General features: G+C 70.1%; 46 protein-coding genes and 4 pseudogenes (1 of these 50 running past the window's edge). 35 read left to right on the top strand and 15 right to left on the bottom strand.

Features of this window, described 5'->3' with window-relative positions; genetic code table 11:
- From wecB to LGN10_RS25550, 4 genes and pseudogenes are all read left to right on the top strand, one after another.
- Window positions 1-1192 (top strand): annotated as a pseudogene (gene wecB, locus LGN10_RS25565) (non-hydrolyzing UDP-N-acetylglucosamine 2-epimerase) (it extends 24 nt beyond the left edge of the window).
- A 453-nt stretch (window positions 1193-1645) separates the two neighbouring features.
- Complete coding sequence (locus tag LGN10_RS25560; RefSeq protein ID WP_059573824.1) at window positions 1646-2107, top strand: (2Fe-2S)-binding protein; 462 nt, start codon at window positions 1646-1648, stop codon at window positions 2105-2107.
- Window positions 2104-4428: a xanthine dehydrogenase family protein molybdopterin-binding subunit gene (locus LGN10_RS25555; RefSeq protein WP_226225413.1), complete on the top strand. Its 2325-nt coding sequence runs from the start codon at window positions 2104-2106 to the stop codon at window positions 4426-4428. Before LGN10_RS25560 ends, LGN10_RS25555 begins: the two co-directional genes overlap by 4 nt.
- A gap of 244 nt (window positions 4429-4672) precedes the next feature.
- Window positions 4673-5653 carry an NADPH:quinone oxidoreductase family protein gene (locus tag LGN10_RS25550; protein WP_059640933.1) on the top strand — a complete coding sequence of 327 codons (981 nt, stop codon included), beginning with the start codon at window positions 4673-4675 and terminating at the stop codon, window positions 5651-5653.
- A gap of 149 nt (window positions 5654-5802) precedes the next feature.
- On the opposite strand, the gene LGN10_RS25545 is transcribed toward LGN10_RS25550, so the two are convergent.
- Window positions 5803-6384 carry a PadR family transcriptional regulator gene (locus LGN10_RS25545; RefSeq protein WP_226225411.1) on the bottom strand — a complete coding sequence of 194 codons (582 nt, stop codon included), beginning with the start codon at window positions 6382-6384 and terminating at the stop codon, window positions 5803-5805.
- A 154-nt stretch (window positions 6385-6538) separates the two neighbouring features.
- Here LGN10_RS25545 and LGN10_RS25540 point away from each other — a divergent pair, with 154 nt between their 5' ends.
- From LGN10_RS25540 to LGN10_RS25515, 6 genes and pseudogenes are all read left to right on the top strand, one after another.
- Window positions 6539-8563 carry an NADPH-dependent 2,4-dienoyl-CoA reductase gene (locus tag LGN10_RS25540; RefSeq protein WP_226225409.1) on the top strand — a complete coding sequence of 675 codons (2025 nt, stop codon included), beginning with the start codon at window positions 6539-6541 and terminating at the stop codon, window positions 8561-8563.
- A 46-nt stretch (window positions 8564-8609) separates the two neighbouring features.
- Window positions 8610-9050, top strand: coding sequence for a nuclear transport factor 2 family protein (locus LGN10_RS25535; RefSeq protein ID WP_226225408.1), 441 nt, complete (start codon window positions 8610-8612; stop codon window positions 9048-9050).
- 438 nt (window positions 9051-9488) lie between these two features.
- Complete coding sequence (locus tag LGN10_RS25530; protein ID WP_226225462.1) at window positions 9489-11579, top strand: TonB-dependent receptor; 2091 nt, start codon at window positions 9489-9491, stop codon at window positions 11577-11579.
- Window positions 11580-11590: 11 nt separating this feature from the next.
- Complete coding sequence (locus tag LGN10_RS25525) at window positions 11591-12376, top strand: ABC transporter ATP-binding protein (protein ID WP_226225406.1); 786 nt, start codon at window positions 11591-11593, stop codon at window positions 12374-12376.
- Window positions 12373-13363, top strand: a pseudogene (locus LGN10_RS25520) (ABC transporter substrate-binding protein). The gene LGN10_RS25525 and the pseudogene LGN10_RS25520 overlap by 4 nt, the downstream one beginning before the upstream one ends.
- Window positions 13360-14402: pseudogene (locus tag LGN10_RS25515) on the top strand (FecCD family ABC transporter permease). The pseudogenes LGN10_RS25520 and LGN10_RS25515 overlap by 4 nt, the downstream one beginning before the upstream one ends.
- A gap of 45 nt (window positions 14403-14447) precedes the next feature.
- On the opposite strand, the gene LGN10_RS25510 reads toward LGN10_RS25515, so the two are convergent.
- Window positions 14448-15833 (bottom strand): ATP-binding protein, encoded by a 1386-nt coding sequence (locus LGN10_RS25510; RefSeq protein WP_226225405.1) that lies wholly within the window; start codon window positions 15831-15833, stop codon window positions 14448-14450.
- A complete protein-coding gene (locus LGN10_RS25505) occupies window positions 15834-16559 on the bottom strand; it encodes a response regulator (RefSeq protein WP_059573813.1) in 726 nt (241 codons plus the stop codon).
- Between the two features lie 245 nt (window positions 16560-16804).
- On the opposite strand from LGN10_RS25505, the gene LGN10_RS25500 reads away from it, so the two are divergent.
- On the top strand, window positions 16805-17551 hold the full coding sequence (locus LGN10_RS25500) for a MipA/OmpV family protein (protein ID WP_124861064.1): 747 nt from the start codon (window positions 16805-16807) through the stop codon (window positions 17549-17551).
- A gap of 280 nt (window positions 17552-17831) precedes the next feature.
- A complete protein-coding gene (locus LGN10_RS25495; RefSeq protein ID WP_059640920.1) occupies window positions 17832-18167 on the top strand; it encodes a hypothetical protein in 336 nt (111 codons plus the stop codon).
- Window positions 18168-18336: 169 nt separating this feature from the next.
- On the opposite strand, the gene LGN10_RS25490 is transcribed toward LGN10_RS25495, so the two are convergent.
- The 3 genes from LGN10_RS25490 to LGN10_RS25480 form a co-directional block, all read right to left on the bottom strand.
- The gene (locus tag LGN10_RS25490; protein ID WP_226225404.1) at window positions 18337-19560 is read right to left on the bottom strand and encodes a transglycosylase SLT domain-containing protein; all 1224 of its coding nucleotides are present in this window, start codon (window positions 19558-19560) and stop codon (window positions 18337-18339) included.
- A gap of 416 nt (window positions 19561-19976) precedes the next feature.
- Window positions 19977-21137: a porin gene (locus tag LGN10_RS25485; protein ID WP_060011690.1), complete on the bottom strand. Its 1161-nt coding sequence runs from the start codon at window positions 21135-21137 to the stop codon at window positions 19977-19979.
- Between the two features lie 360 nt (window positions 21138-21497).
- Window positions 21498-22388 carry a LysR family transcriptional regulator gene (locus LGN10_RS25480; protein WP_060318160.1) on the bottom strand — a complete coding sequence of 297 codons (891 nt, stop codon included), beginning with the start codon at window positions 22386-22388 and terminating at the stop codon, window positions 21498-21500.
- Window positions 22389-22500: 112 nt separating this feature from the next.
- Between LGN10_RS25480 and LGN10_RS25475 the strand changes: the two genes are divergently transcribed.
- Together LGN10_RS25475 and LGN10_RS25470 are read left to right on the top strand one after the other, a co-directional pair.
- Complete coding sequence (locus LGN10_RS25475; RefSeq protein WP_059573807.1) at window positions 22501-22926, top strand: VOC family protein; 426 nt, start codon at window positions 22501-22503, stop codon at window positions 22924-22926.
- A gap of 132 nt (window positions 22927-23058) precedes the next feature.
- Window positions 23059-23643 carry a flavin reductase family protein gene (locus tag LGN10_RS25470; protein WP_124861056.1) on the top strand — a complete coding sequence of 195 codons (585 nt, stop codon included), beginning with the start codon at window positions 23059-23061 and terminating at the stop codon, window positions 23641-23643.
- Window positions 23644-23683: 40 nt separating this feature from the next.
- Here LGN10_RS25470 and LGN10_RS25465 read toward each other — a convergent pair whose 3' ends face one another.
- A complete protein-coding gene (locus tag LGN10_RS25465) occupies window positions 23684-24580 on the bottom strand; it encodes a LysR family transcriptional regulator (protein ID WP_226225403.1) in 897 nt (298 codons plus the stop codon).
- 97 nt (window positions 24581-24677) lie between these two features.
- On the opposite strand from LGN10_RS25465, the gene LGN10_RS25460 reads away from it, so the two are divergent.
- The 4 genes from LGN10_RS25460 to LGN10_RS25445 all read left to right on the top strand — a co-directional run bounded on the left by LGN10_RS25460 (window position 24678) and on the right by LGN10_RS25445 (window position 28781).
- Window positions 24678-25976 carry a CitMHS family transporter gene (locus tag LGN10_RS25460; RefSeq protein WP_060011700.1) on the top strand — a complete coding sequence of 433 codons (1299 nt, stop codon included), beginning with the start codon at window positions 24678-24680 and terminating at the stop codon, window positions 25974-25976.
- Between the two features lie 39 nt (window positions 25977-26015).
- Window positions 26016-27377, top strand: coding sequence for an acyclic terpene utilization AtuA family protein (locus LGN10_RS25455; protein ID WP_226225402.1), 1362 nt, complete (start codon window positions 26016-26018; stop codon window positions 27375-27377).
- The gene (locus LGN10_RS25450) at window positions 27377-27688 is read left to right on the top strand and encodes a hypothetical protein (RefSeq protein ID WP_059573802.1); all 312 of its coding nucleotides are present in this window, start codon (window positions 27377-27379) and stop codon (window positions 27686-27688) included. Before LGN10_RS25455 ends, LGN10_RS25450 begins: the two co-directional genes overlap by 1 nt.
- 268 nt (window positions 27689-27956) lie before the next feature.
- Window positions 27957-28781: a topoisomerase IV gene (locus LGN10_RS25445; RefSeq protein WP_226225401.1), complete on the top strand. Its 825-nt coding sequence runs from the start codon at window positions 27957-27959 to the stop codon at window positions 28779-28781.
- A gap of 41 nt (window positions 28782-28822) precedes the next feature.
- Here LGN10_RS25445 and LGN10_RS25440 read toward each other — a convergent pair whose 3' ends face one another.
- Complete coding sequence (locus LGN10_RS25440) at window positions 28823-29752, bottom strand: phosphatidate cytidylyltransferase (RefSeq protein ID WP_059573800.1); 930 nt, start codon at window positions 29750-29752, stop codon at window positions 28823-28825.
- A gap of 34 nt (window positions 29753-29786) precedes the next feature.
- Window positions 29787-30419 carry a lysophospholipid acyltransferase family protein gene (locus LGN10_RS25435; protein WP_059574309.1) on the bottom strand — a complete coding sequence of 211 codons (633 nt, stop codon included), beginning with the start codon at window positions 30417-30419 and terminating at the stop codon, window positions 29787-29789.
- Window positions 30420-30437: 18 nt separating this feature from the next.
- On the opposite strand from LGN10_RS25435, the gene LGN10_RS25430 reads away from it, so the two are divergent.
- From LGN10_RS25430 to LGN10_RS25410, 5 genes are all read left to right on the top strand, one after another.
- The gene (locus LGN10_RS25430) at window positions 30438-30872 is read left to right on the top strand and encodes a hypothetical protein (protein ID WP_155634599.1); all 435 of its coding nucleotides are present in this window, start codon (window positions 30438-30440) and stop codon (window positions 30870-30872) included.
- 15 nt (window positions 30873-30887) lie between these two features.
- A complete protein-coding gene (locus LGN10_RS25425) occupies window positions 30888-31493 on the top strand; it encodes a CDP-alcohol phosphatidyltransferase family protein (protein ID WP_226225400.1) in 606 nt (201 codons plus the stop codon).
- Window positions 31494-31570: 77 nt separating this feature from the next.
- Entirely contained in the window at window positions 31571-33340 is a 1770-nt protein-coding gene (locus LGN10_RS25420; protein ID WP_226225399.1) for a bifunctional alpha/beta hydrolase/class I SAM-dependent methyltransferase, read from the top strand.
- Window positions 33337-34752 carry a phosphatase PAP2/dual specificity phosphatase family protein gene (locus LGN10_RS25415; RefSeq protein WP_226225397.1) on the top strand — a complete coding sequence of 472 codons (1416 nt, stop codon included), beginning with the start codon at window positions 33337-33339 and terminating at the stop codon, window positions 34750-34752. Before LGN10_RS25420 ends, LGN10_RS25415 begins: the two co-directional genes overlap by 4 nt.
- Window positions 34752-35204, top strand: a complete 453-nt coding sequence (locus LGN10_RS25410; RefSeq protein ID WP_060965902.1) for a hypothetical protein — start codon at window positions 34752-34754, stop codon at window positions 35202-35204. Before LGN10_RS25415 ends, LGN10_RS25410 begins: the two co-directional genes overlap by 1 nt.
- Window positions 35205-35258: 54 nt before the next feature.
- Here LGN10_RS25410 and LGN10_RS25405 read toward each other — a convergent pair whose 3' ends face one another.
- Window positions 35259-36281, bottom strand: a complete 1023-nt coding sequence (locus LGN10_RS25405) for a sensor domain-containing diguanylate cyclase (RefSeq protein ID WP_226225395.1) — start codon at window positions 36279-36281, stop codon at window positions 35259-35261.
- 491 nt (window positions 36282-36772) lie between these two features.
- Here LGN10_RS25405 and bcsB point away from each other — a divergent pair, with 491 nt between their 5' ends.
- From bcsB to LGN10_RS25360, 9 genes and pseudogenes are all read left to right on the top strand, one after another.
- Window positions 36773-39112, top strand: a complete 2340-nt coding sequence (bcsB, locus tag LGN10_RS25400; protein WP_226225393.1) for a cellulose biosynthesis cyclic di-GMP-binding regulatory protein BcsB — start codon at window positions 36773-36775, stop codon at window positions 39110-39112.
- A gap of 3 nt (window positions 39113-39115) precedes the next feature.
- Window positions 39116-40345: a cellulose synthase complex periplasmic endoglucanase BcsZ gene (gene bcsZ, locus LGN10_RS25395; protein ID WP_226225391.1), complete on the top strand. Its 1230-nt coding sequence runs from the start codon at window positions 39116-39118 to the stop codon at window positions 40343-40345.
- A pseudogene (locus LGN10_RS25390) lies at window positions 40330-44236 on the top strand (cellulose synthase subunit BcsC-related outer membrane protein). The gene bcsZ and the pseudogene LGN10_RS25390 overlap by 16 nt, the downstream one beginning before the upstream one ends.
- An 8-nt stretch (window positions 44237-44244) precedes the next feature.
- Window positions 44245-46215 carry a cellulose biosynthesis protein BcsE gene (gene bcsE / locus LGN10_RS25385; RefSeq protein ID WP_226225389.1) on the top strand — a complete coding sequence of 657 codons (1971 nt, stop codon included), beginning with the start codon at window positions 44245-44247 and terminating at the stop codon, window positions 46213-46215.
- Window positions 46212-46457, top strand: coding sequence for a hypothetical protein (locus tag LGN10_RS25380; RefSeq protein ID WP_059640897.1), 246 nt, complete (start codon window positions 46212-46214; stop codon window positions 46455-46457). Before bcsE ends, LGN10_RS25380 begins: the two co-directional genes overlap by 4 nt.
- Window positions 46454-47233: a cellulose biosynthesis protein BcsQ gene (bcsQ, locus tag LGN10_RS25375; protein WP_226225387.1), complete on the top strand. Its 780-nt coding sequence runs from the start codon at window positions 46454-46456 to the stop codon at window positions 47231-47233. The genes LGN10_RS25380 and bcsQ overlap by 4 nt, the downstream gene beginning before the upstream one ends.
- Window positions 47230-49767 (top strand): UDP-forming cellulose synthase catalytic subunit, encoded by a 2538-nt coding sequence (gene bcsA, locus LGN10_RS25370; RefSeq protein ID WP_226225386.1) that lies wholly within the window; start codon window positions 47230-47232, stop codon window positions 49765-49767. Before bcsQ ends, bcsA begins: the two co-directional genes overlap by 4 nt.
- 27 nt (window positions 49768-49794) lie before the next feature.
- Window positions 49795-51351 carry a cellulose biosynthesis protein BcsG gene (gene bcsG / locus LGN10_RS25365; RefSeq protein WP_226225385.1) on the top strand — a complete coding sequence of 519 codons (1557 nt, stop codon included), beginning with the start codon at window positions 49795-49797 and terminating at the stop codon, window positions 51349-51351.
- The gene (locus LGN10_RS25360; protein ID WP_059573787.1) at window positions 51333-51530 is read left to right on the top strand and encodes a hypothetical protein; all 198 of its coding nucleotides are present in this window, start codon (window positions 51333-51335) and stop codon (window positions 51528-51530) included. Before bcsG ends, LGN10_RS25360 begins: the two co-directional genes overlap by 19 nt.
- A 55-nt stretch (window positions 51531-51585) precedes the next feature.
- On the opposite strand, the gene LGN10_RS25355 is transcribed toward LGN10_RS25360, so the two are convergent.
- The 4 genes from LGN10_RS25355 to LGN10_RS25340 are packed head-to-tail and all read right to left on the bottom strand — an operon-like array spanning window position 51586 to window position 54816.
- Complete coding sequence (locus LGN10_RS25355) at window positions 51586-52470, bottom strand: pirin family protein (RefSeq protein ID WP_226225384.1); 885 nt, start codon at window positions 52468-52470, stop codon at window positions 51586-51588.
- Between the two features lie 30 nt (window positions 52471-52500).
- Window positions 52501-52893, bottom strand: coding sequence for an OsmC family protein (locus LGN10_RS25350; RefSeq protein WP_059573785.1), 393 nt, complete (start codon window positions 52891-52893; stop codon window positions 52501-52503).
- Window positions 52894-52949: 56 nt separating this feature from the next.
- Window positions 52950-54530: a cation:proton antiporter gene (locus tag LGN10_RS25345; protein WP_059573784.1), complete on the bottom strand. Its 1581-nt coding sequence runs from the start codon at window positions 54528-54530 to the stop codon at window positions 52950-52952.
- Between the two features lie 25 nt (window positions 54531-54555).
- Window positions 54556-54816, bottom strand: coding sequence for a DUF1427 family protein (locus LGN10_RS25340; protein ID WP_059573783.1), 261 nt, complete (start codon window positions 54814-54816; stop codon window positions 54556-54558).
- Between the two features lie 278 nt (window positions 54817-55094).
- Between LGN10_RS25340 and LGN10_RS25335 the strand changes: the two genes are divergently transcribed.
- Entirely contained in the window at window positions 55095-55781 is a 687-nt protein-coding gene (locus LGN10_RS25335) for a hydrolase (RefSeq protein ID WP_124658917.1), read from the top strand.
- 63 nt (window positions 55782-55844) lie between these two features.
- On the opposite strand, the gene LGN10_RS25330 is transcribed toward LGN10_RS25335, so the two are convergent.
- Entirely contained in the window at window positions 55845-56768 is a 924-nt protein-coding gene (locus LGN10_RS25330; protein WP_059573781.1) for a LysR family transcriptional regulator, read from the bottom strand.
- Window positions 56769-56868: 100 nt separating this feature from the next.
- Between LGN10_RS25330 and LGN10_RS25325 the strand changes: the two genes are divergently transcribed.
- The gene (locus LGN10_RS25325; RefSeq protein ID WP_059573780.1) at window positions 56869-57036 is read left to right on the top strand and encodes a DUF1427 family protein; all 168 of its coding nucleotides are present in this window, start codon (window positions 56869-56871) and stop codon (window positions 57034-57036) included.
- A 19-nt stretch (window positions 57037-57055) separates the two neighbouring features.
- The coding region (locus LGN10_RS25320; RefSeq protein WP_226225383.1) for an amidohydrolase family protein at window positions 57056-57671 on the top strand (616 nt) is incomplete at its 3' end.

Below are 57671 nucleotides of genomic sequence, written 5' to 3'. Positions count from 1 at the left end.
GGGACTCGGCCGGAGGCCATCAAGATGGCGCCGCTGGTGCGCGCGCTGAAGGCGCAGGCGGGTGTCGACGCCCGGGTATGCGTGACCGCGCAGCATCGGCAAATGCTCGACCAGGTGCTGACGCTGTTCGACATCAAGCCCGACTACGATCTCAACCTGATGCGGCAGGGCCAGACGCTGACCGACGTGACGACCGGCATTCTTCAGGCGATCGGCATGGTCTTCGACGAATTGCGTCCGGACGTCGTGCTGGTGCACGGCGATACGACGACCACGCTCGCGGTGAGCCTCGCGGCGTTCTATCGCTATCTGCCGGTCGGGCACGTGGAGGCCGGGCTGCGCAGCGGCGACATCTGGTCGCCGTGGCCGGAGGAACTGAATCGCCGCGTGACCGATGCGGTGTCGTCATGGCATTTCGCGCCGACCGGGCAGGCACGCGACAATCTGCTGAGCGAGGGCGTGCCGGGCGGGGCGGTCTCGCTGACCGGCAATACCGTGATCGACGCGTTGCACGAGGTCAAGCGCATGCTCGATCGCACCGCCGCGCTAACGGACCGGATCGCCGCGTACTTCCCGTTTCTCGAACCGTCGCGGCGCGTCGTGCTGATCACCGGCCATCGCCGCGAAAGTTTCGGCGAACCGTTCCGGAATTTCTGCGACGCGCTCTGCACGCTGGCGAAACGCTATCCGGATGCGCAGTTCGTCTATCCGCTGCACCTGAATCCGAACGTGCGGGAACCGGCGCGCGCGGCTCGGCGGCGTGCCCAACATCTACCTGATCGAGCCGCAGGAATATCTTTCGTTCGTATTCCTGATGTCGCGCGCGTATTTCATCATCACGGATTCGGGCGGCATTCAGGAAGAGGGGCCGGCGCTCGGCAAGCCGGTGCTCGTCACGCGCGAGACGACCGAACGGCCCGAGGCGATTCAGGCCGGCACCGCGCGGCTCGTCGGGACCGACCAGGACAGGATCGTGTGGGAGGCGTCGCGGCTGTTCGACAGCGAAAGCGCTTACGAGGAAATGTCGCGCGCGAGCAATCCGTATGGCGACGGCCATGCGAGCGAGCGGATCGTGCACGCGTTGATGCGTACGCCCGGCGTGCCCACGAAGACGACGAGTTTCGCGATGGGCGCCGCCGAAATGCCGTTCAACGCGCTCACGCTCGGGTTGCAGGCGTTGCGCTCGCCGTGAGGAAAACCATGCGGTAGCGCGTTTCGACGCGTTCGCGCGCATCCATCGAGCATCCGGTCCGGCCGCGAGGTCGGCCGGATGTTTGCACGTGTGCGCCCCGGCACGAATCGTCCCGTTGCATTCGCCAGTCGCGTCACCGACACGCCCCGTTCCCGGCCGTGTTTTCTTCCCGCTTGCCTAAAACTCCGAATCGCCCCGATCCGACGTCAAATCCGAAATGGTTCGATAATGCCGACGGCGATCCATGCGGACGAGCGGCCGGCCGGCGTTCGGTTGAAAGGTTGCACGGGCAACGGCCGACAGCATCGTTCGCGGCATCCGCCCGGCCGTGCCTGCACGGGCAACGGCCGACGAAACGGCGCCACGCCTGCCTGATCGTTCGGAATGTGCGCCGCGCCGTTCGAATCCCCACCCGATGCCTGCCCGGCCGGCATCGCAACCAGGAGGTGAACGATGATCACGCTGACCGTCAACGGTAGCGAGCAGCACTTCGACGGCAATCCCGACATGCCGTTGCTCTGGTATCTGCGCGATGTCCTCGGCCACACCGGCACCAAGTTCGGCTGCGGCATGGCGCTGTGCGGTGCGTGCACCGTCCATCTCGACGGCGTGGCGATCCGGTCTTGCATCACGCCGGTCGCGGCGGCTTCCGGCAAGCGCGTGACGACGATCGAGGGGCTGTCGACGGACCTCACGCACCCGCTGCAGCAGGCGTGGCAGGAGTTGAACGTCGCACAGTGCGGCTACTGTCAGTCCGGGCAGATCATGCAGGCCGCGTCGCTGCTGAAGACGAATCCGCATCCGAGCGACGCCGACATCGACGATGCGATGTCCGGCAACATCTGCCGCTGCGGCACCTATACGCGCATTCGCGCGGCGATCCGGCTGGCCGTGCGCCGCGGAGGTGCCGCATGAGCGCATCCGAATTCTCCGTCCACAACGAAAGCCGCCGCGCGCTGCTGCTCGGCTTCGCGTCAGGCGGGCTGCTGCTCGCGTTCGGCGTGCCGTCGCTCGCGCTGGCGGCCGCGCCCGTGCAGCCGCCCGTCAGCGCGAATCCGCGATACGGCGGCGCGGGCATGCCGCACGGCTTGCGCGACGATCCGAACCTGTTCGTTGCGATCGCAACGGACGGCACCGTCACGGTGACCTGCATCCGCTCCGAGATGGGGCAGGGCGTGCGCACGAGCGTCGCGCTCGTGGTGGCCGACGAGCTGGGCGCGGACTGGGCGCGCGTGAAGGTCGCGCAAGCGGTCGGCGACGAGGCGCGTTACGGCAACCAGAACACCGATGGGTCGCGCAGCTTGCGCCAGAGCTTCGCCGCGCTGCGCCGCGCGGGCGCGGCCGCGCGCACGATGCTCGCGCAGGCGGCCGCTGCGGAGTGGGGCGTCGACGTGCGCCAGGTCAAGGTGACGGTGCACGAGGTCGTCGACCCGAAGACCGGACGCACGCTCGGCTTCGGCGAGTTGGCGGCGAAGGCGGCCGCGCTGCCGGTGCCGGATACGACGACGCTCGCGTTGAAGGCGCCGGCCGAATTCCGCTATATCGGCAAGGGCAGGACGGCGCTGATCGACGGACGCGACATCGTCGGCGGCCGGGCACAGTACGGGATCGATACGCGGCTCGACGGCATGCTGTATGCGGTCGTCGCGCGACCGCCGGCCTACGGCGACACGGTCGCGTCGTTCGATGCGTCGGCCGCCGAGAAGCTGCCGGGCGTCGTCAAGGTCGTGCAACTGGCGTCGACGCCGCTGCCGTCCGGCTTCCAGCCGCTCGGCGGCGTGGCCGTCGTCGCGCGCGATACGTGGACGGCCATCCAGGCACGCGCGCAGTTGAAGATCGACTGGAAGCGCGGGCCGCATGCGGGCTACGACTCGGCCGCCTATCGCAAGACGCTCGAAGCGGCCGCCGCGCAGCCGGGCGACGCGATCCGCAACGACGGCGACGCGGCGGCCGCGCTCGCCGGCGCCGCGAAACGCGTGCGTGCGACGTACTACGTCCCGCATCTCGCGCACGCGACGATGGAGCCGCCCGCGGCCGTCGCGCGCGTGGCCGACGGCCGTTGCGAAGTGTGGACCTGCACGCAGGCGCCGCAGACCACGCGCGACGAGATCGCGAAGGCGCTCGGCTTGCCGACCGAGCGCGTGACGGTCAACGTGACGCTGCTCGGCGGCGGCTTCGGGCGCAAGTCGAAGCCCGATTACGTGGTGGAAGCCGCGCTGCTGTCGAAGTCGGTCGGCGCGCCCGTGAAGCTGACCTTCACGCGCGAGGACGACATCGCGCACGACTACTTCCACGCGGTGTCGCTCGAGGCGTTCGACGGCGGGATCGATGCGTCGGGGAAGGTCGTCGCGTGGCAGCATCGCACGGTCGCGCCGTCGATCCAGTCGACGTTCCGGGCCGGCGTCGTGCACGAGCAGCCGGGCGAACTCGCGCAGGGCATCGCGGATCTGCCGTTCGCGATTCCGAACGTGCGGATCGAGAATCCGGCCGCCGAAGCGCACACGCGGATCGGCTGGTTCCGTTCGGTGTACAACATCCCGCATGCGTTCGGCATCCAGAGTTTCGTGTCGGAGCTCGCGCATGCGGCCGGCCGCGATCCGAAGGATTTCCTGCTCGAACTGATCGGGCCCGCGCGGCGTTTCGAACCGCACATCACGGTGAAGAACGTGAACTACGGCGAGGATCCCGCGCTGTATCCGGTCGATACGGGGCGGCTGCGGCGCGTGGTCGAGACGGTCGCGCGCGAAGCCGGCTGGGGCCGCAAGCTGCCGAAGGGGCACGGGCTCGGGATCGCCGCGCATCGCAGCTTCGTGTCGTACACGGCCGCCGTGTGCGAGGTTCAGGTCGGCGCGGACGGCGGGATCTCGGTGCCGCGCGTCGACATCGCGATCGACTGCGGGCCGCAGGTCAATCCGGAGCGCGTGCGCTCGCAGCTCGAGGGCGCGGTGGTGATGGGGCTCGGCATCGCGCTGCACGGGGAGATCACGTTCAAGGACGGCCATCCGGAGCAGAGCAACTTCAACGGCTTCCAGGTGCTGAGGATGAACGAGGCGCCGCGCGAGATCCGCGTGCATCTCGTCGCGCCGGACGACTACTCGACGCCGCTCGGCGGCGTCGGCGAACCGGGCCTGCCGCCCGTCGCGCCGGCGCTGACCAACGCGATCTTCGCGGCGACCGGCACGCGTATCCGCAGCCTGCCGGTTGCCGATCAGCTCGCGAAACCGCGGGCGGGTTGACGCAACGACCGTTCGTGGCGGCGCCGCCGGGCCGCATCGCGCGGCCCGGCCCACCTCCCGGTGCGCGGACTCGCATGTGCGTCGTTGTCGGTTGCGAACGACCGTGCTAAATTTCCGCCAGCCGGAATGCTGACGATCGTGCCGATGCCGAAGGCCATCGTGCGTTCGTCGCGAACCGGCCGAGCGGGCGGATCCCGCGGACCATACCGATGCCCGGCCACGCCGCGCAAGGAGAGAGAAGCGCATGAAAGCCCTGTTGTGTACCGCATTCGGCCCGATCGACCGCTTGCGCATCGAGGACGTCGCGATTCCCGAACCGGCTGCCGGGCAGGTCCGGATCCAGGTGAAGGCGGCGTCGCTCAATTTTCCCGACGCGCTGATCGTCCAGGGGCTCTATCAGGTGAAACCGGCGTTGCCGTTTTCGCCGGGCGCCGAGTTTGCCGGCGTGATCGACGCGGTCGGCGAGGGCGTCACCGCATGGCGGCCCGGCGATTCCGTGATGGCGTTTACCGGGCACGGCGGGTTCGCGCAGCAGTGCGTGGCCGATGCGCACCAGCTCGCCGCGTTGCCGCCGGGCATGACGTTCGAGCAGGGCGCGGCGCTCGTGCTCGCGTACGGTACGTCGCTGCACGCGTTGCAGCAGCGTGCGCGGTTGCAGGCGGGCGAGACGCTGCTCGTGCTGGGTGCGGCCGGCGGCGTCGGGCTCGCCGCGATCGAGATCGCGAAAGCGCTCGGTGCGCGCGTGATCGCGGCGGCGTCGAGCGCGGACAAGCTCGCGCTGTGCCGCGAAGCGGGCGCCGACGAAACGATCGACTATGCGACCGAGGATCTGCGCCGCCGCGTGGACGAACTGACCGGCGGGCGCGGGGCCGACGTCGTCTACGATCCGGTGGGCGGCGCATGCAGCGAAGCGGCGCTGCGTGCGACCGCGTGGCGCGGCCGGTTTCTCGTGGTCGGCTTCGCGGCCGGCGAGATTCCGAAGATCGCGCTGAACCTCGCGCTGCTGAAGGAGCGCGACATTCTCGGCGTGTTCTGGGGCGATGCGGTGCGGCGCGATCCGGCGCAGCATGCCGCGAACATGCGGCTGCTCGCCGAATGGTTCGCGGCCGGCAAGGTGCGGCCCGCGATCACCGAGCGCGTGTCGCTGGACGGTGCGGCCGACGCGATCGCGCGGATGGCGAACCGGCAGGTGAAGGGCAAGGTGGTGATTTTCCCGGACGCGTGATCCGGTTTCGCCGCGCGGCGATTCAACGCGGGCCGCGCGGCGGGTTCTTCATGACGACGGGCGCGGGGCGAGCGTTGTAAAGGCATCCTCGCCATGTAGTCAGACGCACGATGTCGAGCGGCGGTGAAGCGAACCGCCGCGCCGCGGCGTCAATCCTTCGGCAGACGCAGCGTATCGAGCGCGTGCTGCGAAAACTCGACCCAGAACCGCTCGTTCGCGATGCCGGCCTGCAGCACCAGATGCTGCAGGCGCTTCGTGCGTGACTCGCCGGCCGCCGGGGCGCCGGCCGCCGGATCGCCGGCCGCCGGATCGCCGGCCGCCAAAAAATCACGCGCCTCGATTTGCAGATACAGGTCGAGCTTTTCCTGATGCAGCGCGATGCGCCGCCGGATCTCGTCCTCGAGGCCGGCCGGCCCGAGCACGGCTTCCGCGCGCAGGCGCACCATCAACGCTTCGCGCAACGGCGTCGGATCTTCCGGTTCGGCGATCCAGCGGCGCAATTCCTTCTTGCCGGCCGGCAGGATCTGGTACGCGCGCTTGCGGCCGCGACCGGATTCGGCCGGCAGCGATTCGATCCAGCCCGCTTCCTCGAGACGCCCGAGTTCGCGATAGATCTGCTGATGCGTCGCCTGCCAGAAGTAGCCGATCGAGCGATCGAAACGATCGGCGAGCTCGGACCCCGAACCGGGACGTTCGGCGAGGGCGGTGAGAAGCGCGTGAGGCAGGGACATGTCGGATCGAAGGAGGCTGCGCAATGGCCTGCATCTTGCCATATCGGGGCCACGGCACAAACGACGGGATCCTGTTTATGCAACATGTTGCATAAACGAGGGCGGCGAGCTACCATCCGTGCAACTTGTTGCATAAAAATTGGAGACGCTCCCGATGACCTCCCGTTATCCGCATTTGACGACCCCGCTCGAACTCGGCTTCACGTCGCTCAGGAACCGCGTGCTGATGGGGTCGATGCACGTCGGCCTCGAGGAGGCGCCGAACGGCTTCGAGCGGATGGCGGCGTTCTATGCGGAGCGCGCACGGGGCGAGGCCGGGCTGATCGTCACGGGCGGCTTCGCGCCGAACGAGCGTGGCCGCCCGGCGCCCGGCGGCGCGATGCTGACGACCGAAGCGGACGCCGAACGCCATCGTGTCGTGACGCGCGCGGTGCACGCGGAAGGCGGCAGGATCGCGTTGCAGATCCTGCATTTCGGGCGCTATGCGTATCACCCGGCGCTCGCGGCGCCCAGCGCGCTGAAGGCGCCGATCAACCGGTTCACGCCGCATGCGCTGACGAGCGACGAGGTCGACGAGACGATCGCCGATTTCGTGCGATGCGCGGCGCTCGCGCAGCATGCGGGCTACGACGGCGTCGAGATCATGGGCTCCGAGGGCTACCTGATCAACGAATTCATCGCCGCGCGCACGAACCATCGCGACGATGCGTGGGGCGGTGCGTACGACAACCGCATCCGCTTCGCGGTCGAGATCGTGCGGCGCGTGCGCGAGCGCGTCGGCGCGAACTTCATCGTCATCTACCGGCTGTCGATGCTCGATCTCGTCGAAGGCGGCTCGACGCTCGACGAGGTGATCCGGCTCGCGCGGGCGATCGAGGCGGCCGGCGCGACGATCCTCAACACCGGTATCGGCTGGCACGAGGCGCGCATTCCGACCATCGCGACCAAGGTGCCGCGCGCCGCGTATGCGTGGGTGACGCGGCAACTGATGGGCAAGGTCGGCATTCCGCTCGTCGCGACCAACCGGATCAACACGCCGGAAGTCGCCGAGCAACTGCTCGCCGACGGCTATTGCGACATGGTGTCGATGGCGCGGCCGTTCCTCGCCGATGCCGAATTCGTCCGCAAGGCGCGGGAAGGGCGCGCGGACGAAATCAACACGTGCATCGGCTGCAACCAGGCGTGTCTCGACCATACGTTCAGCGGCAGGATCACGTCGTGCCTCGTGAACCCGCGTGCGTGCCATGAAACCGAGCTCGTGATTCGTCCCGCGCCGCGGCGCAAGCGGATCGCGGTGGTCGGCGCGGGGCCGGCGGGCCTCGGCTTCGCGGTCACGGCGGCCGAGCGCGGTCACGCGGTCACGCTGTACGAGGCCGGCGCCGAGATCGGCGGCCAGTTCAACCTCGCGAAGAAGGTGCCCGGCAAGGAAGAGTTCAACGAGACGCTGCGCTACTTCCGCCGGCAGATCGAGCTGCGCGGCATCACGCTGCACGTCAATACGCGTGCGAGCGCCGAGATGCTGTTGCAACGCGAATTCGACGAAGTGGTGATCGCGACGGGCATCGTGCCGCGTACACCGCCGATCGAAGGCATCGACCATCCGAAGGCGCTCGGCTATCTCGACGTGCTGCGCGACGGCAACGCCGTCGGCCGCAGCGTCGCGATCGTCGGCGCGGGCGGCATCGGCTTCGACGTCGCCGAATATCTCGTTCATCGCGACGGCGGCGAGCGCGTCGATGCCGACCGTTTCTTCAGCGAATGGGGTGTCGACAGTACGTATGCGACAGCGGGCGGGCTCGGCGCCGCGCGGCCCGAACCGGCGGCGCGGCACGTGCATCTGCTGCAGCGCAAGGCGTCGAAAGTCGGCGACGGGCTCGGCAAGACCACCGGATGGATTCACCGCGCGGCGCTGAAGGCGCGCGGCGTCGGGATGTCGTCGGCGGTCACGTACCGGCGCATCGACGACGACGGTTTCCACGTGACGATCGACGGCGTCGAGCAGACGCTGCCGGTGGACAACGTCGTGATCTGCGCGGGGCAGGAGTCGTCGCGCGAGCTGGCGGAGCAACTGCAAGCCGCCGGATGCCGCGTGCATCTGATCGGCGGCGCATACGAGGCCGCCGAACTCGATGCGAAGCGCGCGATTCACCAGGGCACGACGCTGGCCGCGACGCTTTGATACCGACTCGTTTCCATTCGATCCAACAACGTTACTGGAGACCGCGATGACGCACTCACTGCTGAATGTTCATCCCGCCGTCGCGAAATCGCTCGACGCGTGGCACGCGATGGTCGAGCGCAGGGATTTCGGCGCGCTGGAATCGATCGTCCATCCGGACGCCGTGTTCCGTTCGCCGATGGCGTTCAAGCCGTACGGGCCGGCGCCCGCGCTGCTGATGGCGCTGCGCACGGTGATCACGATCCTCGAGAATTTCACGTATCACCGCCAGTTCGCGACCGACGACGGCAAGAGCGTCGTGCTGGAGTTCGACGCGACCGTCGGCGACAAGGCGCTGAAGGGGATCGACATGATCCGCTTCGACGACGAAGGGCGAATCGTCGAATTCGAGGTGATGATCCGGCCGTTCAATGCGCTGCAGGCGCTCGGCGCGGAAATGGGTGCACGGCTCGGGCAGCTGTTGCCGGCGTTCAAGACCGGCGGGTGAGCGGGAACACGCGCTAGCGTGCAACCGGCTTGCGGCCGCGTTGCCGGCCCCGCGCGAGGTCGGGCGCAGCCTCGACGACGCGCACGGCAAGCGCGTACGTGTGCGGGTGCACGCGTTCACGGCACGCAACCGGCCGCAGGCCGACAAGCCGCGGATGCAGTTCGGTTTCCCGCCGCAGACGCGCGGAGCGGCAACCCAAGCTGTCAAAATCCTGACGAATCAAGTTGATATATTGTATCATCCGAGGTTTTCGTCGCCGGCCGGGCGGGCTGCCCGGGCCGCTCGCGTGCGACGACATCCTGCGAAGATCGATACGACGTGACGAGAATCGGACACACCCCGGCGCGCGGGGCGCGGCGCCACGCCGCGCCGCGCCGGAACGCGAGCGCCTGGCGCACGCGCGCGGCACGCGGTTGCACGACCTTGGTCGGCTGCGCGATCGCGACCACCGGCGCGCTGGCCGCCGAAGCCGCCGCATCGGCGCCGGACGACCGGCACGCGCTGCCGGCGATCCGCGTCACGGCTTCGTCCGCACCGGCCGACCCGCTGACGCAACCGCTCGAAACGGGCTCGCGGCTCGGGCTCGCGAGCCTCGACACGCCCGCGAGCGTCGAAACCGTCACGGCCGATACGATCGAAGCACGCGGCGACCGCACCGTGCTCGACGCGGTCACGCGCACGGCCGGCTTTGCGAGCGCGATTGCACCGGGCACCGGTGGCACCGCATCGAGCGTGCGCGGCTTCAGCGGGCAGGAGTCGGTGATGATGTTGCTCGACGGCGTGCGGCTGATGCCGGCGGCCGGCACGATCACGTTTCCGTTCGACACGTGGTCGGTCGCGCGCATCGAGGTGCTGCGCGGGCCGGCATCGGTGCTGTACGGCGAAGGGGCGATCGGCGGGGTCGTGAACGTGGTGCCGAAGCGGCCTCGGCGCACGCGCGAGACGACGCTGCAGGCCGGCGTCGGCCCCGACGGCGCGAAGCGCTTCGCGTTCGATACGACGGGCGCGCTCGGCCCGCGGCTGTCGTACCGCTTCTACGCGAGCGATGCGCGCGCGAACGGTCTCGCCGAGCGGGCCGATACGCATACGACGGCCATCGGCGGCGCGCTGACAGTCGACGTGAGCCCCCGGCTCACGCTGACGCTCGACTACGACTACGGGCGCCAGATGCCCGCGACGTACTATGGCGTGCCCGCGCCGAACGGCGTGCTCGATCCGTCGCTGCGCAAGCTGAACTACACGGTCGGTGACGCGACGATTTCGTACTACGACCAGTGGACGCGCCTGTCGGCCAGCTACCGGCCCGCGGCCGGCGTGACGATCGACAACCAGCTCTACTACCTGACCTCGAACCGCCACTGGCGCAATGCCGAATCGTATGTGCTGGATCGCGCGACGGGACGTGTCACGCGCGGCGACTATCTCGACATCGGCCACCATCAGCGACAGATCGGCGACCGGCTGAGCGCGCGCTTCGACGGCATGCTGTTCGGTCGCGCGAACCGTTTCGTCGTCGGCACGGAATTCAGCCAGACCACGTTCAGCGGCATCAACAATTCGCCGTACGGCGGCGAAACGACGGTACCGGCGCACGGCTTCGATCCCGGCGTATTCACGAGCCCGGACCCGACTGTGCCGCAGTTCAGCACGCGCGCGCGGCAGGCGGCGGTATTCGCGGAGAACCGGCTCGAGGTGCTGCCGCGGCTCGCGTGGGTGAGCGGCCTGCGCTACGACCACATCGCGTTCAGCCGCGAGCAGGCGGCGACCGGCGCGGGCTTCGACAAGCGATTCGCGAACGTCGGCTGGCGCACCGGTTTCGTGTTCGACATCGCACCGACGTTCAGCGCGTATGCGCAGTACACGACGGGCGCGGAGGGCGTCGGCTCGCTGTTGACGCTGTCGGCGTCGCAGGCGGGCTACCGGCTCGCGACCGGCGAACAGTGGGAAGCCGGCCTCAAGCAGACGCTGCTCGACGGTCGCGCGTACTGGACGTTCGCCGTGTACGACATCGCGAAGCGCAACCTGCTCAGCACCGATCCGTTCAATCCGGCGCTGCGCCAGCAGGTTGGCCGGCAATCGTCGCGCGGCGTCGAGCTGACGGGCGGCGCGCGGCTGCCGCACGGCTGGACGGTCGATGCGAACGTCGCGCTGCTGCGTGCGCGCTACGACGCATTCAACCAGACGGCCGGCGGCGCGACGGTGTCGCGGGCCGGCAACGTGCCGTCCGGCGTGCCGCAGCGGACCGCGAACCTGTGGCTCGGCTGGGCGTTCGCCGAGCGCTGGCAGGCGAATGCGGGCGTGCGCTACGTCGGGCCGACCTACGGCGACGACGCCAATCGCATACAGGTGCCGTCGTATACGGTGTTCGATGCGTCGCTGCGCTGGCAGCCGACGTCGCGCACCGAACTCGCGCTGACGCTGCGCAATCTCGCGAACCGCACGTACGCGGTGACGACGTCGAACGGCGGCGAGCAATGGCTGCTCGGCCCGTCGCGCTCGGCGGAGCTCCTCGCGACGATGCGCTTCTAGGCCGGCACGACATGTGTGCCGTCACCCACATGCTCGACATCGAACGCGTGCGCTGGTCTCCCGGCGGCACGGTCGACGTGCTCGATTCGGTGACGCTGACGGTGGCCGAAGGCGAATTCGTCGGGCTGGTCGGCCCGAACGGCAGCGGCAAGACGAGCCTGCTGCGCTGCGTGTTCCGCTACGCGCGGCCCCACGCGGGTCGCGTCGCGCTCGACGCCGAGGACGTGTGGCGCATGCGGCCGCGCGCGGTCGCGCGGCGCATCGCGGTGCTGCAGCAGGAAACGCCGGACGATTTCGGGCTGACGGTCGACGAACTGGTCGGCATGGGCCGCACGCCGCACAAGCGGGCGTTCGATGCGGAATCGGCCGACGATCGCCGGATCGTCGACTCCGCGCTGCACGACGTCGGCCTCGTCGAGCGCCGCGCCCAGCGCTTCGCGTCGCTGTCGGGCGGCGAGAAGCAGCGCGCGCTGCTGGCTCGCGCGCTCGCGCAGCAGCCCGAGCTGCTGTTGCTCGACGAACCGACCAACCATCTCGACCTGCGTCACCAGCTCGAACTGCTCGCGCGCGTGCGCCGCCTCGGCATCGCGACGCTCGCGACGATTCATGACCTCAATCTCGCGGCCGCGTATTGCGACCGGCTCCATGTGCTCGCGCACGGCCGCGTCGTCGCGTCCGGCGCGCCGGACGACGTGCTCACCGAAGCGCTGCTGCGCGACGTGTTCGGCGTCGCCGCGCTCGTCGATCGCCATCCCGTCACGGGCCGCCCGCGCATCACGCTGCTTCATCCGGAATGACCGCCATGCCGTTTCCCGTCCTGTCCTTCGTGTCCCGCCGGCTGCTTGCCGCCGCCGTGCTCGGCTGCGCGGCCGTTCACGCGCTCGCCTATCCGGTCACCGTGCGCAGTTGCGACCGCGACGTGACGTTCGAGCGCGCGCCACGGCGTGCGGTGAGCAACGACGTGAACCTCACCGAGATGATGCTCGTGCTTGGCCTGAAGGACCGGCTCGTCGGCTATACGGGCATCGGCGGCTGGAAGACGGGCACCGCGCGTGCGCGACGCATTGCGCGGCGTGCCCGAACTGGCGAGCCAGTATCCGTCGCTGGAAGTGCTGGCCGCCGCGCGCGCAGACTTCTATCTCGCCGGCTGGAACTACGGGATGCATGTCGGCGGGCCGGTGACGCCGGCGACGCTCGCGCCGTTCGGCATCCGCACGTACGAACTGACCGAATCGTGTTCGCACGTGATGAAGCAGTCGGCCGCATCGTTCGACGACGTGTTCCGCGACCTGACCAATCTCGGCCGGATCTTCGGCGTCGATGCGCGCGCCGCGCAGGTCGTCGCCGCGATGCGCGCGCGGCTCGCGGCGGTGTCGCGTGCGATCGGGCGCCCGGCGCCAGTGCGCGTGTTCGTGTACGACAGCGGCACCGACAAGCCGATGACGGCGGGCGGGCTCGCGATGCCGACCGCGCTGCTCGCGGCGGCGGGCGCACGCAACGTGATGGACGACCTGCCGCGCAGCTGGACGCAGGTGAGCTGGGAAAGCGTGGTCGCGCGCGATCCGCAAGTGATCGTGATCGTCGACTATTCGGCGGTCACGGCCGCGCAGAAGCAGCAGTTCCTGTCGAGCCAGCCGGCGCTCGCGCGCGTGGCCGCGATCCGCGACCGGCGCTTCGTCGTGATTCCGTACGATGCCGCGACGCCGGGCCCCGAGAACGTCGCGGCCGTCGAGACGCTCGCACGCGCGCTGTATCCGGCCGCATTTGCCGGAGCGGCGCGATGAGCGTGCGCGGGCAGGTGGCGCGGCCCCGCATGCGCATGGTGCTGCCGGCGCTGGCCGTGCTGCTGATCGCGTCGATCGTCGTGTCGGCCGCGTTCGGCCCGGCGCCGATCGCGATGCCGGCCGCGGTGCGGATCGTCGCCGCGCACGTCGCGTCGGCGTTCGGCGGCGCCGACGCGTTCGCCGCGGCAGCGGGCGACGACAGCATCGTGTGGCTGATCCGGATGCCGCGTGCGCTGCTGGCCGCGATCGTCGGCGCGACGCTGGCGACGGTCGGCGTCGCGTTGCAGGCGGCGACCGCGAACCGCCTGGCCGATCCGCACCTGCTCGGCGTGAGCGCGGGCGCGATGCTCGGCGCGGTCGCGGTCACGGTGGTGGCCGGCGCGGCGTTCGGCCCGTTCACGCTGTCGGCCGCCGCCTTTGCGGGGGGGCGCTCGCGGCCACGGCGTGCGTGGTCGCGCTCGCTTACCGGAGCGGCCGGCTCGAATCGGACCGGCTGCTGCTCGCGGGCGTGTCGGTGTCGTTCATGATGGCCGCGTTCGGCAACCTGCTGCTGTATCTCGGCGACCAGCGCGCCGCATCGTCGGTGCTGTTCTGGATGCTCGGCGGCGTCGGGCTCGCGCGCTGGGACCTGCTGCCGGTGCCGGCCGTGTGCGCGGTGCTCGCCGTCGGCGCGCTCCATGCGCGCCGGCGCGAACTGAATGCGCTGATGTCGGGCGACGTCGCCGCCGCGTCGCTCGGCGTGCCGAGCGCACGGATGCGGCGCGAGGTGTTCGTCGTCGCGTCGTTCGCGACGGGCGCGATGGTCGCGGTGAGCGGCGCGATCGGCTTCGTCGGACTCGTGACGCCGCATCTGTGCCGTCGCGTCGTCGGCGCCGAGCACGGCCGGCTGCTGCCGGTCGCCGCGCTCGCGGGCGCGATCCTGCTCGTATGGGCCGATGTCGCCGCGCGCACGCTCGCGGCGCCGGAGGATCTGCCGATCGGCATCGTGACCGCGCTGTTCGGCAGCCTGTTCTTCGTCGCGCTGCTGCGTCGGCGCTGAGCGGCGGCGCGGTCGGGCGGGGCAGGCCGACGCACGCCGCGTGTTTTATCGAAGCGGGATGACCGCACCCGCGCCGCTGCGGCGCCGCGCGTCGGCATGCGTGCTCGCTGCGTCCTGCGCGACGTCGAAGAGCGTGTCCGGCAGCGCGCGCATGGGCAGCGTGATCACGAAGCGCGCGCCGCCGAGCGGCGAATCCTCGAGCCGCACGTCGCCGCCGTGCACCTGCGCGACGCGTCGCACGATCGCGAGCCCGAGCCCGAAGCCGCCGGTCTGCCGGTCGCGGCTCGAGTCCAGCCGCTGGAACGGCTCGAACACGCGGGCACGTTCGGCGGCCGGAATGCCGGGGCCGTCGTCGTCGACGCTCAGCACGAGCGCGCCGGACCGGTCTCGCGTGGCGGCCAGCACGACCTTGCGCGACGCATAGCGCGCGCCGTTGCGAATCAGGTTCAGCAGCGCGCGGGCGACGAGCTTCGGATCGCAGACATGGGTCGCGGGCGCATCGAGCGTCGACACGTCGAGCGCGATGCCGCGATCGGCGATGTCGTCCGCGACGTTGCCGGCGACGCTGTCGATCAGCGCGTCGACGTCGACGTCCATCGGAGCGAGTTCGCTCGCGCCCTGTTCGAGCCGGCCGATCGTCAGCAGCTCGGTGACGAGCTCGTCGAGTTCGCGCACGTCGCGCCGCAGCGCGTCGCGGCGCTCGCGCATCCGGCCTGTTTCGTCGGCGTCGGCGAGCAGCGCGAGCCCGAATTCGAGTCGGGCGAGTGGCGTTTTCAGTTCATGCGAGATGCCGTGCATCATTTCGCGCTGCTGCTTGATCGACGCCTCGATGCGCGCGGCCATGTCGTTGAACTGCTGCGACAGCTCGTAGATGTTCGACTTGCCCGACAGCTTCACGCGCGTCGACAGCATCCCGGCGCCGAACGCGCGCGCGGCATCCTGCAGCCGGCGAATGTCGCGCCAGTGATAGTGAATCCACAGCACCACCGCGAGCAGCGTCGCGAGCGCGAGCAGCATGTACGCATAGATGCGGATGTCGAGGTCCGGCGCCTCGATCGGGCGCGCATGCAGCACCGAGCCGTCCGCGAGCGGCATGTAGTAATCCTTGCCGTTGTAGCTGATCGCGATCCGGCCCGCATCGAGATCGCGCAGCGGCGCGCCGCTCAATTGCGCACGCGCGTCGGCCATCGACATGAAGCCGAACCCTTCGCGGCCGTGCAGCGCGAGTTCGCGCAACGCAAGCTCGCGCTGCGCGCCCGGATGGCGTTCGAGATAGTCGTTCAGCACGAACGAGTAGGTCGTCAGCGAGTCGCGCTGAGCCTGCGCGCCGCGCTCGTAGAAGATCCGGTCGAACGACAGCTGGATGAAGATGATCGACGCGCCGACGAACAGGATCACGACGAGATACAACCGGAGTAGCGGGCGCAGCATTCACTCGTCCCATGCGGAAGGGCTGAACAGGTAGCCGCGGCCCCAGATCGTCTTGATCTTGTGCGGCTCCGACGAAGCGTCCTCGAAGCGGCGGCGCAGCTTCGAGATGCCGGAATCGACCGAGCGGTCGAGCCCGTCGAATTCGATCCCGCGCAACTGCTTCAGGATGTCGTCGCGGCTCAGCACGGTGCCGGCCGCGCGCGCAAGGATCAGCAGCAGATTGAATTCGGCGGTCTTCAGCTCGACCGGCTCGCCGCGCCACGTGACGGTGCGGTTCGGCGGCGAGATCGTGAGTTCGCCGAATACGAGCGCGTCGGGCGCGACGGCCGGCGCCTCCACCGCGGCCGGCTGCGCGCGGCGCAACAGCGCGCGGGCGCGTGCGACGAGCACGCGCGGCTCGATCGGCTTCGTCACGTAGTCGTCGGCGCCGGTCTCGAGCCCGGCGACCTGGTCGTACACGTCCGCGCGCGCGGTCAGGATCAGCACCGGGACGTTGGTGAATGCGCGGATGCGCCGGCAGACTTCCATGCCGTCGAGATTCGGCAGCATCAGGTCGAGTATCACGAGGGCCGGCTGGTGCTCGCGGACGCCCGCGACAGCGAGGTCGCCGCGCCGCACGACCGTCACCGCGAATTCGTAGCCGTCGAGATATTCGCGGACGAGCTGCGCGAGGCGATCGTCGTCCTCGATCAGCAGCACACGGTATTTGAGCGGAACTTCGTTCATGGTCTCCTCAGAGCGCACGCGCCATTTCGCACCCGGCAGGCTGGTGCGCGACGCGGCACGCGAATTCTATCCGGCGGATCGGCCGGCGGGGCAGCGGGGAGACAATCTCGAACAATCGAACACAATTGCGCACAGATTCGCCGCACATTCGGGACAGTCTCGGCGCAGGGCGGCACCTAGACTGCGGGCTTCGTCACTCTTATCTCAATATTGTGCGCCCATTACTTCGACGCTACCGCTATTGCATGCCGCTCGCCGGCCTGACCCTCGCCGCCGCCGCCCACGCGGAAAACCAGTATGCGTTGTCGCTCGGCGGCGGGTTCGCACCGCGCTACGCGGGCAGCAACCAGTATCGCGGCGTCGTCGCGCCGTCGTTTTCCGCCACGTTCGGCAACGGCTTCTTCATCGACAGCACGCAGGGCGCCGGCTACCGGCTGAACCTGCCGCACGGTGCGTTCGTGTCGGCGGCGGTGAGCTATGACGCGGGCCGCGCGGACGAGAACCGCTTCGATCTGCCGGGCTCCGACTACCTGAAGGGAATGGGGCGGATTCCGGGCTCGGTGCTCGTCGGCGTGCGCGCCGGCGTGACGTTCTTCGATGCGGCGGAACTGAGCGTCACGATCGATACGCCGGTGACGCACACGTCGCGCGGCGTGTCGGGGCACGTGGATCTCGCGGTGCCGGTACTCAAGACGTCGCGGCACGAGATCATCGTGACGGGCACCGTGCACGCGGGCTCGGGACGCTACATGCAGACCTTCTACGGCGTGACCGATGCACAGTCGCTGACGAGCCGGTTCCGGCCGTATTCGGCGAGCGGCGGGATCGACAGCGCGTCGATGGCGGTGGCATGGAACTGGACGCTGTCGCGGCACTGGTCGGTGCTCGCGACCGGCGGCGTGACGCGGCTGCTCGGCCGCGCGGGCGACAGCCCGATCGTGCAGTCGCGCAGCAACTACTACGGCATCGCGGGCGTCACCTACAAGTTCTGAACGGATGCCGACGCGGGCCGGCGTGTGCCGGGCGCATGCGTTGCGTCGGCGTCGCGCGGTCGCCGCGAACCGCGTGCGGTAACATGCGCTCGGGTCCGGCGTCGGGCCGGCCCGCGACGCAGGTGCGCCGAGACGGCTCGGCCAGGTCGAAAATGGCCGCCGTTCGCTGGCCGGCTCCGTCAGGAAACGGCCGGCAGCGTGCGGAACCGATCACGCATGCGATGCCCGGTCGTGCACGAATGCCGCACATGGACCGCCGGGCCGAGACAGGGAGAAACCGATGAAGAACACGATCGCGATGCTCGTTGCACTCGTTGCGAGCGCAACTTTTGCAGGATGTGCAGACATGAACACGCAGCACCGCAACGCCACCGCCGGCGGCGCGGCGACGATTCCCGCGCAGCCGGGCGGCGCGCCGGCGTGCAAGGCGGACGCCACGCCGGACGACGCGCTGGTCGGCAAGACCGAAACCGATGCGGCCGCGCTGCTCGACGGTTGCCTGTGGCGCGTGCTCGAGCGCGACGGCAAGTCGTTGCCGGGCACGATGGACTATCGCGAGGAGCGCCGCAATCTCGGCATTCGCGACGGCAAGGTGATCTGGGTGCGGCGCGGGTGAGGGCGTGTGACGATTCCGCAGCCGGAATCGTCGACGTCACGTTATCTGCGCGTGTATTTCAGGCAGAACGGCACGGCCGAGCTGCAACGGGTGGACGACATGAACGCGCCCGAACCGCGGCCGACCGCGGGCCCATGATCGCCGCGATGCGCGTGCGGTCGGACGCGCGTCACTTCGAGATGTACCACAGCGCGTCCGCGCTGGCGCGCGACGGCTGAGCGGCCGGTGCCTGAGCCGGCGCGGGCGGCGGCGTGTTCGACGTGATGGCCGTCGGCAGCGTGGCGGGAATATTCGCGGTCGAAGGCGAGGCTGCCGCCGTGCCCGACGTCGACGGCGTATTCACGTACCACAGCGCATCGGCCGAGGCCGTGCGTTTCGCGGCCGTATTGGGCGCCGCGTTCGTCGCCGCATTCGTCGCCGCGTTCGCGGCCGCACTGGCCGATTTCTTCGATGCCCCGGCCGTTGCCGTGCCCGCCGTCCCGGCCTGCGCGGTCATGCCGGCGGCCGCCGCCCCTCGCTGCGCGCGCGCTTCGAACGGCCCGAGCTGGAAGATCAACGTTTGCGCGGGACGCGTCACGACGGCATACGGAAACTGCAGCTCCCACGACATCAGCACGCGCCCGGCCGACGTTTCGGTGAAGATCGCAGGCACGTGTTTCATGTCGCTGAACTGCACGTAGACCCGTGCGCCGTCGTCGAACACCTGGGTCGGCTTGGCCTGGTCGGCGCCGGTGACCGTCCATCCGAAGTTGTACGTACCGGCCGGGCCGGCGGGGCCGCCGCCCTGCTGCGGCGGAGGCGGCGAGGCCGGCGATATCGTGCGTGCGCGCGTGACGGGCGGCGCCGACACGCTCAGGCTCGCGAACGGGTTGTACGTCTGCGCCTGTTGCGGCGGCGTGAAGGACGGTGGAAGGATGGGCATGGGAGTATCCGGCGAATCCGGCATGGTCCGGATTGCATCATAGACCTTGCGCGCATACGCGAGGCGCTTGTCGGGCGACGCGGAGTTGTACGCGCCGATCGCGTTCCAGTTGGGGCCGAGCTGGCGGATGTTCTGCGACAGGATCCACGCGCCGACATACGCGTTCGTGCACGCATCGAACAGGCTTTCCCGCGTGATGCCTTCGCGCGCGAGCGTCGGCAGCCACGTGCTGTTGATCTGCATCAGCCCGATGTCGACCGTGCCGTTGGTATTCGTGTTGACCGCGTTCGGATTCATTCCCGATTCGACCTGCGCGATGCCGCGCATCAGGCTGACGCTCACGTGCTGGAACGCGGCCGCGTCGTCCAGGCAGTCGGCCCGCGCGACGCCGCAGAGCGCGCAGGAGAGCGCGATCGTCGAGGCGATGGTCAGCGTGGCGCGACCGAGCGGGCGAGAAGTATGACGCGGCATGGCAGGATGGGGCGGAATCCGGCCGCCCGGTGCAAGGAAATTACGCAGACGCGAAGTGTGCCATAGCAGGCGGGCAAATGGTTCGCGTCAAACTTTCCTTTGCATTTGCCCGCGCGTTCGCCGGGCATTTTTATCGCGCCGGATCAGCGGCCGGGACGATGCATGATCGGTAAAAATGGCCGGAAATTGCGCGAATGCGTGCGCGAATGCGAATGCAACGGCGGCGACGGAAACCTGACGTACTGCGTCAGCTGCGTGGTAAAGCCGGCGATAAGCGGCGCGACAGGGACAATCGGCCGGGGGCCGTTGGCGGGGCGATGGAAAGCGATAAAAAATCGGCGGCCGAAGCCGCCGTTTGCGCAATGCGGATTCGGCCGGTCGCGCCGCGCGCGGCCGGCCGTCCCGCCGTATCGCGATCAGAAACGGTGACGCAGGCCGAGGTTGACCATCGTCTGCGAGCTCGTGCCCGCGTAACCGTACGAGCCGATCGATGCCTGCGCGGCCATCGAGCCGCCCTTGCCGTCGCCGGTCTGGCCGCTCGCGTGCTGGTACGCGGCGGTCAGGTAGACGTCGGTGCGCTTCGACAGGTTGTAGTCCGCCCCGGCCGATACCTGGTGATAGGTCGCCGACGTGTCGCCGCCCGAGCGCGTGTAGCTGTAGCCGACGCCGACGAGCAGCGCATTCGTCGCCTGGTAGTTCACGAAGCCTTGCCCCGTGTTGTAGTGCTCGTTCGAGCCGAACACCGAGCTGGCGTCGCGGCGGTACTGCGCGTTGCTGTAGCCGAGGCCGAACGTGAACGGGCCGGCGACGTACTGGCCCGCGATGCGCGCGATGCCGATCGAATGGGCGCTCGCGTAGCCGTTGTTGATCGGGCCGTCGAACGTGCCGTCCGACGAGCTCGTCCAGCCGTTGCGCACGCCGCTCGACGCGGGGCTGTTGGTCGCGTGGAAGTAGCCGCCCGCGACGCTGAACGGCCCGTTGTTGTAGGACACGGCGGCCGAGTACGACTGCGCGGCGCCGGTGCTGCCGGCGATGCCGCCGAACGAATACATCGCCGCGAACTGCAGGCCCGAATAGACGGCCGACGTGTACTTCACCGCGTTGTCGACGCGGAAGCTGTTGTCGTAGTTGTCGACGTCGCCCGGCGTCGCGAATGCGCTGCCCAGATAGTTGTCGGCGGTGATGCCCTGCACGAGATCGATGAGCGGGTCGTATTGGCGGCCGAACGTGAGTGTGCCGTAGCGGTCGCTCGCCAGCCCGACGAAGGCCTGCCGGCCGAACAGGCGGTTGCCCTGGCCCAGCCGGCCGTTGCTCGGGTCGAAGCCGTTCTCCAGCTGGAACAGCGCCTTCAGCCCGCCGCCGAGATCCTCGGTGCCTTTCACGCCCCAGCGGCTGCCGGCGAGGTTGCCCGCGCTGCTGTTGCCGAGCATCCACGCGTTGTCCTTGCCTTGCGCATGGTTCACATAGGTGATCGACGTGTCGATCACGCCGTACAGCGTGACGCTCGACTGTGCATGCGCGACGGGCATCGCCGCGAACGACGCGAGCGAAATCAGCGAGAGGGTCGTGCGTTTCATTTCATTCTCCTTGCGCATTGGTGTGGGTTCGTGATCCGGAATGGCAGGAGACTACAGAGCCGCGATAAAACCGCAAAAATGAAATTCTCTATTGTGGCCTGGTGAAGACATGTCTTTTTCAGGAAATTCACCATTGAGGGATTTGGATTATTGATCGTTGCGTATCAATAGGCGGCGAATTTCGGGCGTTCGTCATTGCGTTTTGCGTGTCTCGTGATAATTAGACGCGTTTTTCGGGCGAATCGCCCCGTTACCGACATTGTTATTTTTTCGTCAAATCGTTATTTAACGGATTGAATTGGCGTGGCCGGAATGAATGTGATAAAGGCGGGCAATTCGCGTCGGGCCGCCACGTGTCGATCACGCGGCTTGCGGCGGCGAGCGTCGCCGCGACGCCGCCTCGATCAGTTGCGCCAGCGTTTGCGCGGGTTCCGACATCGTGCGCCGCGCGCGATGCACGAGGCCGATGTCGCGATGGAACGTGTGATGGCCGAGGTCGATCGCGCGCACGCCGGCCGGCCAGCGGCGATACACGGCGGTCTGCGGCACGATCGCGACGCCGACGCCGTTCTCGACCAGCTTGACGATCGCGTCGAGCTCGTCGAGTTCGCAGGTGTCGCGCACCGCGATGTGCATCTTGCGCAGAAAGCGGTCGACCTGGCGGCCGCCGAACGACGCGCGATCGTAGCGCACGAACGGCTCGCTCGCGAGCAGGGCGGCCCAGTCCTTGCCCTTCACGCCGCGCGGCACGATCAGCCGGAACGGTTCCTGTGCGAGCGTCGTCCAGTGCAGGTCGCTCTGCAGCGCAAACGGCGGCCGGATGATCGCGGCCATGTCGATCTCGCCCGCGTCGACCCGGTTGACCAGCTCGATCGACAGCCCCGGTATCACGCGCGTGCGGCATGCGGGGTGCCGGCGATGGAAATCGGCCAGCGCGGCCGGCAGCAGCGCGCTCTGCACCGATGCGATCGCGCCGATCGTCACGCGCACGGCGGCCGGCGAGCCGGGCGCGGTCGAACTCAGGTTCTCGTACAGGCCGATCAGCGTCTGCGCCTGGTCCAGCACGTGATGACCCATTTCGTTGAGCCGCGCCGATCGCCCTTGCCGGTCGAACAGCGCGAAGCCGAGTTCGGCTTCGAGGCGCTGCATCTGCGCGCTCACGGCCGCCTGCGTGAGCCCGATACGGTTGCCGGCGGCGGCAAAGGTGCCTTCCCGGGCGACGGCGACGAGGGTTTTCAGTTCGCGGATCATTCATCAATTCCGTTTGTGAATCAGCCAATTTTATATTGATTTGATTTTTGTCCGGGCTTGTCTACCATGGTGCCGTCCTCGCGCCCCGCGAGCGCTCCTTCACGAGGCCATCATGAGTCTTTCCCCGTTTCACCTGGCGATTCCCGTCCACGACCTGCCGGCCGCGCGCGATTTCTACGGCCGCGTGTTCGGGCTGGAAGAGGGGCGCTCGAGCGCGCAGTGGGTCGACTTCAACTTCTACGGCCATCAGCTCGTGATCCACGAACACCCGAAAACCGCGTCGCAGGAAAGCGCGCATACGAATGCGGTCGACGGCCACGACGTGCCGGTGCCGCATTTCGGGATCGTGCTCGACTGGGCAAGCTGGGAGGCGCTGGCCGAGCGGCTGCGTTCGTTCGGCGTGACGTTCGTGATCGAGCCGTACGTGCGGTTCCAGGGGCAGGTCGGCGAACAGGCGACGATGTTCCTGTTCGATCCGTGCGGCAATGCGCTCGAATTCAAGGCGTTTCGCGACATCGGCCAACTGTTCGCGAAGTGACCTGCCGCGGCGCCTGCGCCGATCGAAATCGGGTGCGAGAATGCGGCCTCGGATCCGGCCGCGCGCAGGTGCGACGGCCGGCGCCGCGCCGCAGGGCATCCGTCCGTGCGCGCCGTTCTCCACGGAGCTCGTATGAACAGTCACATCGCGCCGGTGGCGCTGAACAAAGCCTACCGTCTCCTCAATCACGGCCCGACCGTGCTCGTGTCGGCCCGCCACGACGGCGTCGACAACGTGATGGCCGCCGCGTGGGCGTGCGCGCTGGACTTCCTGCCGCCGAAGCTGACGGTCGTGCTCGACAAATCCGCGAAGACGCGCGAGCTCGTCGAGCGCAGCGGCACGTTCGTGATCCAGGTGCCGACGGCCGCGCAACTGCGGCTCACGCATGCGGTCGGCAGCCACAGTCTGGCCGAGCGGCCCGACAAGCTGCGCGACGCGGGCGTCACGCTGTTCGACGTCGACGGTCACGACCTGCCGTTCGTCGCCGGCTGCTCGGGCTGGCTCGCGTGCAGGCTCATTCCGGAGCCGCACAACCAGCAGACCTACGACCTGTTCATCGGCGAGGTGGTCGCCGCGTGGTCCGACACGCGCGTGTTCCGCGACGGCCACTGGTATTTCGCATCGGCCGATCCCGCGCTGCGCAGCCTGCACTACATCGCGGGCGGCAATTTCTATGCGATCGGCGAATCGCTGCACGTCGACCCGGCGGCGCGGTAAGTAAGCGAAGCGCGAACCGTCCCGATGTGGGAACCGCGCGTCACGCGCGCTTTTTCAATTCCGCCAGCATGAGGTCGGCGAACGCCTGCGCGACGCGCGGCAGCGTGCGCCCGCGCTTGACGACGAGCGCGATCGGCCGCACGAACGCGGGATCGTCGATCGGCTTCGCGACCAGATCGGGCTCGGCGCGCACCTCGCGGGCGGTCGCGGGCAGGATCGTCACGCCGAGGCCGCCGCGGACCATCGCGACGGCCGTCATCATGTAGGTCGGCTCGCACGCGATGTCGGCCGTGCAGCCGGCCGCTTCCAGCGCGGCATCGACGACGCTGCGCACGCTCGTGCCCTGCGCAGTGAGCACGAGCGGCACGCCGGCGACGTCGGCGGTGCCGACGCGGCGCTTGCGCGCGAGCGGATGATCCTGCGGGCACACGGCGACGAGCCGGTCGGCGCCCACATACAGCACCTCGAGCGACGCATCGAACGTGTCGCCGCCGGTCAGCCCGAGATCGGCATCCTCGTTGCGCACGAGCGCGGTGACGAGGCTCGCGACGCCGTCGCGGATCTCGAAGCCCGCGCGCGGCACGTCGCGCCGGAACGACTGGATCAGCTCCGGCAGCATGCTCGACGCGAAGGTCGGCAGGCACGCGAGCCGCACCGTGCCGCTCGCGCCTTCGCCGAGCGCGCGCGCATCGCGCAGCACGCGCTCCATGTCGTCGAGCGAGCGTTGCAACAGCGGCAGCAACTCGTGCCCGGTCTGCGTGAGCGCGACGCTGCGGCTGTTGCGGTCGAACAGGCGCGCGCCGACGATTTCCTCGAGCCGGCGGATCTGCACGGTCAGCGCCGGCTGCGACAGGTGCAGCCGCGCGGCCGCGCGCGTGAAGTTGCCGGCGTGCGCGACGGTGACGAACGCGCGAATGTCCCGAAGATTCAGATCCATAACGATTCGTGATTGCTACGATCAAATCATTTCAATTGTGCTATCGCTGCGCCGACCTTACGCTCGTCTCCAACAAAAGACAAGGTAGGAGACACGGATGCTGCCGTTACTCGGGCTTGGCACGATCGTCGTGCTGCTGGCCGCGATTCTGTCGAAGCGGATGTCGCCGCTCGTCGCGCTGATCATCGTGCCGATCGCCGCGTCGCTGATCGGCGGCTTCGGGCTGCACACCAGCAAGTTCGTCATCGACGGGCTGAAGGGTCTCGCGCCCGTGGTCGCGATGTTCGTGTTCGCGATCCTCTATTTCGGGACGATCACCGATGCCGGCACGCTCGACCCGATCATCGACCGGATCCTGCGCGCGGTCGGCACGCGGCCGACGCGCATCGTGATGGGCACGACGCTGCTCGCGCTGCTGATCCACCTCGACGGCTCGGGCGCCGTCTGCTTTCTCGTGACGATTCCGGCCGTGCTGCCGCTGTACGACCGGCTGAAGATGGACCGGCGCGTGCTGGCCGCCGCCGTGTCGATGGCCGCGGGCATCAACTTCCTGCCGTGGACGGGGCCGATGATTCGCGCGTCCGCGTCGCTGCACCTGCCGGTGTCGGCGCTGTTCAATCCGCTGATTCCGGTGCAGGCGATCGGGCTCGTGTTCGTGTTCGGCGTCGCGTACTGGCTCGGGCGGCGCGAGGAGAAGCGGCTCGGCCTGTCGCGCGACGATGCGTCGATCCCGCTGCCCAGGCGCGAATTGACGGCCGACGAGCAGGCGCTGCGCCGGCCGCATCTGTTCTGGTTCAACCTCGTGCTGACGCTCGTCGTGCTCGGCACGATGGTCGTGATGGGCGAGAAGATTCCGCCCGCGATCATGTTCATGGTCGGGCTGTGCATCGCGCTGATGGTGAATTACCCCGACGTCGACATGCAGCGGAAGCGCATCGACGCGCATGCGCGGGCGGCGCTGATGATGGCCGGCATCCTGCTCGCGGCCGGCGTGTTCACCGGGATCATGCAGGGCAGCGGGATGCTGAAGGCGATGGCGCAGGCGGCGGTCGGCTTCGTGCCGCCGTCGATGGCCGGCCACATTCCGGTCGCGCTCGGCCTCGCGTCGATGCCGCTCAGCATGCTGTTCGATCCCGATTCGTTCTACTTCGGCGTGCTGCCCGTGATCGCCGAAGTGGCCGGGCAGCTCGGCGTGCCGGCCGTGCAGGTCGGGCAGGCCGCGCTGCTCGGCCAGATGACGACGGGGTTCCCGGTCAGCCCGCTCACGCCGGCGACGTTCCTCGTCGTCGGCCTGTGCGGGATCGAGCTCGCCGAGCACCAGAAATTCACGTTTCCGCTGTTGTTCGGCGCGTCGATCGTGATGACGATCGCCTGCGTCGTGCTCGGCGTCTTTTGATTTTGCCGGCGGCGCGCTCCGCCGGACGACGGTACGGACATGACAGCAAAGCCTTCACATGAACGGCGCGTGCGCATCGGCGCGGGCGCCGGCTATTCGGGCGACCGAATCGAGCCCGCGGTCGAACTGGCTGAACACGGGCAACTCGACTACCTGGTCTTCGAATGCCTGGCCGAGCGCACGATCGCGATCGCGCAGCAGGCGCGGCGCAACGATCCGGCGCTCGGCTACGATCCGCTGCTCGACGCGCGCATGCAGGCGGTGCTGCCGGTCGCGGCGGCCAGGCGCGTGCGCATCGTGTCGAACATGGGCGCGGCGAACCCGCGCGCGGCCGCGCGGCGTACCGCGCGGATCGCGCAGTCGCTCGGCATCGCGGGGCTGAAAGTCGCGGCGGTCGAAGGCGACGACGTGCTCGACGTCGTGCTGCGCGGCGCGTTCCGTTTCGAGGAATCGGGCGACGAGGTCACCGCGTATCGCGACCGTATCGTATCCGCGAACGCGTATCTCGGCGCCGCGCCGATCGTCGACGCGCTCGCGGCCGGCGCGGACGTCGTGCTGACCGGGCGCGTCGCCGATCCGTCGCTGTTCGCCGCGCCGCTGATCCACGCATTCGGCTGGCGGATGGACGACTGGGACACGCTCGGGCAGGCGACCGTCGTCGGCCATCTGCTCGAATGCGCGGGGCAGGTGACGGGTGGCTATTTCGCCGATCCCGGCTACAAGGACGTGCCGAATCTGGCGCGACTCGGGTTCCCGATCGGCGAGGTCGCGGCCGACGGCTCGGTCGTGATCACGAAGGTGCCGCACGCGGGCGGCCGCGTGAGCGCGGCGACCTGCAAGGAACAACTGCTCTACGAGATTCACGACCCGGCGCGGTATCTGCAGCCCGACGTCGTGGCCGATTTCACGCGCGTGGCGGTCGCGGAGGAGGCGACCGATCGCGTGCGTGTGACGGGCGGGCGCGGCGCCGCGCGGCCCGACACGCTGAAGGTGTCGGTCGCGTATGTCGACGGCTGGATCGGCGAAGGGCAGATCTCGTACGGCGGGCCGGGCGCGCTCGCGCGGGCGCGTCTTGCGCTCGACATCGTTCGCGAGCGGCTCGCGCTGACCGGCGTCGCGGCGAGCGAGTTGCGCTTCGACCTGATCGGCGTCGATGCGCTGTACGGCGACGCGACGCCGGCCGTGCGTGGCGAGCCGGCCGAGGTGCGCGTGCGGGTGGCCGGCCGCGCGGCGAACGCCGCCGAGGCCGCGCGAATCGGCAACGAAGTCGAGACGCTCTATACGAACGGGCCGGCCGGCGGCGGCGGCGCGTTCAAGTCGACGCGCGAGGTGATCGCCGTGCAGTCGGTGCTGCTGCCGCGCTCGGCCGTGACGCCGTCGTTTTCATTCGTGGAGGCCTGATGCAACTGCGTGAACTCGCGCATGCGCGCACCGGCGACAAGGGCAATACGCTGAACGTGTCGGTCATCTGCCGCGATCCGCGTCATTACGATCATCTGCGCACCCACCTCGATGCGCAGGCGGTGAAGGCATGGCTCGCGGGCATCGTGCACGGCGACGTCGTGCGCTACGAATTGCCGGCGCTCGGTGCGTTCAACTTCGTGCTGAGCGATGCGCTCGGCGGTGGCGTGACGCGCTCGCTCGCGCTCGATGCGCACGGCAAGTCGGTCAGTTCGGCGCTGCTGGCGATCGAGGTGCCGGATCCGGCGTGACGGCGGGCGTCGCGGTCGGGAAGGAGACGGGCAGAGGCCGGGCCTTTACGGGATCAGCAGTTCGCGCCGCCCGTCCGCATGCTCGATGAGTTCGCCCGCGATGTGCGCAGGCACGAGGCGATGACGTGATGGGCAACGATGCAGGGCGCGTCGTCGTCGGCAACGGGCGGTCGCCATTCTTTTCCGCCCCGGACGACGTGTGAAGGATCGACGGGGACCCGCCGATTCTGCAACAATCCGCCGCACACCCATCCGACCTGATCTCGTCATGACTGCCCAGAACCCGACCATACGTCTCAAGCCGCTCTTGGCTTCGCTCGCCGCCCTTGGCGCGCTCGCGGGACTCACGGCGCTCGCCGCACCGTCGCCCGTTCATGCCGCCGAGCCGGCCCAGCCCGACCGCCAACTGAAAACCTTCATCCACGACACGTACGGCAACTGGCGCGCGAGCCGCAAGGGCTGGCAGGCGGACGGCGACGATTTCATCCATTCGCCGTGCGGCGTGCTGCGCGTGGCGACCGCGGACGGCCCGCGCACGCTGCTCGCGATGTGCGGCGAGACCGAGGCGGCGGTGCAGAACGGGATGCCGGGCATGGATTCGGACGCGACGCCGGGCGCGATCGACCTGTACGTGCTGAAGCCTTCGCCGGACGGCAGGACGCTCGAGCCGGTCGCGAAGAAAACGGAGATCGCATCGGGCGGGCGCGGCGAACCGGGCACGGTGCGCATCGAGCGGCTCGGGCCGCACCTGTTCGGGTTCGTCATCGGCGAAAGCGACACGCGGCAAGGCTATACGCAACGCTTCCGCTCAATCTGGCTGCCGGTCGGCAATGCGCTGGTGCATGCGGCGGCACGCATCGACGAGGCGCTCGACAACGCGGAGTCGACGGAATGCGCGAACGCCCGCGCGCGCTGCGAGGAACGCCGCTTCGAGATCGCGCCGGACACGGCCGGCACGGGCGACGTCTATCCGCTGACGGTCACGGAAACGGGTACGCGCGGCGACAAGGCCATCCATGCACGCTACACGGTGAAGTTCGACGCCGCGCGCGGCCGCTACGTCGTGCCGAAGGCGTTGCGCGACGGGTACTGATCCTTCGCGCGGGAACGGGCGGCATTGCACCGCCCGCGCATTCACACGTACAGGTAGCGCACCAGGTGGAAGAACACCGGCGCGGCGAAGCAGATCGAATCGACGCGGTCGAGCATGCCGCCGTGGCCGGCGATCATCGAGCCCCAGTCCTTCGTGCCGAGCGAGCGCTTGACGGCCGACAGCACGAGCCCGCCGACGAAGCCCGCGATCACGATCGCGAGCGAGATCCCGAACGCCGCGCCGAAGCCGAACGGCGTCACGCGATACAGCGACGCGCCGCACAGCGTGGCGAGCAGCCCGCCGCCGATGAAGCCCTCGACCGTCTTCGACGGCGACAACTGCGGCGCGATCTTGCGGCGTCCGAACAGTTTGCCGACGACGTATTGCAGCACGTCGCTGATCTGCACGACGAACAGGAAGAAGAACAGCAGCAGCGCGTTCTGCCCCGCGTAGCGCGGAATGTCGAGGATCAGCACGGCCGGCGCGTGGCTCAGCCCGTACACGCACACCATCAGCGCCCAGTTGATCTTCGCGTTGCGGCTCAGGAAGTCGCGCGTGTCCTGCGTGAGCGCCGACACGAGCGACATCGCGAAGAACAGGTGCACGGGCACGAAGATCGAGTACATCCCGTACCAGTTGATGCCGAGCAGCAGGTACTGCACGGGAATCGCGATGAAGAACGCGATGAAGAGCGTCGTATGGTCGCTCGCGGTGGTCGGCGTGAGCGTGATGAACTCGCGCAGCGTCAGGTACGACAGCAGCGCGAACACCAGGTACGTGACGTTGTTGCCGAGGCCGATCGCGACGGCCATGATCGCGATCATCGCCCACCATGCGCGGATGCGCTGGTTCAGGTTGACGATGGTCGGGCTCGCGCCGCCGCTGCGCGCGCCGAGGATCGCGCCGATCACGGTCGCGACGACGAGCACGCCCGTGACGCCCGCGACCAGTTCCCAGAAGAGGGTTCGCATGGTTGGTATCCGGAAAAGGGAGAAGGGGGCGCGCTCAGCCGGCCGGCCGCTGCGGCGGCGCGAGCGCGACGACCGCGTCGCGCATGCGGGCGAGGAACGTCGGCTTGTCTTCCTGCGCGCCGAGCGCTTCGTTCGCGCCGAAATGCACCTTGCAGATCAGCGGCACGGGCCAGATCGCGCCCTTCGGCATGATGCGCTGCAGGTTCTCGAGGTAGACGGGCGCGAGCGCGACGTCGGGGAATTCGGTCGCGAGATGGAACAGCCCGCTCTTGAACGGCTGCGGCAGCACGTCGGCGCCGCGCGTGCCTTCCGGGAAGATGATGATCGAGTGGCCCTGCCGCAGCGCGTCGCGTACCGGCTCCAGCGGGTCGCCGCCCGATTCGCGATGACGGTCGATCAGCACGACGTTCAGCAGCTTCTGCGCGATGTGACGCTTCAGGTCGCTGCTGTCCCAGTAGTCGCGCGCGGCGACCGGCCGCACGACCGCGCGCACGTCGCGCGGCAGCGCGGCGAGGATCGCGAGCGTGTCGATGTGGCTCGTATGGTTCGAGAAATAGATCTTCTGCGTCGGGGACGGCGGCGCCTGATGCCAGACCGGATACGCGCCCGCGACGAGCCGCACGATGGACAGCAGGAAATCGCGCTGCCAGACGTTGAGGATGTTCATCGGCGCGCGGCCTCCTGCGTGCATGCCCGGCCCGCCGCGCACGCGCGGTGGGCGGAACCCCGGAATGCCGGCGCGGCAGGATGCGCGCCGGACGGCTCTTGTTTAAATTTTTTCAAAGTTCGTGGCTGCCTGTCGCAGGTCCGCGATAATCGGACGATTCGCCGTCGCACGCTGCTGCGTCGCGGCGAATGCGCCGGTCGGCGGCGTGATAATCGGCTGTTGCACGAGTGCCCGCTGCCGCTCGAATGGATCTCGCCGCGATCGGGCCAGCGGATTATCGCGAGTTTCGCCGAAAAACGCCAGATTGCCGCCGCGCGGGCGGTTCGCGCCGCCATGCTTGACGCATGGAGGCCGCTCGGCGACGATGAGGGCCGATCAATCCAGGCCGACGAAGGCCGTTTCGCCGCCCGGGGCATGGCGGCGGGAAACTATCCGACCGTGCCGCGCGAATAATACGAATACGAAACGATGAGCCTCTACGCACTCAAACCCAAATTCCAGAACCGTCTGCGCCCGTTCGCGAATTCGCTCGCCGAACGTGGCGTCACGGCCAACCAGGTCACGCTGTTCGCGGCCGGCGGCTCGATCGTCGTCGGCGCGCTCGCCGGGCTCGGCGTGTTCGCCCGCGCGCTGTTCCTGCTGATCCCGCTGTGGCTGTTCGCGCGGATGGCGCTCAACGCGATCGACGGGATGCTCGCGCGCGAGCACGGGCAGAAGAGCACGCTCGGCGCATACCTGAACGAGCTGGGCGACATCGTGTCCGACGTCGCGCTCGTGCTGCCGTTCCTCGCCATTCCCGCGTTCGCGCCGGCGGACGTCTGGCTGTTCGCGCTGACGGCGGTGATCGTCGAATGCGCGGGGCTGATCGGCCCGCTCGTCGGCGCGACGCGCCGCTACGACGGCCCGTTCGGCAAGAGCGACCGGGCGCTGGCCCTCGGCGCGTTCGCGCTGTGGATCGGCCTCGGCTTGCCGGTCGGCGGCGCCGCCGCGTGGCCGTGGCGGCTGCTGATCGTGCTGTCGATCGTGACGGCGGTGCGGCGCGTGCAGGCCGGGATCGCCGAAGCGGGCGGCTGATCGGCCGCCGACGCGGGGCGGGACCGGCGCCGGAGGGCGGCGCCGCATGATTCGAATAACGAAACGAGAGAGATCGCATGAACGCACGCACGGCCCGCGAGGCCGACTTCATCACGCACGACGGCGCAACGCTGTTCTACCGCCACTGGCCCGCGACGGGCGCACGCTGCCGCGGCGCGATCGTGCTGCTGCATCGCGGGCACGAACATTCGGCGCGCGTCGCGCACCTCGTCGACGAGCTCGACCTGCCGGATTTCGCGTTCTTTGCGTGGGACGCACGCGGCCACGGCCGCTCGCCGGGCGCGCGCGGCTACAGCCCGAGCGCGGCCGCGTCGGTGCGCGACCTGCAGACCTTCGTCGAGCATATCCGCGACACGCACGGCATCGCGATCGAGGAGATGGCGGTCGTCGGCCAGAGCGTCGGCGCGGTGCTCGCGGCGGCCTGGGTGCACGACTACGCGCCGCCGATCCGCGCGCTCGTCGTCGCGTCGCCGGCATTCCACATCAAGCTCTACGTGCCGTTCGCGCGGCCGGGGCTGCGGCTGATGCACAAGCTGCGCGGGCTGTTCTACGTGAACAGCTACGTGAAGCCGAAATTCCTCACGCACGATCCCGAACGGATCGCGAGCTACGCGTCCGATCCGCTGATCACGCGGCCGATCGCGGTCAACATGCTGCTCGACCTGCACGATACCGCGCGGCGGATCGTCGCCGACGCGGCCGCGATCACCGTACCGACGCAGTTGCTGATCTCGGGCGCCGACTGGGTCGTGCATCGCGGCCCGCAGGACCGCTTCTTCGAACGGCTCGGCTCGGCGCGCAAGGAGCGCATCGTGCTGCCGGGCTTCTACCACGACACGCTCGGCGAGCGCGATCGGGCCCAGGCGCTCGCGCCGCTGCGCGCGTTCGTGCTGCGCGAGTTCGATGCGCCGAGCCCGCGCGTGTCGCTCGCCGATGCCGACCGGCGCGGCGCGTTCCACGACGAATACGCGGCGCTCGGCCGGCCGCCGGCCAACGTGTTCGCCCGGGCGTACTGGGCGCTCACGCGCGCCGGCCTGAAAGCCGGCGGCGCGCTGTCGGACGGCATCGCGCTCGGGCTGCGGCTCGGCTTCGATTCGGGCTCGACGCTCGACTACGTGTACCGCAACCGCGCGCAGGGGCGGTTCGGCATCGGCGCGCTGATCGACCGCACGTATCTCGATTCGCCGGGCTGGGTCGGCATCCGCCAGCGCAAGGTGCATCTGCAGGAACTGATCGGCGCGGCGATCGGCCGGCTGCGCGCGCACGGCACGCCGGTGCGGATCGTCGACATCGCGGCCGGTCACGGGCGCTACGTGCTCGACGCGATCGCGATGGCCGCCGAGCGCGACGGCGCGGCGCCCGACGACATCACGCTGCGCGACTACAGCCCGCCGAACGTCGAGGCCGGGCGCGTGCTGATCGCGCAGCGCGGCCTCGAGCCGATCGCGCGCTTCGAGCGCGGCGACGCGTTCGACGAGGCGTCGCTCGCGACGCTCGAGCCGCGGCCGACGCTGGCGATCGTGTCGGGCCTGTACGAGCTGTTCGGCGAGAACGCGCTGATCGAGCGCTCGCTGCGCGGGCTCGCGCAGGCCGTGCCGCCGGGCGGCTATCTCGTCTACACGGGGCAGCCGTGGCATCCGCAGCTCGAATTCATCGCGCGCGCGCTGAACAATCACCGCGGCGAGTCGACGTGGGTGATGCGCCGCCGTTCGCAGGCCGAAATGGACGAGCTCGTCGCGCGGGCGGGCTTCCGCAAGCTCGACCAGCGGATCGACGAGATGGGCATCTTCACGGTCAGTCTCGCGCAGCGGGTCGACGCGTCATGAGCGCGCTCGGCGGCGGCGCGGGTGCTGGCGCGGGCGGCGGGCTGGCCGAGCCGGCGGCCGGCGCGCGCGGCGCGTCGTTCGCGCTGCGTTTCGGCTGGCTCGCGGCGATGGGCGCCGTGTTCTTCTCGACGTACGGCTTCGCGAACTGGCTCGCTGCGCGCCGCGCCGCGGTGCCGACGTTCGCGTTCGGCTGGGAGCATGCGATCCCGTTCGTGCCGTGGACGATCGTGCCGTACTGGTCGATCGACCTGCTGTATGCGCTGTCGTTCTTCTTCTGGACGCGCCGCGACGATCTGCTCGATCACGTGAAACGGCTGCTGACCGTGCAACTGGTGTCGGTCGCATGCTTCATCGCGTGGCCGCTGCGCTTCGGCTTCGAGCGGCCCGACGCGGGCGGCGTGGCCGGCGCGCTGTTCACGCTGCTGATGGGCTTCGACAAGCCGTTCAACCAGGCGCCGTCGCTGCATATCGGGTTGCTCGTCGTGCTGTGGGCCGCCTATGCGAAGCACCTGCGCGGCACGTTCGCGCGCGGTGTGCTGCATCTATGGTTCGCGGCGATCGGCGTGTCGGTGCTGACGACCTATCAGCATCACGCGATCGACGTGCCGACCGGGGCGGCCGTCGGCTGTCTCGCGCTGTTCCTGTTTCCGCTGCGCGATGCCGCGGGCCGGTTGCCGGGCGCCGATGCATCGCCGAGCCAGGCCGGCCGCGCGCTCGCGCGCCGCTATGCGTTCGGCGCCGCGCTGGTCGCATGCGCGGCGCTGGCCTGGGTGCCGCGTGCGCCGGGCGGGGCGCTGGCGGCGGGGTGGGGCGCGCTGGCGCTCGCCTGCGTTGCGTGGGCTTACCGGCGCGGCGCGCCCGGCGCGTTCCAGAAGGACGCGCACGGGCGGTTTCCGGTCTTCATCGGCGCGCTGCTCACGCCGACGATCGCCGGCGCGTTCGTCAATTCGCGGCTGTGGACGTTCCGCCAGCCGGCGCCGGTGCGGATCGACGAACGCGTGTCGATCGGCCGGACGCCGACGACGCGCGACATCCGGCGCCACGGCTTCTCCGCGCTGGTCGACCTGACTGCCGAGATGCCGCGCTGGGCGGTGGCCGACGCATCGCTCGCGTATGCGTGCGTGCCGCAGCTCGACCTCGTCGCGCCGACGGCGGCGCAGCTCGCGCAGGCCGTCGCGGCGCTCGAGCGCCTGCACGGCGAAGGGCGCGACGTGCTGGTCTGCTGTGCGCTCGGCTACGGGCGCAGCGTGCTGTGCGCGGCGGCGTGGCTCGCCGCGCGGCGCGGGTTCACCGATGCGCGCGACGCGCTGGCCGCAGTGCGCGCCGTGCGGCCGCGCGCGGTTTGGTCGGATGACGGCGTGGCCGTGCTGCAGCAGTGGATCGATCGCCGGTGCGACGCGGGGCGCGTGTGATGCGCGATCCGTCCGCGCCGTTCAGAATCGCCGCCGCGCGCGGCGCGCTCGATGCGGGTGCATGGGCGCTCGCGGCCGCGCTGGCCGCGGCCGGCGCGGGCGGGTGGATCGCGGCGGGCTGGGCGCCCGCGACGCTCGCCCGGGTACTGCTGGCCCTCGTCAGCACGGGATCGGGGATCGCGGCGCTGTGGTACGCGGTGCGCATCGAGATCGATCGGCGGCTGTTTGCCGCGCTGGCGCGGGCGGCGCAAGGCGACGGGGCGGTCGGCGACGGGCTCGCGGCGCTCGACCGTGCGCTTGCCGATCTGGGCTGGATCGACGCGGCGAAGGCCGGGCGCACGCTCGACGCACGCGTGCGCGGCGCGGTCGGGCTGTGCCGGGCCGCGGTGCTCGTCGCGATCGTGCAGTGGCTCGTCGTCGGGCTCGCGATCGCGGTGTCGCCAATCGGTTAGGGCCAGCGCAAGCGCGCTATCGGCCGGAACGGCCCGTCCGGCGCATGCGAGGCGTCATGCTTGCGCGGAGCGCCGCGATCGCGTGCGCTTGGCCGCGTACATCGCGTGGTCCGCGTGCTCGATCAGCGCATTCATGTCGGTGCCGTCGTCCGGCAGCACCGCGATGCCGACGCTGACGCCGAGCTGCAGCGCATGCCCGTCGAATTCGAACGGCTCGCCCACCAGCCGCGCGAGCCGCGTGCTTTGCGCATGGGCATCGTCGCGTGTGCCGATATTCGGCAGGATCACCGCGAATTCGTCGCCGCCGATGCGCGCGACCGTATCCGAGCGCCGCACCGCGGCTTGCATCCGCGTGGCGACCTCGCGCAGCGCGGCGTCGCCCGCGCGGTGGCCGAACCCGTCGTTGATCGGCTTCAGCCCGTCCATGTCGATGTTGAGAATGCCGAGCCGGCCGCTTGCGCGCAGCGCCGAGTGCATCGACTGGCGCAGGCGGTCGTAGAACAGCGCGCGGTTCGGCAAGCCCGTGAGCGCGTCGTGGGTCGCGCGCAGGTAGAGCTCGTTCGCTTCGTTGCGCGCCGCGTGGAACATCGCGGCGGCGATCAGGTCGGCCATCAGCCGCAGGGTGGCCGAGTCGGCCGGCGAGAAGCCGTCGACGTCCGGCGACATCACCTTCAGCACGCCGACCGTCGTGTCGGCATGCGTGAGCGGCATCACGAGCATCGAGCGCAGGCCGACCCGGCGGCACGCATCGCGATCGACGCGCGGGTCGGTTTCGGAATCGATGCAGTGCAGCAACTCGCCTTGCTGCACGCACAGCCCCGACAGGCTGCCCGAGCGCCGCAACCGCAGGCCGAGCATGCCGGCCGCCGTGCCCGACGCGGCGCGGTACACCATGTCGTCGCCTTCGGCGAATTCGACCGCGGCGGCGCTCGCGCCGGTGAGCTTCGGCATCTGTTCGGCGACGTACGCGATCACGCTGCCGAGGTCCATGCCGAGTTTCGCGATTTCGGCTTGTGCCGCGATGATGCGCAGCAACGTGTCGGCGGACGGGGTGGCGGAGTCGGCGGTTTGATTCAAGTCAGTTTTCCATGAAGAAAGTACGTCGCGCGACACGTACTTGCGGTAGCATACGCGCCGCCTGCGGCAGCGCGCGTGGCGACGGCGGTCCGCCACGGACCGCGGCCGGTGCCCGGCCCCCGGCCAGCCGTATCGCGCCGGCAGTATGCCGTTCCAGCCGTCCCGCTGGCAACGGCGCAATTCTTGCCATTCCCTCTTCCCGCGCGGCATTTCCGACCGAATTGAGGTTTTTTCGCTTCATAGTCGCGAATCACGGTAAGTTTTGTTCTATTTTTGAGATAGTGTGACGAATGGGCGGGCGCCGGTGCCAGGCGCGCCGCAACGCGACGAACCGGCCGTTGAAGCATCCGCCGCGTCGTACCGACAAATGCAATCAGGTCATATAGATGAGAGGAAGCAGAGGGGATGTGCACTCACGGGCATAGCTGCTTTGCGCGCGTCCGTTGCGACGCGCGGATGGACCGGACGATCGTGACGATGGAGAGCGGCGCATGAGGCCGGCCGTGTCGCTGTTCGTTCTCGCGGCCGCGATGACCGGCGCTTTCCACGCGGCCGCGCTGTCGGCCGCGCCGATGCCGGCGGTGCCGGCCGCCGCTTCGACGTCCGCTGCCGATCGCGCGGCGGCCCCCGATGCAGCGCCGGCCGCGACGCCCGCTATCGTGCCGACGGCGGCCAGCGCGCCGGCCGCCGGCCTGCCGGCCACGACCGTGCGCATGCCGTTCGCATCGCTCGGCGCGTTCGATCCGCTGCGCCTGCGCGGCGCCGACGACGCGCGCACGATCAACGCCGGCGTGCGGCTCGACCGCGTGATCACGGGCGCGCGGCTGCGCCTGACCTACGCGTATTCGCCGTCGCTGGTCTTTCCGCTGTCGCACCTGAAGGTGTCGGTGAACGGCGAGGTGATCGCGACCGTTCCGTTCGATGCGGCACGCGCCGGGCGCACGGTCACGCAGGAGATCCCGATCGATCCGCGCTACTTTTCCGATTTCAACCAGATCGGCCTGCGCCTGATCGCGCACTACACGCTCGACCATTGCGAGGATCCGGCGAACTCGGCGCTGTGGGCCGACGTGAGCCCGACGAGCGAGCTGATCCTCGACGAATCGCCGGTGCGCCTGCCGAACGATCTCGCGCTGCTGCCCGCGCCGTTCTTCGACCGGCGCGACAACGGCCGTCTGCGGCTGCCGTTCGTGCTGCCGGCCACGCCCGATTCGGCGACGCTGCGCAGCGCGGGCGTGCTCGCGTCGTGGTTCGGCGCGCTGGCCGACTACCGGCATGCGCGCTTCCCGGTATCGGCCGCGCTGCCGGCCGACGACCAGGCCGTCGTGGTCGGCACGGCCGCGACGCTGCCGGCCGGTCTCGCGCTGCCACCCATCAACGGTCCGCTGCTCGCGGTCGCCGACAATCCGGCCGCGCCGGGGCGCAAGCTGCTGATCGTCACGGGCCGCACGGCGGCCGAGGTCGACGACGCGGTCGCGACGCTCGTGCTCGGCCGCGCGGCGCTGTCCGGGCCGGCGGCGACGGTCGCGCACGTCGATCTCGGCGCGCCGCGCAAGCCGTACGACGCGCCGCGCTGGCTGCCGGTGAACCGGCCGATCGCGTTCCGCGAGCTCGTGAACGACCCGCGCCAGCTCGAAGTGCGCGGCACGACGCCCGACGCGATCCGGCTGAACCTGCGCGTGCCGGCCGATCTGCATTCGTGGAACGGCGCGGGCGTGCCGATCACGCTGCGCTACCGCTACACGGCGCCGACCGTGCAGGACAATTCGACGCTCGCCGTCGAGATCAACGACCAGCTCGTGAAGTCGTACCGGCTCGGGCCGGCCCACGCGGAGGACGCGCACGGGCGCATGCAGTTGCCGCTGCTGTCGGTGCCGGAAGGGCGCGTGACGAGCGACGTCGACATTCCCGCGTTTCGCGTCGGCAGCGGCAACCAGCTGCAATTCCGCTTCACGCTCGATTCGCAGAAGACGGGCCTGTGCTCGAGCACGGCCACCGAGCCTCAGCGCGCGGCGATCGATCCGGATTCGACGATCGACTTCTCGCATTTCGTCCATTACGCGCAATTGCCGAACCTTGCGTTCTTCGCGAACAGCGGCTTTCCGTTCACGCGCTTCGCGGACCTGTCGCAGACGGCCGTCGTGCTGCCCGAGCGGCCCTCGCCGCAGGAGCTCGAGGCGTACCTGACGATGCTCGGCCACATGGGCGAATGGACCGGCTTCCCGGCGCTGCGCGTGCAGGTCGCGCGGCCCGGCGACGTCGCCGCGCTGTCCGGGCACAAGGATGTGCTCGTGATCGACGGCTCCCCGGCGTCGCCGCTGCTCGCGAACTGGCGTGCGTCGCTGCCGCTCGCGATCGGCGAGCCGGGCGGCGCGGGCGGCGGCGGTGGCGCGACGCGCGTCGCGTTCACGGTGAAGGAGCGCTGGCGCAACGGCGTGGGCGTCGCCGACGGCGGCGCGCACATCGAACAGACGGGCCCGCTCGCCGCGCTCGCCGGTTTCGAGCTGCCGGGCAGCCGCGGCCGCAGCGTCGTCGCGCTGACGGCGACCGACCAGCCGCGCCTCGGCGATCTGCTCGACGTGTTCGAGAACGCGGGGCTCGTGTCGCAACTGCAGGGCGACCTCGCGCTGGTGCGGCCGGGGCAGGTCGACAGCCTGCGGGTCGGCGAGCCTTACGTGGTCGGCTTCGTGCCGTGGTATGCGCGCGTGTGGACGGAGGCGGCGCGGCATCCGGTCGTGCTCGGCGCGGTGGGCGTCGTCGCGGGGCTGCTGCTCGCGCTCGGCGTGTTCAGCGTGCTGCAGCGAATCGCCGCGCGTCGACGGGGGATGTAACGGATGGCGCGGGCAATGACGAAGCGACGGGCGACGCAGCCGGCGCGGCGTGTCGGCGCGACGCTCGCGCTGGCGGTGGCGGTGACGTGCGCGGCGGCCGGCATGGCCATGCACGCGCGGGCCGCGCCGGCCAGTGCAGCCGATGCCGCCGCCGCGGGATGCAGCGCCACGTGGCCGCGCTGGGACGCGTTCAAGCGCGATTTCATCTCGGCCGACGGCCGCGTGATCGACGTCGGCTCGGCCGATTCCCGCACGGTATCGGAGGGGCAGGCGTATGGGCTGTTCTTCGCGCTGGTCGCGAACGACCGGCGCATGTTCGACACGATCCTCGCGTGGACCGAGAACAATCTCGCGCAGGGCGACCTGAGCGCACGCTTGCCGGCGTGGCTGTGGGGCCGCGCGCCCGACGGCGCATGGCGCGTGCTCGACGCGAACGCGGCGTCGGACGCCGACCTGTGGATCGCCTATGCGCTCGTCGAGGCCGGGCGGCTGTGGCACGAGCGCAGCTATACGGCGCGCGGCGCGCTGCTCGCGAAACGCGTGCTCGACGACGAGACGGCGACCGTGCCGGGCCTCGGCCTCACGCTGTTGCCGGGGCCGACCGGGTTCAAGCTGGCCAACGGCCAATGGCGAGTGAATCCGAGCTATTCGCCGCCGCAGGTGATTCGCGCGCTCGGCGCGCGGCTGCCCGACGACCGGCGCTGGGCCGCGCTCGCATCCAGCACCGCTCGCGTGCTGCTCGACACCGCGCCGAAGGGCTTCTCGCCCGACTGGGCGCTGTATCGCGCGGGCAAGGGGTTCGGGCCCGATCCGGATACGCACGCGGAGAGCGCGTACAACGCGATTCGCGTGTACCTGTGGGCCGGCATGCTCGACCGCGCCGATCCGCTCGCCGCGCCGCTGCTCGCGAAGTTCGCGCCGTTCGCCGACCATATCGCCGCGCATGGCGCGCCGCCGGAGAAGGTCGATACGACGACGGGCGTCGCGGGCCCGAACGACGGCAACGGCGGCTTCTCCGCGGCGGCCGTGCCGTTCCTCGACGCGCGCGGCCAGCACGCGCTCGCGGATGCGCAGGCGGCGCGCGTCGAGACGCTCGCGCGCCAGTCGGCGCCCGGCTATTACTCCAGCGTGCTGACGCTGTTCGGGCTCGGCTGGCGGGACGGCCGCTACCGGTTCGAAGCGGACGGCACGCTCGGCACCCGTTGGGGAGGCCGTTCGTGCGCCGCCCGTTGAAGCGCGCCGCGCCGCACGTCGCGGGATTCGCGTGGCTCGCGTCGTCGGTGTGCGCGGCGGCGCCGGGCGCCGCTTCGGGCGCCGCGGCGGCGACCCCCGCGGCACCGGCGACCGCGGCTGCCGGCGATGCGCGGCGCGAGCTCGACACCGCGCGGATGTGGGGCATCAAGCATCGCGACGATCTCGCGCGCGATGCGCTGCGCAAGGGCCTGCTGATCGCGCCGGGCGATCCCGACCTGCTGGCCGAACAGGTGCGCGTGCTGCTGCGGCTCGGCGACGCGAGAGGTGCGCAGGCGTCGCTGGCGCGGCTGCAGGCGCAGTCGCCGAATGCGCCGGCCACGCGGCGGGTGGCCGACGAATACCGCGTCGCGACGAGCGCGCGCGGCGAGATGGCGCAGATCCGGCTGCTCGCGCGCAGCGGCCGCGCCGACGAGGCGGCCCGGCGGATCGTCGCGCTGTTTCCGAACGGCGCGCCGTCGGGTGCGCTCGGCGCCGAATATTACCAGATCGTGTCGAATGCGCCGGGCGGGCGCGAGCCGGCGATCGCCGCGCTGCGCCGCGCGATCGCCGCCGATCCGCGCGACACGAGCGCGTCGATCGCGCTCGCGCGGCTGTTGAACCAGCGCGACGACACGCGCGCGGAAGCGAACCGGATCGCGTCGTCGCTCGCGACGCGCGCCGACGCGGACCATACGGAAGCGATGGCGCTGTGGCGGCGCGTGCTGCAGTCGGCCGGCAGCGATCCGGCGTATCTCGATGCGCTGCACGCGTATCTCGCGCTCGCGCCGGACGATACCGAATTCCGCGATCGCGCGGCCGGCCTCGATCGGCAGCGCGATGCGCAGCGCCGGCTCGAGCGCGATCCCGACTACATCGCGCAGCAGCGCGGGCTGCAGGCGCTGGCGCGCGGCGACCTGGCCGCCGCCGACCCGCTGCTCGCGCGCGCCGCGCGGGCGCGGGCGGACGACGCCGATGCGCTGGGCGGGCTCGGCCTGCTGCGCCTGCGCGAAGGGCGGCATGACGAAGCGCGCGCTGTTCGCACGGGCCGCGACGCGTGCGACCGACCAGCGCGGCAAATGGCAAGGCCTCGCGCGTACCGCGCAGTTCTGGGGGCTGCTCGCCCAGGGCCGCGAGGCGGCCAGTGCGGGCCGCCCGCGCGATGCCGAGCGCGCCGCGCGCGCGGCGCTCGCGATGCAGCCGGACAACCCGGACGCGAAGCTTCAGCTTGCCGATGCGCTGCTCGCGCAGCGCGACTGGGCGCAGGCGGAGCCATTGCTGCGCGGTTTGCTCGCCGCGCGCTCGCCGAGCGTGTCGGCCGTGCGCGACACGGCCACGCTGTATGAAAACACCGGCCGCGCGGACCGGATCGGCCCGTTGCTCGACGCGCTGCAAGGGCGTGTGACGGGCGCCGACGATCGGCGCGCGCTCGACGGCCTGCGCGGCGACCTGCTCGCGAAGGAAGCGCGCGCGCTGGCCGACAAGGGGGCACGCGGGCCGGCCGCGCAACGCTACGAGGCGGCCGTGCGCGCGACGCCCGACGCGCCGTGGACGCGCTTCGCGCTCGCGCGCCTTTATCGCGACATGGGGCTGCCGCAGCTCGGCCGCACGGTGATGGACGACGGGCTCGCGCTGAGCGATACGCCCGAGATGCGCTACGCGAACGCGCTGTATCGCAACTCGCTCGACGATGTCGCGGGCGCGCAGGCCGCACTGGCGCCGGTCGACGATGCGCACCGTTCGGACGGGATGCGTGCGCTCGCGCGCAAGCTCGATGCCGAAAATGCGCTCGCCGACGCGCGCGGCGCGCATGCACGCGGCGACCGCGCGGCATTCGCCGCCACGCTCGCGCACGCGCAGGCGAGCGCGCCGGACGATCCCGACATGCTCGCCGCGATCGGCGCGCAGTGGATCGACGCGGGCGAACCCGAGCGCGGCCTCGCGCCGCTCCACGACTGGATCGCCGCGCATCCGCGCGAAGCCGATGCGGACGTGCGCCTGCGCTACGGCGACCTGCTCGGCCGCGCGGGGCGCGACGACGCGCTCGCCGCGTGGCTCGACACGCTGCGCCGCGACCCGGCGCTGACGCCCGCGCAGACGGCGCGACTGGAGGACCAGTCGCTGCGGCTCGTGCTGCGGCAGACCGACGACGCGATCGCGCGACAGGACTATGGGCAGGCGCGCACGCTGCTCGATCGCGCGAGCCCGGCCGGCCGCGCGGACAAGCGCTATGCACTCGAACTCGCCGATCTCGAACGCGCGCAGGGGCATTACGATGCGGCGCGCGAGGCGCTCGCGCCGGTCGTGGCGCGTACGCCCGACGATGCCGATACGCAGCTCGCGCTCGCCCGGATCGACGAGGACAGCGGCAACCGTGCGGCCGCCCGCGAGCGCGTGCAGGCGGTGCTGGCGCGCACGCCGGACGACGACGTCGACACGCAGTTGTCGGCCGTGCGCCGCCTGAACGCGCTGCGCCGGCCGGACGAAGCCGCGCAGGTGACCGGGCGGCTGCAGGCCGCATATCCGGCGCGTGCCGACGTGACGGTCGCGGCCGGCCGCGTGGCCGAGGCGCAGGGCCGCTACGACGACGCGGTGTCGCTGTACCGGCTGTCGCAGTCGCAGGAGCGCGCGACGGGGGTAGGCCCGGGCCGCGACGGGCTGACACCCGCGCAGGCCGCGTTCGCGGAGCTGGCGCAGCGGCGCAATCCCGAGATCGAGACCGGCTGGATACCCGCGTACAAATCGGGCGACGAAGGCATCTCGTCGTATCGCGCGCAGCAGGTGCCGATCTACATGCAGATGCCGGTCCGCTACGACGGGCACGTATTCGCGCAGATCGACACCGTGCATCTCGACCCGGGCACGCTTGATACGAGCGACCCGAACGCGTATTCGCTGAAGACGTTCGGCACGTACGCGGGGCTCAGGGCGCCGAACGGGCTGCCGCCGCCGTTCCAGCCGAATCCGCAGGCTGCCGCGCTGCTCGCGAATCCGTCGGGCTCGCTGCACCAGTCGGTGACGGGGGTCGCGCTCGGTGCCGGCTATCTGTCCGATGCATGGCGCGTCGATCTCGGCACGTCGCCGCTCGGCTTTCCGGTGCATTACCTGGTCGGCGGCGTGCGCTACCGCTTCGACGCCGGCCCCGCGAGCTTCTCCGTGAATGCGTCGCGCCGGCCGGAAACGAGCAGCGTGCTGTCGTACGCGGGGATGCGCGACCCGTGGACGGGCGCGGTGTGGGGCGGCGTGCGCCGCGACGGCGTGAACCTGCGCGCGTCGGTCGACGTCGGCCGCACGAACCTGTTCGCGGAACTCGGCGCGGGCGTGCTGTCCGGCCGCAACGTCGAACGCAATGCGGAAGTCACGCTGCGCACCGGCTTCACGGTGCCCGTGTACGAGCGCGCGACGATGAAGGTCAGCACCGGGCTCGTCGGCAATGCGTGGCACTACGCGCAGAACCTGCGTTACTACACGTACGGGCAGGGCGGTTACTACAGCCCGCAGCGCTACCTGTCGCTCGGCGTGCCGATCGAATGGGCGGGGCGGCACGATGCGCTGTCGTGGGACCTGACCGTCACGGGCGGGATCTCGAACAGCTACGAGAAGGATTCGCTGTATTACCCGACGCTCTCCGGACAGCGGGCCGCGCAGGTGGCGGCCGGGTTCGTGTACGCGGGCAGTTCGACGCGCGGCGTGTCGTTCTCGTACGGCGTGAACGGCATCGTCGAGTATCGCGTGAACCCGCACCTGAGCTTCGGCGCGCAGTTGCACATCGACCGGTCGCACGACTATGCGCCGAGCTCGGCGCTCGTCTACCTGCGCTATGCGTTCGATGCGCGCGCGCCGCGCAGCTGGCTCGTGACACCCACGCCCGTGCGGCTTTATTCGGATTACTAGGGGAACGCGTGACTACGGAATTCGATGCTACCCGCCTCGCGCCCGGCGCCACCGGCCTGGTCGATCGCGTGCGCGCGCTGTTGCGCATGGGGCCGGCGGGCGGCCGTGCCGGCGCATCGAGCCGGCTCGCGATCGACGGCCTGCCCGACGCCTGGACGCAACTGGACGCCGGCGGCCTTTACGCGATCTACGCGGCCGGCGGCACGCCGGGGTGCGACGCGCTCGTGTGGGAAAGCGCGCGGCAGGCGCGCACACGCGACGTCACGATCGTGCTGGCGCGCGATCCGTCGAGCGTCGCCGCGCAGATGGCATCGCTCGGCTTCGCGGGCGGCGCGCAGCCGGCCGGCTGGCCGCGCAACCTGAACGTGCTGGCGATGCCGCCGGCGGCCGAGCCGGCAGACGCCGGCGCCGATGCTGGCGTGGCCGGCGGCGCGTCGGGCCGCGCGGCGCCCGGCCCGTTCGCGCGGCTGACGGGCGGCTTGCGCGCGATGAAGCGCTACGGGCTGCATGCCCGGTCGCTGTATTTCGTCGAAGGCGCGCAGCGCTGGTTCAGCTGGGACGATCCGGTCGCGCTCGCGGAGGAAGCGCACGCGCTGGCCGGCTGGTGCCGCACCCGCCGGATCGCGCTCGTGCTGCTGCTCGACCCGGAAGCGGCCCGGGCAGGCGGCGACACGCGTGCCGACGATGCGCCGCTCGTGCGCGATGCGCAGCGCGCGCCGCGCAGCGCCTTCCACGGAATCTGCTCGGGTGTCGCGCAGTTGCAGCGCACGCACGGCGAATTGCTGTGGGTCGTCGATTTCTGGCGCGCGGGCGACACGCTCGCGGCCGGCGAGGTGCGGCCGCTGCGCTTCGCGCCGGGCGGCCGGTTGACCGCCAGCGTCGATGGCGGCGCGACCGAACCGGCGCACCGGATGAAGCTCGCGAGCGACGAGGATCGCGTGGTGGTCAGCCGCGCGGTGCTCGACGGCGCGAGCCGCGTGCCGGACGGCTGGGAGATCGTCGACGACAACGCGGCCGTCGTCGTCGCGTGCGCGAACGCGCAGGCCGCGACCGCGGTGCTCGTGTTCCGCTCGCATGCGCAGCTCGAAGCGCTGTGCGCGGACGTGCATACGTTGCGCCGGCAGTGCGGCGGCGCGCTGAAGATCGCGGTCGTCGAGCGCGGCGAGGTGCTGCGCCAGCAGTTCGAGATGCTCGTGCTGAGCGTCGGCGCGAACCGCGTCGTCGCGCGCGACCTGCCCGTGTCGCGGATGCAGGCCGCCGTGCACGCGCTGCACGGCCAGCTCTACGCGCGGCCCGTCGCGGCCGACTATCGCGCGGCGCTCGCGGCCGCGCTCGGCGATTCGGTGCTCGGCTACCTGCCGGTCGGCGGGTTCTGCCAGCGGATTCGCGCGGTGCTCGACCGCGGCGCGGTGCTCGCGCTGCCGCATACGCTCGCGAAGCTCACGCTGCTGCCGGGCGTGTCGCACGTCGACGCGTTGCGGCATTGCCGGCCGCGTCGCGCGGGCGACGTCGTGACGGCCGATGCCGGGCACCTGTTCGTGTTCCTGTTCGCGTGCGAGCCGGTTGATGCCGAAGACGCGCTCGCGCGGATCTTCGACGTGCCGGTCGATACGCTGTCCGATCGCGTCGTGTGCCTGGGGCAGGGCAGCATCGACACCGAGCTCGACGCGCTGAAGGCCGAGAACCGGCGCGCGCCGATCGCCGATTACAGCGACCTGTTCGCAGCGGCGCGGCCGCCGGGCGCCGCGCCTGCAGCGGCCACGCCCGTCGCGCCCGGCGCGGCATTGCCCGACGCGAGCGAGGTGAGCGACGCGATCGATGCGATCGATACCGTCGTCGCGCTCGACGCGATCGGCGTGCCGCAGGCGTCCGCGCCGGCTGCCGCCGACACCGCGGCGCCGGATCCCGTCATTCCCGCCGTGCGTGCGCGCGGCGCCATTCGCAGCGCGATGCCGCTGCGCAAGCAGGAGGACGCATGATCGCCGAACTCGTCATCGGCTTCATCGTCGGTATCGTGATCGCGGTGCCGGTGTGGATCGTCGCGCAGCACCTCGGCATCGGCCGCGGCTTTCATGCACCGCGCGGCATCGACCGGCGCGACGCGGTGCCGTGCGAACTCGTGCCCGTCGCGCTGCGCGGCCGCCTGCTGCCCGGCGCGGGCGGCGACGAAGGCGATGAAGGCGACCAGCGCGGCAAGCGCGACAGCAAGGCGGCACGATGAAGACGATCGCCCTCACGTCGACGACGGGCGGCGCGGGCCGCACGACGCTCGCCGCCGCGCTCGCGGTGCTGCTCGCGCGCCGCGGCCGGCCGGTCGTCGCCGTCGAATTCGATGCACAGAACCTGATGGGCGCGGCGCTCGGCCTCGATACGCTGGCCGAACACGGTCTCGCGCACGGCCTGCTGGGCGGCGCCGAACCGTGGCACACGCATACGTGGGGCAACGCCGACGGCGTGCTGTTCGTGCCGTACGGGCAGGTCGACGCGGCCGGCGCGGCCGCGTGCGATGCGCGGCTCGTGGCCGATCCGGCGTGGCTCGCGCGCGCGCTCCACGAGATCGCGCTGCCGGCCGACGGCGTCGTGCTGATCGACACCGCCCGCTACCCGTCGCCGCAGGCCGAGCAGGCGATCCGGTGCGCGGACCTGACGCTCGTCGTCGTGCCGCCGGAGCCGGCCGCCTGCGCGGCGACGGCCGCGCGGCTCGGCGCGCTGCGGGCCGGCGGCGGCGACCTGCGGATCGTCGTGAACCGGCTGAACCCGGCGCGCGACATGCAGCGCGACGCGCTGGCGATGCTGCGCGCGGTCGCGGGGCCGGCGTCGATGCTCGAGCAGCGCATTCACGTCGACGCGGCCGTGCCCGAAGCGCTCGCGCGCGGCAGCTGGATCTTCGACGACGCGCCGTATTCGCAGGCGTCGCACGACCTGAACGGCGTCGCGAACTGGGTCGATACGTGGCTGAAGGCGGTCGTCGCCGGCCGCGCGGGAGCCATGCGATGAAGGCCGCGTTCGCGTCGCGACTGCGCGCGCTCGGCCGTCGAGCGGCCGACTGGTGCGCGCGCGGCATCGGGCTGCCGGCGCAACGCACGCGGCTGGACTGGTTCGTGCGGCTGTTCTTCCACGCGCCGCCGGCCGGGCGGCCCGATCATGTGCGCCGCTGGGTGCGCGTCGCGTTCCTGCAGCTCGCGCACGACTGGGGCGTGCTGCAGCCGCTCAGCGTGCGCGAATGGCTGTGGCGCGCGATCGTGCGCGCGCCGCGCGCGGCCGACGGCCGGCCCGCGCGCGATCCGCTCGCGTGGTTCGACAGGTTCGTGGTGCCCGTCTACGTGGCCGGGCGCGCGGTCGGCCGGCGCATCAACGCGATGCTCGAACGTCTGCCGTGGGCGCGCTGGGGCGGCTGGCTCGATGCGCGCGCGAACGGCGTCGGCCGGCGCCGCTGGCTCGCGCCGCTGCTGCTCGTGGCCGGCGCGGTGCTGTGGGCCGCGGCCGGGATGTCGCCGCTGATGCCCGGCGCGCAGTTCGCGTTCTTCGCGATCGTCGCGGTGCTCGCGCTCGCGCTGCGCCGCCTGCCGGGCCATCTGCCGACCCTCGCGCTCGCGTCGCTCGCGCTGCTCGCGGCCGTGCGCTACGTATGGTGGCGCACGACGCAGACGCTCGATTTCCGCAGCCCGATCGAGGCCGTCGCCGGCTACCTGCTGTATGGCGCCGAAGCCTATACGTGGATGATCCTGCTGCTCGGCTTCGTGCAGACCGCATGGCCGCTCGACCGGCCGATCGTGCCGCTGCCCGACGATCCGGACACCTGGCCGAGCGTCGACGTCTATATCCCGACCTACAACGAACCGCTGTCGGTCGTGAAGCCGACCGTGTTCGCCGCGCAGAGCATCGACTGGCCCGCCGCGAAGCTGCGCGTGTACCTGCTCGACGACGGCCGGCGCCCGGAATTCGCGGCATTCGCGGCCGAGGCCGGCATCGACTACCTGACGCGCGACGACAATCTCCACGCGAAGGCCGGCAACATCAACCGCGCGTTGCCGAAGACGCACGGCGAGTACATCGCGATCTTCGACTGCGATCACGTGCCGACGCGCTCGTTCCTGCAGACGACGATGGGCGTGTTCCTGCGCGACCCGAAGTGCGCGCTCGTGCAGACGCCGCACCATTTCTTCTCGCCCGATCCGTTCGAGCGCAACCTCGGCACGTTCCGCGAGGTGCCGAACGAGGGCAACCTGTTCTACGGCCTCGTGCAGTCGGGCAACGACCTGTGGAACGCGACGTTCTTCTGCGGATCGTGTGCGGTGCTCAAGCGCAGCGCGCTGGAGGAGGTCGGCGGCGTCGCGGTCGAAACCGTGACCGAGGATGCGCACACGGCGCTCAAGCTGCATCGGCGCGGCTATACGTCGGCGTACCTGCCGACCGTGCAGGCGGCCGGCCTCGCGACCGAAAGCCTCGCGGGCCACGTGAAGCAGCGCACGCGCTGGGCGCGCGGGATGGCGCAGATCTTCCGCATCGACAACCCGTTCCTCGGGCGCGGGCTCGGTTTCATCCAGCGGATCTGCTACGGCAACGCGATGCTGCACTTCTTCTACGGGATTCCGCGCCTGGTGTTCCTGACGATCCCGCTCGCGTACCTGTTCTTCCACCTGTACTTCATCAACGCGTCGTCGCTCGCGCTCGCGAGCTACGTGATCCCGTACCTCGTGCTCGCGAACATCGCGAACTCGCGGATGCAGGGGCGCTACCGGCATTCGTTCTGGGCCGAGGTCTACGAATCGGTGCTCGCGTGGTACATCGCGCTGCCGACCACCGTCGCGTTCTTCAGCCCGAAGCACGGCAAGTTCAACGTGACCGACAAGGGCGGCAAGATCGACGAAGGCTACGTCGACTGGTCGACGTCGAAGCCGTATCTCGTGCTGTTCGCGCTGAACGTGCTCGCGATCGTCGCCGGCCTGTGGCGGCTCGTGGCCGACCAGGGCGACGAGGCGTCGACGATCCTGATCACGCTCGGCTGGACCGTGTACAACCTCGCGATGCTCGGCGCGGCGCTGGCCGTCGCGCGCGAGACGAAGCAGGTGCGCGTCACGCACCGGATCGCGATGCGCGTGCCGGCGATGCTGCTGCTCGCCGACGGCTCGACCGCCGCGTGCTTCACGAGCGACTACTCGACCGGCGGCCTCGGTCTTGAAGCCGTGCCGGGGCTGACGCTCGCGGTCGGCGACACGCTGACGGTGTGCGTGACGCGCGGCGACCGCGCGTTTCCGTTCCCGGTGCGCGTGACCCGTGTGACGCCGACCCACGTCGGCGTGAGCTTCGAGGCGCTGACGCTCGAACAGGAGCGTCAGCTCGTGCAATGCACGTTCGGCCGCGCGGATGCGTGGCTCGACTGGCACGAAGGCGCGCGGCCCGACACGCCGCTCGGCGGGCTCAAGGAAGTGCTGCGGATCGGGCTGGACGGTTACGTACGAATGTGGAAGGGTGCGGCGCGCGGCGTGCAGGCCATGCTCGCGCCGAAACTCGATCGCGCGCGCGACTGACGCGGCGCGCATCATGGAGTGGGTTAGATGACGTTCTGGAATCTGTATTTCATCCTGAAGTTCGCGCTGTTCGCGACCGGGCGCCTGCAGCCGTTCTGGCTCGCGAACCTCGCGTTCGCGGTGGCGCTGGTGGCGAGCGCGCCGATCCGGTCGCGCGCATGGCGCATCGTCCGGCAGGTCCTGGCGATCGCGATCGCGGTGCCGCTGCTCGCGCGCGAGCTGCATGCGCCGCCGCTCGCCCGTCTCGCGGAGGCCGCGCGCGAAGTCAGCACGTTCCGGCTCGACTACTGGATGGAGCTGCTGCCGCGCCTGTTGCCGCCCGTGCTCGCGCTGACGATCGTCGGCGTGCTGATCGTCTATTTCATCGTCAATCGCTGGCTGCGCGTCGCGACGTTCGTGGTGGCCGTGCTCGTTGTCATGCCGTTGTGGCAGGCCGGCAGCGGGCTGATGGCGCGCGTCGTCGCGCCGGCCCAGCCGCAGGCGAACGCGGCGGGCGCCACGCGCGTGGACGCGCCCGAGGATCACAACGCGGCGCTCGCGACGTTCCGCGCGCAGGAATCGCAGCGCCAGGTCGCGTTCGGTCATCTCGGCAGCGATCCGGCCGCGCAGTTCGACGTGATCGTGCTGCACGTCTGTTCGCTGTCGTGGGACGACCTCGATGCGGCGAAGGTGCGCAACCATCCGATGCTGAGCCACTTCGATTACCTGTTCACGAACTTCAGCACGGCCGCGAGCTACAGCGGCCCGGCGGCGATCCGCGTGCTGCGCGCGAGCTGCGGGCAGGAGGCGCATGCGGACCTGTACAAACCCGCGCCGCAGCAGTGCCACCTGTTCTCGCAACTGGCCGGCGCCGGCTACACGGTGCAGTCGCTGCTGAACCACGACGGCCATTTCGACAACTTCCTGCAGGTGATCCACGACAACATCGGCGTGGCCGATGCGCCGATGATCTCGAACGCGGCCGCGCCCGTCGCGATGCATGCGTTCGACGGCTCGGGGATCAAGGACGACTATGCGACGCTCGCGAACTGGTACGCGCAGCGCGCGTCGGTGCCGGGGCCGGTCGCGCTGTACTACAACACGATCAGCCTGCACGACGGCAACCGCGTCGTCGGCAGCGCGCTGACGAGCATCGACTCGTATCCGCAGCGCGCGACGAAACTGATGACCGACTTCGACCGGCTCGCCGACCTGATCGCGCAATCGGGCCGCCGCGCGGTGATCGTGTTCGTGCCCGAGCACGGCGCCGCGTTGCGCGGCGACAAGAACCAGATCGCGGGGCTGCGCGAGATTCCGACGCCGCGCATCGTGCACGGGCCGGTCGGCGTGCGGCTCGTCGGCTTCACCGGCAACCACGGCGCGACGACCGTGATCGAGCAGCCGACCAGCTTCCTCGCGCTCGCGCAGTTGCTGTCGAATCTCGTGTCGAACAGTCCGTTCAAGCCGGGCGCGACGCTCGCGCAATACGCGGCCGATTTGCCGCGCACGCGGATGATCGGCGAGAACGAGGGCACGGTGACGATGCAGACGGCCGCGGGTTACGCGGTGAAAACTCCGGATGGCGTATGGATCGACGAACAGTGACGATTACCGGCGAAGGCGACGACGATCGCCTGTCGCAACCGAACGACGTGATCGGCCTCGCGCGGCATCTGCCCGCGCTCGATCCCGAGCGCTACGTCGACGAGCAGGCGCGCCGCGCGTTCGACGCGTCGCTCGATCGCTGGCCGGTGCTCGCGAAGCTGATGGGGCTGAAGCGGTAAACGCGCGACGGCCGGCATGATGGCCGGCCGTCGTCGCCTTGTCGGGGCAGGCTGCCTACTGCGCTTTGCGTTCCGGCTGCCGCGTCCATTCGTTTTCTTCGCCCGGCACCTTGCCGAAGGTCTGATCGGCCCACGCGGCCCGCGCCGCGTCGATCTTCGCGCGTTCGCTCGACACGAAATTCCATTCGATGAATCGCTCGCCCGGCAGGTGCGCACCGCCGAGCAACATCACGCGTGCGCCGTTCGCACTGGCGAGCGCCACGCTCGCGCCCGGTTCGAGCGCGGCCATCGTCGCCGGGGCGAGCGGCGTGCCGTCGACGGTGAGGTCGCCGTCGACGAGATACACGCCGCGTTCTTCATGTTCGGCATCGAGCGTGAGCGTGCCGCCCGACGCGAATTCCGCAACCGCATAGAGCGTCGGCGAGAACACGGCGACCGGCGATGCGAGCCCGAACGCGGTGCCCGCGATCACGCGCACGGTCACGCCGTCGCGCGTGAACGACGGCAGCGTGTCGGCCGCATGGTGAACGAACGCGGGTGCGGTGTCTTCATGCTCGACCGGCAGCGCGACCCAGGTCTGGATCCCGTGCACCGGCTGCTCGCGCGGGCGATCCTCGTCGGGCGAGCGCTCCGAATGCACGATGCCGCGGCCGGCCGTCATCCAGTTCACGTCGCCCGGCACGATCTTCTGCCGGAAGCCGAGGCTGTCGTGATGCATCAGCGAGCCGTCGAACAGGTAGGTGACGGTCGCGAGCCCGATGTGCGGATGCGGCAGCACGTCGATGCCGTGGCCGGCCGGCAGCACGGTCGGGCCCATTTCGTCGAAGAAGATGAACGGGCCGACGAGGCGCGCGGCGCGCGCGGGCAGCACGCGGCGCACGACGAGGTTGCCGATGTCGCTTTCGCGCGGCGTGAGCAGGGTCTTGATCGAGGTGGACATGACGGGAATCTGTGACGGGGGCGGGAATACTCAAGCGATCGCCGTGTCGATCGCGATCGGGTGCGTGAGGATCTTGTGCACCGGGCATGCATTCGCGATCTGCAGCAGGCGTTCGCGCTGTTCGTCGGTCAGCTCGCCGTCGAGCGTGATGCGGCGCACGATCGTGCTGCCCGCGCTGCCCGATTCGTGCGCGAGCTTCACGTGCACTTCGTCGAGCGGCCAGCCTTTTCGTTGCGCATACATCTTCAACGTGATCGCGGTGCACGCGCCAAGGCTCGACAGCAGCAGCGCGACGGGCGTCGGCGCCGTATCGCCGCCGCCGAGCGACGCGGGTTCGTCGGCGCGCCACTGGTGGACGCCATCGGTGAAGTGGACGAGGTAATCGACCGGGCCGATGCTCGCTTCGACGGTGAGTTCGCTCATTGCAATTCCAGGTGGGGAAAGGGGCCGGGCCGGCCGGGCATGCCGCGGGCCGGACGTTACGGTTCGAGCAGGCGCTGCAGCCGCAGCTCCTCGAAATCCAGCTCCGATTCTATGCGGTGCAGCACCGCGTCGTCGACCCGGCCGTCGCGATGCAGGTCGAGCAGCGCGTCGCGCGACACGCCGACCAGCTCCAGTTCGACGCGCAGCATCCGCGCGCGCACGTCGGCGGGCGCCGCGCCGTCGCGGTGTGCGCGCTCGTTGAACGCGACGCGGTTGCGGTATTCGGTCAGCAGCCGGTCCAGCGATGCACGTTCGAGGCCGGCGCCGCGTTGTTCGCGCGCATCGAGTTCGGCGAGCGCCGCGCCGAACGTGTGCGCGCGCACCGCGTGCTCGGACATCGTGCGGCGCGCGGCCGGGCGCAGCTTCAGCACGCGGATCAGCGGCGCGAGCGTGCCGCCCTGCACGACGAGCGTCGCGATGATCAGCAGGAACGTGCTGAACAGGATCAGGTCGCGGCCGGGGAAATTGGCCGGCAGCGCGATCGCGGCCGCGAGGCTCACGACGCCGCGCATGCCCGACCAGCCGAGCACGACCGCTTCGCGCCACGACCACGCCGCGTGGCCCGCGCGCCGCGCGCGCAGGCGGCCCGGCAGCCACATCGCGGCGAACACCCACATCATGCGCGCGCCGATCGCGGCGGCCGTCGCCGGCAGCGCGACCCGCAGGCCGGCCATCAGCACCGCGCCTTCGTGGTTCACGCCCGCGAGGATCGCGTGCAGCGCGAGGCCGATCAGGATGAACACGAGCGCGTCGAGCACGAACACGATCGCTTCCCACGTCGCCTTCGCCTTGATCCGCATGTCGGCGTCGAACACGCGATGCTGGCGCACGCCGAGCACGAGGCCGCAGGTGACGACCGACAGCACGCCCGAGCCGGCGACCGCTTCCGCGATTCCGTAGCTGCCCCATGCCATCGCGAAGGTCACGACGATGCCGAGCATCGGGTCGCGCAGGCGCGGCAGCACCCAGCACATCGCGTGGCCGCACGCGAGGCCGACCGCGATGCCGATCAGCGTGAGCGAGAAGAACAGGCCGGTGGCGCTCGCCGCCGTGATCGACACGGCGAGCGCGGCCGATACGGCCATCTGGTACAGCAGCAGGCCCGACGCGTCGTTGACGAGGCTTTCGCCTTCGAGCACCGCGACGAGCCGCGCGGGCAGCGGGTGGCGCTGCAGGATCGCCTTCGCGGCGACCGCGTCGGGCGGCGACACGATCGCGCCGAGCGTGAAGCACGCGGCCCACGGCAGTGCGGGATTCGCCGCATGCACGGCGAGCGCGACCGCGACGGTCGTGAACGCCACGGCCCCGAGCGCGAGCGACGCGATCGATGCGAGCTCCTGCCGGAATTCCTTCCAGGCGGTGTAGAACCCGCTCGACATCAGGAGCGGCGGCAGCACGGCCGCGAGCAGCAGCGCCGGGTCCATGTCGGGCACGCGCTTGCCGGCGACGGCGACCGCGCAGCCGCCGAGCAGCAGCACGACGGCCGGCGGAATCGACACGCGTTCGGCGAGCCACGTGAGCGCGCCCGCGCCGCAGATCAACAGCAACAGATAATGGAACAGCTCGACGTTGGTCATGCGCGGCCGGCGGCGATGGGGTGGATCAAGAAGGCTTGCGGTCGTTCGCGGCACCGCCCGGCAGCGCGCCGAACATGTGCTGGCTGCACTGCGCGTCGCGCCATGCTGTGTTCAGCCGATGGCCGGACAGCATCCGGCGCGCGACGGGCAGGATCTGTTCGCCGGCCAGCATGCCGAGCAGGCCGAGAAGCGCGATGATCGGCGGCGCGGGCGAATTCACGCCGATCGCGCCGTAGATGACGCCGGCGAGGATGCCGGCGAGCAGCGAGAGGACATACGGTTTCATGGTGGTGCGCCTCGTGAGGGCCGAGCGGCGCCGGAGCGGCGCCGCCGAAGTCTTGAGAGCGTATCGGGTTTGCGTGAAGAAAAAAAGGGCGGGCGGGCCGGAACGGCCATCCATTCGGGAATCGGATCGATTCCATTCCTTGGGTGTTCGTGCCGAGCGTTTGCGGCTTAAATGTTCGGGTCCGGATGACGACGATCCGGCGCCGATGCATTCCGGGCTCCTCCCGTTGTCACGGTCGAGGCAGGCCCCCCTTTTTCCGTTCACAGGACCCATCCGCCATGAGCAACCCGAAGCTTGAAGTACTGACACCGCAGAACAGCCAGCTGATCTTCATCGACCAGCAGCCGCAGATGGCCTTCGGCGTGCAGTCGATCGATCGGCAGACGCTGAAGAACAACGTCGTCGGGCTCGCGAAGGCCGCGAAGGTCTTCAACATCCCGACCACGATCACGACGGTCGAAAGCGAGAGCTTCTCGGGCCACACCTATCCCGAGCTGCTCGACGTGTTCCCGAACCAGAAGACGCTCGAACGCACGTCGATGAACTCGTGGGACGACCAGAAGGTGCGCGATGCGCTCGCCGCGAATGGCCGCAAGAAGGTGGTCGTGTCGGGCCTGTGGACCGAAGTCTGCAATACGACGTTCGCGCTGTGCGCGATGCTCGAAGGCGACTACGAGATCTATATGGTCGCCGATGCATCGGGCGGCACGTCGCAGGCCGCGCACGATATCGCGATGCAGCGCATGGTGCAGGCCGGCGTGGTGCCGGTCACGTGGCAGCAGGTGCTGCTCGAATGGCAGCGCGACTGGGCGCGCCGCGAGACGTACGACGCGGTGATGGCGATCGCGAAGGAGCATTCGGGCGCATACGGGATGGGCGTGGACTACGCGTACACGATGCTCCACAAGGCGCCGCAGCGCACCGCGACGCCGCACGAGTCGATTCCGCCGGTGCCGGCGAAGTAACGGGCCGCCGGCCGCGATCGCCGCACGGGATGCGGCGATTGCCGGCCGTCGGCCGTCGCGCGTTCAGGCGGCGGGCAGCGCCCACGGCGCGTGCGAGAAATGGTCGGCGAGGAAATCGAGCAGTACCGTCACGCGCGCGGCGCGCAGCATGCCGGGCGGCGTGACGAGGTTCACGTTGATGTCCGCGATCTTCCAGTCGCTCATCACTTCCTCGAGCTCGCCGCGCTGCAGTTCGTCCCATACCAGGAACTCGGGCTGCAGCGCGAGACCATGACCGCCGACGAGCGCGGGGAGGATCACGTCCGCGTTGTTCGTGCGAATGCGGCCGTGCACGTTCACACCGAAATCCTCGCCCGACGCCGGATGACGGAAGCGCCAGTGCTCAGGCGTCGGCAGGTTCGTGTACGTCAGGCATACGTGCTGTTCGATGTCGCGCGGATGCGTGGGACGGCCGCGCCGGTCGAGATACGCGGGCGACGCGACGAGCGGCCGGCGCACCGCGCAGAGGCGGCGCGAGCGCAGCGTCGAATCGCTGAGCTCGGCGATGCGGATCGCGACGTCGAAGCCGCCGGACACGATGTCGACGATGTGGTCGGTCAGCACGAGATCGATGTCGACGCGCGGATAGCGCTCGAGAAACGCGGGCAGCACCGGCGACAGGTGGCGCAGCCCGAACGACATCGGCGCATTCACGCGCACGAGGCCGTGCGGCTCGAGCGCCTGCGCGGATGCTTCGTTTTCGATCAGTTCCGCATCGGCGAGCAGCCGGATCGCACGGTCGCGCAGCAGTTCGCCGGTCGGCGTGAGCGACAGCCTGCGCGACGTGCGGTACAGCAGCATCGCGCCGAGGCGCTTTTCGAGGCGTGCGATCGCTTTCGATACGGTGGGTTGCGATACGCCGAGCGTTTCCGCGGCTTTCGCGAACGAACCGGTCTCCGCGACGCGCGCGAAGATGGCCCAGGCTTCGAGATCAGGAAGGTGTTGCATGGTCGGACGGGATGACGGGAAAGCGAAGGGATGCGAGGGCGGCGAAGCATGCGGCCGATGCGATGCGGGTCATTCTAATCCGGCCGGGAGAAAAATCGTTATGGAATCTTATCTACTTTCACTGAGCGCCGGCGTGCTGATCGGCGTCGTGTACAGCGTGATCAGGGTGCGCTCGCCGGCACCGCCGCTGATCGCGCTGGTGGGCCTCGCCGGCATGCTGGTCGGCGCGCAGGCCATCGCGCCGGTTCGTCACTGGCTAGGCTTCTGACCGCATCGAGGACAAAATCATGAGCGCAACCGATACTCAACCCGATCTCATCCTGCACAACGGGCGCATCACGACGCTCGACCGCGCAAACCCCGTCGCGACGGCCGTCGCGATTGCCGCCGGCCGCTTCGTCGCCGTCGGCAGCGACGCGGACGTCATGCCGCTCGCGGGCCGCGCGACGAAAGTGGTCGATCTCGGCGGCCGCGGCGTGCTGCCGGGCCTGATCGACAACCACTGCCACGTGATTCGTGGCGGCCTGAACTACAACATGGAACTGCGCTGGGACGGCGTGCCGTCGCTCGCGGTCGCGATGGAGATGCTCAAGCGCCAGGTCGCCGTGACGCCCGCGCCGCAATGGGTGCGCGTCGTCGGCGGCTTCACCGAGCACCAGTTCGTCGAGAAACGGCTGCCGACGATCGATGAGCTCAACGCGGTTGCACCGGACACGCCGGTGTTCATCCTGCGCCTGTACGACCGCGCGTTGCTGAACGCGGCCGCGCTGCGTGTCGTCGGCTATACGAAGGACACGCCGGAGCCGCCGGGCGGCACGATCCTGCGCGATGCCGGGGGCAATCCGACCGGCCTGCTGCTCGCGAACCCGAACGCGACGATCCTCTACGCGACGCTCGCGAAGG

The organism is Burkholderia sp. AU32262 (assembly GCF_020419985.1).
GTDB lineage: Bacteria > Pseudomonadota > Gammaproteobacteria > Burkholderiales > Burkholderiaceae > Burkholderia > Burkholderia semiarida.
Note: the sequence above shows the minus strand (reverse complement) of the source record. Positions and strands in the feature narration are given on the sequence as shown.

Excerpts from the sequence above, each read along its gene's own strand:
- LGN10_RS25355 (WP_226225384.1), bottom strand. The coding sequence starts at position 52,470 with ATGTCCACCTCGATCAAGACCCTGCTCACGCCGCGCGAAAGCGACATC.
- LGN10_RS25525 (WP_226225406.1), top strand. The coding sequence starts at position 11,591 with ATGTGTGCCGTCACCCACATGCTCGACATCGAACGCGTGCGCTGGTCT.
- LGN10_RS25470 (WP_124861056.1), top strand. The coding sequence starts at position 23,059 with ATGAACAGTCACATCGCGCCGGTGGCGCTGAACAAAGCCTACCGTCTC.
- LGN10_RS25340 (WP_059573783.1), bottom strand. The coding sequence starts at position 54,816 with ATGAAACCGTATGTCCTCTCGCTGCTCGCCGGCATCCTCGCCGGCGTC.
- LGN10_RS25325 (WP_059573780.1), top strand. The coding sequence starts at position 56,869 with ATGGAATCTTATCTACTTTCACTGAGCGCCGGCGTGCTGATCGGCGTC.
- LGN10_RS25465 (WP_226225403.1), bottom strand. The coding sequence starts at position 24,580 with ATGGATCTGAATCTTCGGGACATTCGCGCGTTCGTCACCGTCGCGCAC.
- LGN10_RS25510 (WP_226225405.1), bottom strand. The coding sequence starts at position 15,833 with ATGCTGCGCCCGCTACTCCGGTTGTATCTCGTCGTGATCCTGTTCGTC.
- LGN10_RS25490 (WP_226225404.1), bottom strand. The coding sequence starts at position 19,560 with ATGCCGCGTCATACTTCTCGCCCGCTCGGTCGCGCCACGCTGACCATC.
- LGN10_RS25555 (WP_226225413.1), top strand. The coding sequence starts at position 2,104 with ATGAGCGCATCCGAATTCTCCGTCCACAACGAAAGCCGCCGCGCGCTG.
- LGN10_RS25560 (WP_059573824.1), top strand. The coding sequence starts at position 1,646 with ATGATCACGCTGACCGTCAACGGTAGCGAGCAGCACTTCGACGGCAAT.
- LGN10_RS25350 (WP_059573785.1), bottom strand. The coding sequence starts at position 52,893 with ATGAGCGAACTCACCGTCGAAGCGAGCATCGGCCCGGTCGATTACCTC.
- bcsZ (WP_226225391.1), top strand. The coding sequence starts at position 39,116 with ATGGCGCGGGCAATGACGAAGCGACGGGCGACGCAGCCGGCGCGGCGT.
- LGN10_RS25335 (WP_124658917.1), top strand. The coding sequence starts at position 55,095 with ATGAGCAACCCGAAGCTTGAAGTACTGACACCGCAGAACAGCCAGCTG.
- LGN10_RS25500 (WP_124861064.1), top strand. The coding sequence starts at position 16,805 with ATGCCGCTCGCCGGCCTGACCCTCGCCGCCGCCGCCCACGCGGAAAAC.
- LGN10_RS25380 (WP_059640897.1), top strand. The coding sequence starts at position 46,212 with ATGATCGCCGAACTCGTCATCGGCTTCATCGTCGGTATCGTGATCGCG.
- bcsG (WP_226225385.1), top strand. The coding sequence starts at position 49,795 with ATGACGTTCTGGAATCTGTATTTCATCCTGAAGTTCGCGCTGTTCGCG.
- bcsA (WP_226225386.1), top strand. The coding sequence starts at position 47,230 with ATGAAGGCCGCGTTCGCGTCGCGACTGCGCGCGCTCGGCCGTCGAGCG.
- LGN10_RS25485 (WP_060011690.1), bottom strand. The coding sequence starts at position 21,137 with ATGAAACGCACGACCCTCTCGCTGATTTCGCTCGCGTCGTTCGCGGCG.
- LGN10_RS25495 (WP_059640920.1), top strand. The coding sequence starts at position 17,832 with ATGAAGAACACGATCGCGATGCTCGTTGCACTCGTTGCGAGCGCAACT.
- bcsB (WP_226225393.1), top strand. The coding sequence starts at position 36,773 with ATGAGGCCGGCCGTGTCGCTGTTCGTTCTCGCGGCCGCGATGACCGGC.
- LGN10_RS25450 (WP_059573802.1), top strand. The coding sequence starts at position 27,377 with ATGCAACTGCGTGAACTCGCGCATGCGCGCACCGGCGACAAGGGCAAT.
- LGN10_RS25345 (WP_059573784.1), bottom strand. The coding sequence starts at position 54,530 with ATGACCAACGTCGAGCTGTTCCATTATCTGTTGCTGTTGATCTGCGGC.
- LGN10_RS25550 (WP_059640933.1), top strand. The coding sequence starts at position 4,673 with ATGAAAGCCCTGTTGTGTACCGCATTCGGCCCGATCGACCGCTTGCGC.
- LGN10_RS25545 (WP_226225411.1), bottom strand. The coding sequence starts at position 6,384 with ATGTCCCTGCCTCACGCGCTTCTCACCGCCCTCGCCGAACGTCCCGGT.
- LGN10_RS25360 (WP_059573787.1), top strand. The coding sequence starts at position 51,333 with ATGGATCGACGAACAGTGACGATTACCGGCGAAGGCGACGACGATCGC.
- LGN10_RS25475 (WP_059573807.1), top strand. The coding sequence starts at position 22,501 with ATGAGTCTTTCCCCGTTTCACCTGGCGATTCCCGTCCACGACCTGCCG.
- LGN10_RS25540 (WP_226225409.1), top strand. The coding sequence starts at position 6,539 with ATGACCTCCCGTTATCCGCATTTGACGACCCCGCTCGAACTCGGCTTC.
- LGN10_RS25460 (WP_060011700.1), top strand. The coding sequence starts at position 24,678 with ATGCTGCCGTTACTCGGGCTTGGCACGATCGTCGTGCTGCTGGCCGCG.
- LGN10_RS25480 (WP_060318160.1), bottom strand. The coding sequence starts at position 22,388 with ATGATCCGCGAACTGAAAACCCTCGTCGCCGTCGCCCGGGAAGGCACC.
- LGN10_RS25410 (WP_060965902.1), top strand. The coding sequence starts at position 34,752 with ATGCGCGATCCGTCCGCGCCGTTCAGAATCGCCGCCGCGCGCGGCGCG.
- LGN10_RS25330 (WP_059573781.1), bottom strand. The coding sequence starts at position 56,768 with ATGCAACACCTTCCTGATCTCGAAGCCTGGGCCATCTTCGCGCGCGTC.
- LGN10_RS25455 (WP_226225402.1), top strand. The coding sequence starts at position 26,016 with ATGACAGCAAAGCCTTCACATGAACGGCGCGTGCGCATCGGCGCGGGC.
- LGN10_RS25445 (WP_226225401.1), top strand. The coding sequence starts at position 27,957 with ATGACTGCCCAGAACCCGACCATACGTCTCAAGCCGCTCTTGGCTTCG.
- bcsQ (WP_226225387.1), top strand. The coding sequence starts at position 46,454 with ATGAAGACGATCGCCCTCACGTCGACGACGGGCGGCGCGGGCCGCACG.
- LGN10_RS25435 (WP_059574309.1), bottom strand. The coding sequence starts at position 30,419 with ATGAACATCCTCAACGTCTGGCAGCGCGATTTCCTGCTGTCCATCGTG.
- LGN10_RS25505 (WP_059573813.1), bottom strand. The coding sequence starts at position 16,559 with ATGAACGAAGTTCCGCTCAAATACCGTGTGCTGCTGATCGAGGACGAC.
- LGN10_RS25425 (WP_226225400.1), top strand. The coding sequence starts at position 30,888 with ATGAGCCTCTACGCACTCAAACCCAAATTCCAGAACCGTCTGCGCCCG.
- LGN10_RS25415 (WP_226225397.1), top strand. The coding sequence starts at position 33,337 with ATGAGCGCGCTCGGCGGCGGCGCGGGTGCTGGCGCGGGCGGCGGGCTG.
- LGN10_RS25420 (WP_226225399.1), top strand. The coding sequence starts at position 31,571 with ATGAACGCACGCACGGCCCGCGAGGCCGACTTCATCACGCACGACGGC.
- LGN10_RS25440 (WP_059573800.1), bottom strand. The coding sequence starts at position 29,752 with ATGCGAACCCTCTTCTGGGAACTGGTCGCGGGCGTCACGGGCGTGCTC.
- LGN10_RS25535 (WP_226225408.1), top strand. The coding sequence starts at position 8,610 with ATGACGCACTCACTGCTGAATGTTCATCCCGCCGTCGCGAAATCGCTC.